The sequence below is a fragment of the Paenibacillus sp. MMO-58 genome (assembly GCF_037146255.1).
GTDB lineage: Bacteria > Bacillota > Bacilli > Paenibacillales > Paenibacillaceae > Pristimantibacillus.
This window is the reverse complement of record NZ_JBBCVY010000010.1, coordinates 1-57,671: the sequence shown is the minus strand read 5'-3', so window position 1 is coordinate 57,671 and position 57,671 is coordinate 1. Positions and strand designations below refer to the sequence as shown.

The 57,671-nt window shown below is 50.3% G+C and carries 54 protein-coding genes (1 of these 54 running past the window's edge); 14 read left to right on the top strand and 40 right to left on the bottom strand.

The annotated features are described in order from the left end of the window. Nucleotides 1-1,340, bottom strand: partial view of a sulfatase family protein gene (locus WFJ73_RS25085; RefSeq protein WP_336775683.1) — the 5' portion only. It extends 136 nt beyond the left edge of the window; only the first 1,340 of its 1,476 coding nucleotides appear in the window; it begins with the start codon at nt 1,338-1,340; its stop codon lies beyond the left edge, outside the window. 205 nt (nt 1,341-1,545) lie between these two features. On the opposite strand from WFJ73_RS25085, the gene WFJ73_RS25080 reads away from it, so the two are divergent. Further along, nucleotides 1,546-2,349, top strand: a complete 804-nt coding sequence (locus tag WFJ73_RS25080) for a helix-turn-helix domain-containing protein (RefSeq protein WP_336775682.1) — start codon at nt 1,546-1,548, stop codon at nt 2,347-2,349. 17 nt (nt 2,350-2,366) lie between these two features. Here WFJ73_RS25080 and WFJ73_RS25075 read toward each other — a convergent pair whose 3' ends face one another. Next, nucleotides 2,367-3,707, bottom strand: a complete 1,341-nt coding sequence (locus tag WFJ73_RS25075; RefSeq protein ID WP_336775681.1) for an aminotransferase-like domain-containing protein — start codon at nt 3,705-3,707, stop codon at nt 2,367-2,369. A gap of 147 nt (nt 3,708-3,854) precedes the next feature. On the opposite strand from WFJ73_RS25075, the gene WFJ73_RS25070 reads away from it, so the two are divergent. From WFJ73_RS25070 to WFJ73_RS25050, 5 genes are all read left to right on the top strand, one after another. Continuing rightward, complete coding sequence (locus WFJ73_RS25070; protein ID WP_336775680.1) at nt 3,855-4,817, top strand: DMT family transporter; 963 nt, start codon at nt 3,855-3,857, stop codon at nt 4,815-4,817. 6 nt (nt 4,818-4,823) lie between these two features. Then, entirely contained in the window at nt 4,824-5,069 is a 246-nt protein-coding gene (locus WFJ73_RS25065; protein ID WP_336775679.1) for a nitroreductase family protein, read from the top strand. Nucleotides 5,070-5,354: 285 nt separating this feature from the next. Continuing rightward, nucleotides 5,355-5,774 carry a DUF1259 domain-containing protein gene (locus tag WFJ73_RS25060; RefSeq protein WP_336775678.1) on the top strand — a complete coding sequence of 140 codons (420 nt, stop codon included), beginning with the start codon at nt 5,355-5,357 and terminating at the stop codon, nt 5,772-5,774. Nucleotides 5,775-5,820: 46 nt separating this feature from the next. Next, nucleotides 5,821-6,243 (top strand): DUF1259 domain-containing protein, encoded by a 423-nt coding sequence (locus tag WFJ73_RS25055; protein WP_336775677.1) that lies wholly within the window; start codon nt 5,821-5,823, stop codon nt 6,241-6,243. A gap of 269 nt (nt 6,244-6,512) precedes the next feature. Continuing rightward, complete coding sequence (locus tag WFJ73_RS25050) at nt 6,513-7,274, top strand: immunoglobulin-like domain-containing protein (RefSeq protein ID WP_336775676.1); 762 nt, start codon at nt 6,513-6,515, stop codon at nt 7,272-7,274. Nucleotides 7,275-7,332: 58 nt separating this feature from the next. On the opposite strand, the gene WFJ73_RS25045 is transcribed toward WFJ73_RS25050, so the two are convergent. The 4 genes from WFJ73_RS25045 to WFJ73_RS25030 all read right to left on the bottom strand — a co-directional run bounded on the left by WFJ73_RS25045 (nt 7,333) and on the right by WFJ73_RS25030 (nt 11,096). Then, nucleotides 7,333-8,184 (bottom strand): metallophosphoesterase family protein, encoded by an 852-nt coding sequence (locus WFJ73_RS25045; protein WP_336775675.1) that lies wholly within the window; start codon nt 8,182-8,184, stop codon nt 7,333-7,335. A gap of 11 nt (nt 8,185-8,195) precedes the next feature. After that, the gene (locus WFJ73_RS25040; protein WP_336775674.1) at nt 8,196-9,014 is read right to left on the bottom strand and encodes a DMT family transporter; all 819 of its coding nucleotides are present in this window, start codon (nt 9,012-9,014) and stop codon (nt 8,196-8,198) included. Nucleotides 9,015-9,247: 233 nt separating this feature from the next. Next, entirely contained in the window at nt 9,248-10,015 is a 768-nt protein-coding gene (locus WFJ73_RS25035) for a DeoR/GlpR family DNA-binding transcription regulator (RefSeq protein WP_336775673.1), read from the bottom strand. 112 nt (nt 10,016-10,127) lie between these two features. Then, nucleotides 10,128-11,096: an MraY family glycosyltransferase gene (locus tag WFJ73_RS25030; RefSeq protein WP_336775851.1), complete on the bottom strand. Its 969-nt coding sequence runs from the start codon at nt 11,094-11,096 to the stop codon at nt 10,128-10,130. A 214-nt stretch (nt 11,097-11,310) separates the two neighbouring features. Between WFJ73_RS25030 and WFJ73_RS25025 the strand changes: the two genes are divergently transcribed. Together WFJ73_RS25025 and WFJ73_RS25020 are read left to right on the top strand one after the other, a co-directional pair. Then, complete coding sequence (locus tag WFJ73_RS25025; protein WP_336775672.1) at nt 11,311-11,673, top strand: DUF1304 domain-containing protein; 363 nt, start codon at nt 11,311-11,313, stop codon at nt 11,671-11,673. 249 nt (nt 11,674-11,922) lie between these two features. After that, a complete protein-coding gene (locus WFJ73_RS25020; RefSeq protein WP_336775671.1) occupies nt 11,923-15,033 on the top strand; it encodes an amidase family protein in 3,111 nt (1,036 codons plus the stop codon). A gap of 43 nt (nt 15,034-15,076) precedes the next feature. Here WFJ73_RS25020 and WFJ73_RS25015 read toward each other — a convergent pair whose 3' ends face one another. The 5 genes from WFJ73_RS25015 to WFJ73_RS24995 form a co-directional block, all read right to left on the bottom strand. Continuing rightward, complete coding sequence (locus tag WFJ73_RS25015) at nt 15,077-15,991, bottom strand: AraC family transcriptional regulator (protein ID WP_336775670.1); 915 nt, start codon at nt 15,989-15,991, stop codon at nt 15,077-15,079. Nucleotides 15,992-16,130: 139 nt separating this feature from the next. Then, a complete protein-coding gene (locus WFJ73_RS25010) occupies nt 16,131-17,018 on the bottom strand; it encodes a metallophosphoesterase family protein (protein WP_336775669.1) in 888 nt (295 codons plus the stop codon). A gap of 111 nt (nt 17,019-17,129) precedes the next feature. Then, nucleotides 17,130-18,104, bottom strand: coding sequence for a hypothetical protein (locus WFJ73_RS25005; RefSeq protein ID WP_336775668.1), 975 nt, complete (start codon nt 18,102-18,104; stop codon nt 17,130-17,132). Beyond that, nucleotides 18,079-18,654, bottom strand: coding sequence for an RNA polymerase sigma factor (locus tag WFJ73_RS25000; protein WP_336775667.1), 576 nt, complete (start codon nt 18,652-18,654; stop codon nt 18,079-18,081). The genes WFJ73_RS25005 and WFJ73_RS25000 overlap by 26 nt, the downstream gene beginning before the upstream one ends. 216 nt (nt 18,655-18,870) lie before the next feature. Next, entirely contained in the window at nt 18,871-19,698 is an 828-nt protein-coding gene (locus WFJ73_RS24995) for a phytanoyl-CoA dioxygenase family protein (protein WP_336775666.1), read from the bottom strand. A gap of 122 nt (nt 19,699-19,820) precedes the next feature. Here WFJ73_RS24995 and WFJ73_RS24990 point away from each other — a divergent pair, with 122 nt between their 5' ends. Further along, entirely contained in the window at nt 19,821-20,636 is an 816-nt protein-coding gene (locus tag WFJ73_RS24990) for an AraC family transcriptional regulator (protein WP_336775665.1), read from the top strand. On the opposite strand, the gene WFJ73_RS24985 is transcribed toward WFJ73_RS24990, so the two are convergent. From WFJ73_RS24985 to WFJ73_RS24925, 14 genes are all read right to left on the bottom strand, one after another. Further along, nucleotides 20,633-21,853 carry an RNA polymerase sigma factor gene (locus WFJ73_RS24985; protein WP_336775664.1) on the bottom strand — a complete coding sequence of 407 codons (1,221 nt, stop codon included), beginning with the start codon at nt 21,851-21,853 and terminating at the stop codon, nt 20,633-20,635. The two genes, WFJ73_RS24990 and WFJ73_RS24985, sit on opposite strands and share 4 nt — an antisense overlap. A gap of 10 nt (nt 21,854-21,863) precedes the next feature. After that, nucleotides 21,864-22,208: a YciI family protein gene (locus WFJ73_RS24980; protein WP_132311116.1), complete on the bottom strand. Its 345-nt coding sequence runs from the start codon at nt 22,206-22,208 to the stop codon at nt 21,864-21,866. A 102-nt stretch (nt 22,209-22,310) separates the two neighbouring features. Beyond that, the gene (locus WFJ73_RS24975) at nt 22,311-24,425 is read right to left on the bottom strand and encodes a GMC family oxidoreductase (RefSeq protein WP_336775663.1); all 2,115 of its coding nucleotides are present in this window, start codon (nt 24,423-24,425) and stop codon (nt 22,311-22,313) included. A 201-nt stretch (nt 24,426-24,626) separates the two neighbouring features. Next, nucleotides 24,627-27,293: a glycosyl hydrolase-related protein gene (locus tag WFJ73_RS24970; RefSeq protein ID WP_336775662.1), complete on the bottom strand. Its 2,667-nt coding sequence runs from the start codon at nt 27,291-27,293 to the stop codon at nt 24,627-24,629. 47 nt (nt 27,294-27,340) lie between these two features. Further along, nucleotides 27,341-29,509 carry a glycosyl hydrolase family 95 catalytic domain-containing protein gene (locus WFJ73_RS24965; protein ID WP_336775661.1) on the bottom strand — a complete coding sequence of 723 codons (2,169 nt, stop codon included), beginning with the start codon at nt 29,507-29,509 and terminating at the stop codon, nt 27,341-27,343. 78 nt (nt 29,510-29,587) lie between these two features. Beyond that, on the bottom strand, nt 29,588-31,249 hold the full coding sequence (locus WFJ73_RS24960; protein WP_336775660.1) for an ABC transporter substrate-binding protein: 1,662 nt from the start codon (nt 31,247-31,249) through the stop codon (nt 29,588-29,590). Nucleotides 31,250-31,349: 100 nt separating this feature from the next. Further along, nucleotides 31,350-32,240, bottom strand: coding sequence for a carbohydrate ABC transporter permease (locus WFJ73_RS24955; protein WP_336775659.1), 891 nt, complete (start codon nt 32,238-32,240; stop codon nt 31,350-31,352). A 13-nt stretch (nt 32,241-32,253) separates the two neighbouring features. Next, complete coding sequence (locus tag WFJ73_RS24950) at nt 32,254-33,165, bottom strand: ABC transporter permease (protein ID WP_336775658.1); 912 nt, start codon at nt 33,163-33,165, stop codon at nt 32,254-32,256. 250 nt (nt 33,166-33,415) lie between these two features. Continuing rightward, the gene (locus WFJ73_RS24945; RefSeq protein ID WP_336775657.1) at nt 33,416-34,513 is read right to left on the bottom strand and encodes a GntR family transcriptional regulator; all 1,098 of its coding nucleotides are present in this window, start codon (nt 34,511-34,513) and stop codon (nt 33,416-33,418) included. A gap of 165 nt (nt 34,514-34,678) precedes the next feature. Continuing rightward, a complete protein-coding gene (locus tag WFJ73_RS24940) occupies nt 34,679-35,272 on the bottom strand; it encodes a YheC/YheD family protein (RefSeq protein WP_336775656.1) in 594 nt (197 codons plus the stop codon). Further along, nucleotides 35,247-35,402, bottom strand: a complete 156-nt coding sequence (locus WFJ73_RS33475) for a YheC/YheD family protein (protein WP_442955991.1) — start codon at nt 35,400-35,402, stop codon at nt 35,247-35,249. The genes WFJ73_RS24940 and WFJ73_RS33475 overlap by 26 nt, the downstream gene beginning before the upstream one ends. A gap of 43 nt (nt 35,403-35,445) precedes the next feature. Then, nucleotides 35,446-35,838, bottom strand: a complete 393-nt coding sequence (locus WFJ73_RS24935; RefSeq protein ID WP_336775655.1) for a hypothetical protein — start codon at nt 35,836-35,838, stop codon at nt 35,446-35,448. A gap of 293 nt (nt 35,839-36,131) precedes the next feature. Further along, entirely contained in the window at nt 36,132-37,172 is a 1,041-nt protein-coding gene (locus tag WFJ73_RS24930; RefSeq protein WP_336775654.1) for an NADH:flavin oxidoreductase, read from the bottom strand. 148 nt (nt 37,173-37,320) lie between these two features. Next, entirely contained in the window at nt 37,321-38,214 is an 894-nt protein-coding gene (locus WFJ73_RS24925; protein ID WP_336775653.1) for a helix-turn-helix transcriptional regulator, read from the bottom strand. A 153-nt stretch (nt 38,215-38,367) separates the two neighbouring features. On the opposite strand from WFJ73_RS24925, the gene WFJ73_RS24920 reads away from it, so the two are divergent. Then, nucleotides 38,368-39,201, top strand: a complete 834-nt coding sequence (locus WFJ73_RS24920) for a phytanoyl-CoA dioxygenase family protein (protein WP_336775652.1) — start codon at nt 38,368-38,370, stop codon at nt 39,199-39,201. Nucleotides 39,202-39,917: 716 nt separating this feature from the next. Here the strand turns inward: WFJ73_RS24920 and WFJ73_RS24915 are convergent. The 4 genes from WFJ73_RS24915 to WFJ73_RS24900 form a co-directional block, all read right to left on the bottom strand. Then, on the bottom strand, nt 39,918-40,556 hold the full coding sequence (locus WFJ73_RS24915; protein WP_336775651.1) for a hypothetical protein: 639 nt from the start codon (nt 40,554-40,556) through the stop codon (nt 39,918-39,920). A gap of 11 nt (nt 40,557-40,567) precedes the next feature. Beyond that, complete coding sequence (locus tag WFJ73_RS24910; protein WP_336775650.1) at nt 40,568-40,894, bottom strand: hypothetical protein; 327 nt, start codon at nt 40,892-40,894, stop codon at nt 40,568-40,570. After that, on the bottom strand, nt 40,891-42,360 hold the full coding sequence (locus tag WFJ73_RS24905; RefSeq protein WP_336775649.1) for a hypothetical protein: 1,470 nt from the start codon (nt 42,358-42,360) through the stop codon (nt 40,891-40,893). The genes WFJ73_RS24910 and WFJ73_RS24905 overlap by 4 nt, the downstream gene beginning before the upstream one ends. Nucleotides 42,361-42,583: 223 nt before the next feature. Beyond that, nucleotides 42,584-43,420 (bottom strand): sulfurtransferase, encoded by an 837-nt coding sequence (locus tag WFJ73_RS24900; protein ID WP_336775648.1) that lies wholly within the window; start codon nt 43,418-43,420, stop codon nt 42,584-42,586. Between the two features lie 185 nt (nt 43,421-43,605). On the opposite strand from WFJ73_RS24900, the gene WFJ73_RS24895 reads away from it, so the two are divergent. The 4 genes from WFJ73_RS24895 (at nt 43,606) to WFJ73_RS24880 (ending at nt 46,024) form a co-directional block, all read left to right on the top strand. Continuing rightward, nucleotides 43,606-44,469, top strand: coding sequence for a hypothetical protein (locus WFJ73_RS24895; protein WP_336775647.1), 864 nt, complete (start codon nt 43,606-43,608; stop codon nt 44,467-44,469). Between the two features lie 183 nt (nt 44,470-44,652). Then, complete coding sequence (locus WFJ73_RS24890) at nt 44,653-45,099, top strand: hypothetical protein (RefSeq protein WP_201008606.1); 447 nt, start codon at nt 44,653-44,655, stop codon at nt 45,097-45,099. A gap of 1 nt (nt 45,100) precedes the next feature. Then, complete coding sequence (locus tag WFJ73_RS24885) at nt 45,101-45,325, top strand: helix-turn-helix transcriptional regulator (protein ID WP_336775646.1); 225 nt, start codon at nt 45,101-45,103, stop codon at nt 45,323-45,325. A gap of 18 nt (nt 45,326-45,343) precedes the next feature. Further along, complete coding sequence (locus WFJ73_RS24880) at nt 45,344-46,024, top strand: DUF4386 domain-containing protein (RefSeq protein WP_336775645.1); 681 nt, start codon at nt 45,344-45,346, stop codon at nt 46,022-46,024. A gap of 60 nt (nt 46,025-46,084) precedes the next feature. Here WFJ73_RS24880 and WFJ73_RS24875 read toward each other — a convergent pair whose 3' ends face one another. The 11 genes from WFJ73_RS24875 to WFJ73_RS24825 all read right to left on the bottom strand — a co-directional run bounded on the left by WFJ73_RS24875 (nt 46,085) and on the right by WFJ73_RS24825 (nt 57,241). Continuing rightward, nucleotides 46,085-47,125: a hypothetical protein gene (locus WFJ73_RS24875; RefSeq protein ID WP_336775644.1), complete on the bottom strand. Its 1,041-nt coding sequence runs from the start codon at nt 47,123-47,125 to the stop codon at nt 46,085-46,087. 111 nt (nt 47,126-47,236) lie between these two features. Then, entirely contained in the window at nt 47,237-48,487 is a 1,251-nt protein-coding gene (locus WFJ73_RS24870; RefSeq protein WP_336775643.1) for a molybdopterin-dependent oxidoreductase, read from the bottom strand. A 17-nt stretch (nt 48,488-48,504) separates the two neighbouring features. After that, the gene (locus WFJ73_RS24865; RefSeq protein ID WP_336775642.1) at nt 48,505-49,554 is read right to left on the bottom strand and encodes a sensor histidine kinase; all 1,050 of its coding nucleotides are present in this window, start codon (nt 49,552-49,554) and stop codon (nt 48,505-48,507) included. Further along, nucleotides 49,551-50,306, bottom strand: coding sequence for a response regulator transcription factor (locus WFJ73_RS24860; RefSeq protein WP_336775641.1), 756 nt, complete (start codon nt 50,304-50,306; stop codon nt 49,551-49,553). The genes WFJ73_RS24865 and WFJ73_RS24860 overlap by 4 nt, the downstream gene beginning before the upstream one ends. A gap of 124 nt (nt 50,307-50,430) precedes the next feature. Further along, entirely contained in the window at nt 50,431-50,682 is a 252-nt protein-coding gene (locus tag WFJ73_RS24855) for a hypothetical protein (protein WP_336775640.1), read from the bottom strand. A gap of 206 nt (nt 50,683-50,888) precedes the next feature. Continuing rightward, on the bottom strand, nt 50,889-51,077 hold the full coding sequence (locus WFJ73_RS24850; RefSeq protein WP_012772497.1) for a hypothetical protein: 189 nt from the start codon (nt 51,075-51,077) through the stop codon (nt 50,889-50,891). Between the two features lie 187 nt (nt 51,078-51,264). Continuing rightward, complete coding sequence (locus tag WFJ73_RS24845; protein WP_336775639.1) at nt 51,265-51,477, bottom strand: hypothetical protein; 213 nt, start codon at nt 51,475-51,477, stop codon at nt 51,265-51,267. Nucleotides 51,478-51,624: 147 nt separating this feature from the next. Beyond that, on the bottom strand, nt 51,625-52,056 hold the full coding sequence (locus WFJ73_RS24840; RefSeq protein ID WP_336775638.1) for a PaaI family thioesterase: 432 nt from the start codon (nt 52,054-52,056) through the stop codon (nt 51,625-51,627). Between the two features lie 22 nt (nt 52,057-52,078). Continuing rightward, entirely contained in the window at nt 52,079-54,184 is a 2,106-nt protein-coding gene (locus tag WFJ73_RS24835; RefSeq protein ID WP_336775637.1) for a long-chain-fatty-acid--CoA ligase, read from the bottom strand. A gap of 15 nt (nt 54,185-54,199) precedes the next feature. Beyond that, nucleotides 54,200-55,975 (bottom strand): acyl-CoA dehydrogenase family protein, encoded by a 1,776-nt coding sequence (locus WFJ73_RS24830; RefSeq protein ID WP_336775636.1) that lies wholly within the window; start codon nt 55,973-55,975, stop codon nt 54,200-54,202. A gap of 54 nt (nt 55,976-56,029) precedes the next feature. Next, complete coding sequence (locus tag WFJ73_RS24825; protein WP_336775635.1) at nt 56,030-57,241, bottom strand: acetyl-CoA C-acyltransferase; 1,212 nt, start codon at nt 57,239-57,241, stop codon at nt 56,030-56,032. Between the last annotated feature and the right edge of the window lie 430 nt (nt 57,242-57,671).

Genomic DNA, 57,671 nt, shown 5'->3' with positions numbered 1-57,671 from the left:
TTCATGACCGTCCACAGTGGATCCGTGTCGTAAGGCATCGAGGCCATCATTCGGTCATGCCAATCGTTCAGCCAATAGACCGCTTCCCTGCATAGATCCGGCCTCTCCGCGGCAAGATTGATCTGCTCATGCGGGTCCTCGGCAATATGGAACAGCATCTCCTTGTCAAACAGATGATAGCCGTCATGATACGTGCGGATGTAGAGCCAATCGCCGAACCGCACGCTTCGCTGGCATACATGCGCACATTGCGACACAACCAAATATTCTCGCCCCGCATCCTCGCCGGACTGCAGCACCTTCGCGTAGCTTGCACCGTCCCAGCTTGGCATAGGCTGCCGGCCGAGGAGCTCGGCTATCGTTGGCGGCAGATCCAAATGGTAATGCAGGCCCTTGTCGACGATTCCTTCCTGCATGCCCGGCCAGCGAATAATCATCGGAAGCCGGCAGGTTCCCTGATCCGCCGTGCCATGCTCCCCGTATATTCCAAGCTCGCCCATGTTCTCGCCATGATCGGCCGTAATAATAATAACAAGTTCATCCATGACGCCCTTTTTTTCAAGCAAGGCAAATAATTGGCCAATGTTCTCATCCATGAAGCGGACCCCGCAATCATAGCCGTCCACCATGCGCCTCAGATCATCCCGGCTGCGGATTTCCCCCGGATGTCTCGGATAATTCGGCAACGTGGCATTGTCGTACATATTAATTTCGCTTGCGCTATGCGGCCCTACCTTGCGCATATGCTTATCAAGCACCCCGCCTGTAATCCACTCCGGCAGCGGATCATCCTGGAACGGATTGCCGAACGATTCCGGCGCCCGGTACGGGGTGTGCGGATCCCAATAATTGACGTACAGCATCCAGTTATCTTGCTCCGCGTTCCGGTCTATCCAGTCGAGAACAACAGGCGTTACTTCCTCCGCGGATTCCATTCCGCCTTTGCCCGTATTGTAGATTTCGTTAAATCCGGCATAAAAGGTCCATGCGGAATGCCTTTCCCCAAACGGGCTGACAAGCGCGGTACGAATTCCCGCCTGCCGGAACAAGGCCGGGAAGCTTTCGGACGCAAGCCGGTCGCGAAAATCTCTTGACGCACCCTCATGACGAACGTCCGCGGCAGACCCGCCATGTCCCACAACTCCGTTATGAATGCCGAAGCGTCCGGTCATTAAAGCCGTTCGCGACGGGAAGCAAGGCGCGTCGGAGGTATAGTAATTATCGAACCGGACGCCCTGGGCGGCGATCCGGTCAATATTCGGAGATGTTTGGCGGGGGTAACCGTAGCACCCCAAATGATCCGGCCTTGTCGAATCCAAATCCAGCAGCAAAATTCTCATAATGATGCTCCTCTCCTTCAATCCGTTTGCCATGATGGCTGTACCCGTATTATAGGTTTGGAGCTTCGGTCAGGTCGACGTACATTCCATCCTGTCCATGTACATTTCAACGATTTTATGCGATATAAGGTATGGGCTAACCATTTACCCAAATCGGTAGTTTTGCTAGTATTTTATTAGAATCACTGCAAAGGACGGGGATCCCATGCTGCAGCTGTTAAGCGTAAATTTCGACGATCGCATTCCGAACTGGCGCACCCAAAGCGAGGTACTCCGCTATCATGTCCTTGTGCTGGTTACGGACGGCAAAGTGAAATACACCATTAACGGACAAGAGATTATTGCCGAACGGGGAGATTTTCTGTATATTCCGCAATCCACGCATCGCAGCGGAGATACCATTCCCGGCACTCCTCATCAGAAATACACGGTTTTGATTACAACGGAGCCCGGGAGCAAGCTGGGTATCCCTTTTCTTGACCGGGGCGAATTTATTCGTTTCCGTCTGTCCAACCTCCATTACATGCAGCGCAGATTCATCAAGCTGTTCGAAGAGATGAGGGGCGGCCGCAGCTTTCGCTCCTATATTGGCCTTGGACTAACGCAGGAGCTTATCGGCCTGCTTGCAAGAGAACTGGAGAAGCCGGAGGTAACTCCCGCCAAGATGTTATACGCGCAGCTGGTGAAGCAGTATTTACTGGACCATTACCGCGAGCATGTGGAGATCGAGCAGCTTGGGGAGCTTATTCATCGTTCGCCGAATTACACCACCGCTCTGTTCAAAGAGGTATTCGGTCAATCCCCCATCCGCTATATGCATCAGCTACGTCTGCTTGAAGCCTGTCGTCTCCTGCTCCACTCCGACATGACCGTTGCGGATATCGCTCAATACTTGGGCTACTACGATCCCTCGTATTTTTTTCGGATGTTCAAGAAGCATGTCGGTCTATCGCCGTCCGAATTCATTATCCGCGGCAGAACGGAGGAACCGCCTCAGCTATTCATTTAAGCAAAGGCCTTCTTCGTTCACCAACTTCCCCTACGAACCTCTTCCGTAATTATCCGGACTCCTTCCTCAATCTTCTCAGGCCCAGTCTGGGAAATGCTGATCCGAAGGAACTTCTCCTTATCCAGATAGTTGGACAGGTAGAACCCCTTGCCTGACACGACGCTGACGTTCCTTTCCGCAAGGCGCTTCAAGAGCTGCTCTACGTTCACCGTCTGCTTCAACTTGAAATGTGTGTATATCCCCGACCGGATATCCGGCACCTCCATTAATCCCGGCTCGTTATGCCGATTCACCGATTCGTTCAAGGCCAACATTCGCGCCGCGTACAATCCCGCTATCTTGTGCTTATGCCGTTCATACATGCCGTTCTTGATATACACCTCAAGCGCCGCCTGGGAGAGCAGCGAGGTGTCGGGGTATATTTTATAGGCATAAAAGGTCTTGAGCAGCCGTTCCGGCAATACGATTGCGCCTAACCTTAGGCCAGGGAAGATAATCTTGGAGAAGCTTTTTACATAAATGACATACTCGCCTCCATCGGAAGCGTAAATCGGGTCGGATTGCCGGTCCGCCCCAAGATCGGCCATGTAATCGTCCTCCAGGATGTAGACTTCGTATTTGCCGGCCAGCTTGGCGATAGCTCTTCGCTCCTCGGCGTTATAGGAAGTACCAAGCGGATTATGATACCTCGACATCGTGTAAAAAAATTTGATGCTGCCGCTCTTGAACCAACGCTCCAGCTCCTGAAGATCGATGCCCGCTGCCGTTCGGGCGATGCCATGCACCGGAATGTTCTCCGTCTCCAAAAACCGCAAATACCGGTCATAGCTAGGTTGCTCCACAAGCACCGCTTCCCTGCCGTTTAGGAACGGCATCTTCGCCAATATCTCCAGCGCTTGCTGCGCGCCGGAGGTGACGAAGATCCTCTCGACTTTCGTGAATACCTGGTCACTGGCCAAATGCGAAACAAGCGTGTGACGGAAGGATTCCAGCCCCAGCGGATCGCCATATGTAAACAGATCGTACTTATAAATATCGATCGCTTTATTGAGACAATGCTGGAAATCCATATAAGGAAAAGCGTCCAGGTCCGGCAGAACCGTCGCGAAATAGATCTTGCTTCTGTCCCGCTCGTCGCGCCAATCGCCGGGCTTCACAACGACGTAGTACCCGCTTTGCGGCACCGAATAAATAACGTGGCGTTTTTCCAGCTCCGCGTAAGCCCTCGTAATGGTGCTGATGCTGCATCCGTAGGCTTCCGCGGCGCTGCGGACGGAGGGCAGCTTTTGGCCGGGACGGTATTTTCCCTGCCGGATTTTCTCTTCCATATCGGAAAGGATCAAATTGTATTTTTTCATTCTGTCCTCCATGCGCTTCAGCCCAACTGTATCGATACAGTTGGGATAAAACGGCGTTGTTTGGTTAACCAAAATCCCTTATCTTCAAATCAACGGTTACAGACGTTCGCGAACACGCTGCCGTAAGCTCTGAGAGGATGATGCAACATGGGTCACAAGGAAATGAGGCTTCCCTATTTCCTCGCCGTGCTTAACGCGGTCATTATCGGGTTATCTTTTTTATTCGCCAAGACGGCACTGGATTACGCCAGTCCGCTCGATACGCTGGCTTTTCGTTTTACCTCATCGTTCCTGGTGATGTCCATCCCCGTGTTATTCGGCTGGATTAAGCTTTCTTACCGCGGCAAGCCGCTTCGCAAAGTATTGCTGCTGGCATCCATGTACCCGCTGGGCTTCTTCACGCTTCAGGCCTACGGACTGCAGCATGCCAGCTCGGCTGAAGGCGGTATCCTGTACGCGTTCACGCCGGTCGTTACGATGATTATTGCCTCTCTGTTTCTAAAAGAAACCACAACCGTTCTGCAGAAGCTGTCGATCTTCCTGTCGGTGTTTGGGGTGGTGTTTATCTTTGTCATGAAAGGCAGCAGCATTGATCTATCCAATCTGCTTGGCATTTCGTTGCTCTTGCTGACCTGCTTTGCTTTTGCCGGCTATACCGTTCTGGCCCGTTCGTTATCCAGGCAGTTCAGCCCGGCGGAAATCACTTATTTGATGATGGGCATCGGCTTTGTCTTCTTTACGGTTACGGCATTCACTAGCCATGCCTCAGCCGGGACCCTCTCTCATATATTCCCCCCTCTGGCGAGCGGCACCTTTATGGCATCGCTTATCTTCCTGGGCATCGTTTCTTCCCTCTTAACGGCACTAACCTCCAATTACATTCTTTCCAAGATGGAGGCATCAAGAATGAGCGTATTCGCCAATCTTTCTACCATCGTGTCGATGACGGCCGGAGCCGTGTTCCTTGGGGAAGAAATAACGATTTATCATCTGATCGGCTCGTTACTGATCATTGCCGGGGTTATTGGGACAAATCAACTTGGCCGGAAAAAAGCTGCCGGGAACGGAAATAACAAAAAACTAAACGCCGTAAACCATTCAAGGAGTTGAAGATCAATGTCATCAACCGTTTTAGCCGATTTTCATGTGATTAAGCTTATGCTGGCTGCAAAGGCGAAAGGGCTCGACTCCTGCCCGATGGGCGGATTTAGCGCGGATGCTTTTATCGAAGCGTTTCATATACCATCCCGATATATTCCGGTCATGCTTATCGCGATTGGCAAGGCGGCTGTTCCGGCACGTGCATCTTCACGATTTCCGGTCGGGAAGACGATGGTTTGGAACGATTTTCAAAAAGAATAACATTAACTTAGTTGATTCGAAAGAAAAAGGGGCAGAAATGCGCACCAAAGCGTGCATTTCTGCCCCTTTCATTTATTTTTTAACCAGACTTTAGAAGAGAAACCCACTCGCCTTTGGTCCAGATCATATATCGAATTCCGCCAATGTTAGCGGATGACGTTTTGCAGGCATAAGGGAATGGATAGGAGCGCCAAAGGGACATTTTCTTAAATCTAGTAATTCCGCACAACTCGATTTACTAGATTCAACATAGATTACAGCAGTACTGATTAAAGGAGGATTTATATGGCGCAAAAAGTAAAAGTAAGTCCGCAATTCGCAAGGCTGTGCACTCAATTCTCGAAAATTCTGGGAGGTGAATCGGAGATTGAAGCAGGTCCGGTGTGTTTCGTCACTCGGATGACGAACTTAAAAGAGACCATTTTGGGTAGAAGAACCCGTTCGCCTTTGGTTCAAATGCAAATGTTCTCGTTCGAGTCTCTAAGCGCTTCGGGCCGCGCGCTTTGTTTAGGCGAGACTGCCGTGCATCAAAATCAGGTTAATCGATTGATGTCGAATCTTCGTAAACGCGGAATCAAAGTAACTTCTCTTCATAATCACTGGCTTAACGAGAATCCGCGCTTAATGTATATGCACTGGGAAGCTAATATGGACCCTGTAGAATTTGCCAAAAAAACCAAGGCATCTATCGCATTCCTTGGCTAATGCTTGAGTATTTTTTTATTTTCAAACATGAAAGGATGATCTGTAAATGGCGCAACCTGTAAAGGCAAGTCCGCAATTTAAAAAAATATGCAACCGCTTCTCCTCCATTTTGGGCGGGACAGAGCATGAAATTACGAAAGGTCCGGTGTGTTTCGTTTCAAGAAACAGAATTATAAAAGCCTCTATTCTAGGAAAACGCACCGCGTCCCCTCTCGTTCGTTATCAATTGTTCTCGTTTGAGTCATTGGACAGTTCCGGACGAGCACTCTGTCTGGGAGAAACAGCGCTTTTCCAAAACCAGGTCAATCGCTTGCTCACAAATCTTCGGAAGAACGGGATTAAAGTTACGGCGGTTCACAATCACTGGTTGTTCGAGAATCCGCGTCTCATGTACGTGCACTGGGAATCCATCGATAATCCTATTGAATTCGCGAAAAAAGTAAAACGTTCGATCGCTTTCTTGGGCTAATTAAAAGCTGTGACAGCTTGTCCGCAACCTGTCACAGCTTCCAAGTTGCAAGAAACTTTTATCCCCGTTCCGCGTCTAAGGATTAACTTCAACTAGACTGCGAGCTGACCGAAATGAGAAAGATATTTGCAACTCTCTTGATTACTCTATTTATCACCGGATGCAATTCAAGTAATAACGATGATCGAAAGCCGTATACTTCATCAAAAGAAACAATAGCGGACGGTATTTCGCAACATCTCAATAAATCTTCCTCAGGAGACTATGAATTGAAATGGCCGACTCGTGATGTATACGAGAGTATCGGACATCCATTTCAGTCGGGAACTAAACTCCAAGCGCTTTTACCGGATCAGTTTCCGAAAAATTCACAAGAGATTACTTATGCGTTTCAGACAGCACCCAACCAAGACCAAGGGCTGTACTTTCAGCATTTTCCTACGGATAAAACGATACGGACAACGTTAACCGAGGTTGATGCGGAGCTCCATCCCATCCACACGATTCCGCCAAATGTGCAGACGTTATCGGCAGATCCTAGGAGTGACGAGGATATCGTGCATAAGTTCCCTTTTCGCGCGGAAGTTGTTATGCCCGAGAAACCGGATTCGCTTTATTCCTTGCTTACAGAGCTCGTCGAAAAGGATGGTTCCGTTTCGGATTCAATTGTGCAGATTTACTATATCCCGGGCAAGGTCATACATGCGGAGATGTCAACGGACAAAGCCGTTTACACAGCAGGGGATGAACTCCAGTTAAGGATTACGAACCACGGACCGACGAACTTAACCCATCACGGAAGAATGTACGACTTGGAAATAAAAAAAGATGAAAGCTGGAAGATCCTTAACAAAAAAGCAGTTACCTATATGACACTTGAGGGCTACGCACCAATTACGGTTGGCAGCTACTCACAAAACATTAAGCTTCCGGACAATCTTAAACCAGGAACTTACCGTGTTGTCAAAAGGGTCGGAGCCGACCTTACGGATTACGGCACAACACTGTCGGTTGCATTCGAGGTGCAATAAATAAAAAAAGGGTAATCGCATCTACGGCGATATCCCCTTTTTACATAGCTATAACCGGTCACGCCGGAATCTCCCACTCATACCGAACCCTCTCGAGCCACTTGCCCGCGGCAAAATCTCGACCTCGGACAACTATACGATTCTCGTATACCTCGACGAACAGCCCCTGGCTGCCGTCCTTATGCTCGTCTTCATCCGTCCAGAGGTAGGCAACGGATGCCGCGTTAAACATGCGGGGCAATTGTTCATCGTCATACAGGGTATGCGGCGCTTCCAGCTCCCAATGCGTATGCCCGGTAAACAGAATGGCATGCCTATGTCTGGACAGTACTTCCTTAAGCTGTTCATCTTGGGTAACGCCGTACCACTTCTGCGACTCATAGGAGCCGGCAACCGTATCCTTAAGCGGCTGATGCAGGAACACGAAGGCAGGACGATTAAGACTCTTACTCTCCTCTAGCTTGCCGTCCAACCAGGACAGCTGCGTTTCCGACAGGAACGAGAATAAGTCCAACCCCTGCTCGGTCCCAAGGAAGATAAAAGAGTAACCTTCCACCATGTGAGCGTGATACGGTCCGCCCATCTCCGTGGCGTCCAGATAAGCTCCCAGACGCAAAGGCCATTCTCCCCCGCCGACATCATGATTACCGGAAGCAAAATAAGCGATTGGCAGCCCTTCTCCATGCTCCCGCCATATTTTACGAAACTCTTCATATTCTTCCGCATGCCCATGGTCGGTAATATCGCCTACATGCATAATACCGTTGCTGCCTGGCGCTTCCCGTTTCAAATCCTCGAGTGCCCGCGCCAAATTGCGATTATGCGTATGTCCGGGATCTGTCCTCACATGCGTATCGGTAATGACCTGAAATTGAAGCCGTGCCTTCCCTTTGCCCTCTTCATATCCCATTCTCAGCCCCCCTATATTCCTAATATCCCTACTAACAGAATACCTGCGAAAATGATGCTGGCGGACGCTAACCGCAAGGCGCCTTTTCCTTCCTTCAGCAGCCATACGCCCATAAAGGTCCCACAGACGGTCCCGATCTCCCGAAGCGGCGCTACATAAGTCAGCTGCGACATGCTCATGGCGAATAAGAACAGCAGGTAAGAGCCCGGAGACAGAATGGATCCTGCCACAAGCAGCTTGCCGTTCTCCCTGATCTGCTTAACCCAGCCCACTTCCCGGAAACGGATAAACGGAACAAGCCCCAACATAAACCCGATATTCGATATCTCTAACAGCACAATCGGCGAAAAATGCTGCAGGTTCACTTTGTCTACCATGACATATGCCATTGTGCAGAAGCCTACGGCTACAATCGACAACAATACTTTCCCCGAGGCTTGAAACCGCTGCTTCCTCCGATAAAACCCGCTTAATAGAAAGAAGCCTAGAGCAATTAATCCGAGACCCAACCAGCCCCAAAGGGACAGCCTTTCGTTCAGGAAAATAACCCCGCAAAGAGGCAGCAGGAAGGTGGCGATCCCTCTCATCATCGGGTACACCTGAGACAAATCGCCTAAAGTTAAGGTTCGAGACAAGAAGTACGCATACCCTGCTTGAATCAGCAGAGACAGTACCAATAAAACATATCCGGACAACGGTACTTGGACGGAGACGATCTCCGCGATAAATTCCGGTAGAAGCAATAGGGTAGCAGGTATATAGATCATGAACAAAAACAACTGCTTATTCCCGCTCTTCTTCGTGAGCAAATTCCAGATGGCATGAGCCACGCCGGATCCTAATACAAGCAGTAAGGCAAGCGAAATATTGACCCCTCCTTATCAATTCAACACTCATCCGAATAACACACATAAACACACATAAATACAACTTTACGCAAATGTTAGCATGAGCCTTTCACCCTGTCAATTGAGAAAATCTCTATCGAGGTTAAAAAAAAAGGAGCAACCACGGCGAAACAAAAAAAGAACCCTCCGGGAAGGTTCTTCTTGTATCCAATCTTCTATTTGCATTCAACAGTAATCCCGGCTTCCGTGTACCGCTCAAGTATATCCGGGCTTAGCCCGGAGTCCGTAATAATACGCTCAATCTTATCCAGTCCGCATACCGGCGTAAGCGATACGACATCAAACTTGCTGCTGTCCGCAAGCACGATAACCCGCTTCGTCCGCTCCAGCATTCTCTTTTTCAATTGAATCTCGCTAATCCCGTAATCCGTCAGCCCTTCGGTCAAGGAGATGCCGCTCATGCTCATGAAGAACAGGTCGGCATGGAACTGGGAAACAAATGACTCGGCATAATCTCCAACCGCGCATTGTTCCGAATTACGCACCAACCCGCCGACAAAAATAATCGTGAACTGAGGCTTAGCCATAAGAATCGAAGCGATCGGAAAGGAATTGGTTAATATCGTTAACCGTTCGAAACGGGCCGCCAAGGCCTTGGCGAATTCCGTATTTGTCGTGCTCACGTCCAAGAACAAAGATTGCCCCTCTTCCACAAAACGAAGAGCCGTCTGAGCCAACTCGCGTTTCTCGAGATGTCTCTTCGTCTCCCGCACGGTGAAGGGAAGCTCTTTCCGGTAGTCCGCCTGAGGCAATGTCGCCCCTCCATGAACCCGTTTCAAGAAACCTTCCTGCTCCAGATACTCCATATCTCTTCGGATCGTCTCGAACGAAACGCCGAATCTCGCGATTAAATCAGCCGTCTTAACCGATTGAGATTTATGAAGCAGCTGTATGATTTGTTGATGCCGGTCATGTATAAGCATGGATACTCCCCCAATAATGCGGACTTCAATACGCTATTCCTTCTAGAATACCACAAAAACACACCTAACAAAAAAAAGGCCGGAAACCCTGAACAGGTGTCCGGCCTAACCTTTATATTTCTACCAGCATAAGAATAATAGAGGACAAGCCAAGGCATGTACCCATTAAACACAATACCATGAGAGCTTGCTTATGATTAAGCCCCGCCCGCAGCAGACGGTAATGAGCTTGGCTCGCGTCAGCCTGGTAGATGGCCTTCCCTTGCAGGAAGCGTTTGAGCATCACGTACAGGTTATCGAAGATTGGAACCCCTAAGGCGAGGATCGGGATAAAAATAGAGAGTGCCGTTGCTTGCTTGAAGGCACCGTCGAGCGAAATAACGGCAAGCATGAATCCGAGAAAAGTCGCTCCCGCATCGCCCATAAATATTTTGGCCGGAGGTTTGTTGAATCTTAAATAAGCTAGGGTTATGCCTACTAAAATAATCGCCATATTCGCAGAGTTCGACTGCCCCATGGCCAGCGCTACGATAAACAAGGTCATCGCGGAGATGGCAGACAGCCCTCCCGCCAGCCCGTCGAGCCCATCCGAGAAGTTGATTACCGTCGTCACCCCAAAGATCCACAGCGTTGTTAAGACAAATTGCAAAAGAACAGGAAGCTCCACATAATGGCCGGAGAACGGATTAACGAAGCCGGTAAACACAACACCCGAAGCGTACACCAACACGGCGGCGGAGAGCTGAACGATCAGCTTCGGCAGCGCGGGAAAATCCTTGCCTTTTGTCTTATACCAATCGTCAACCGTACCAATCGCCAGCAGCAATAGGCCGCCTAGAAAGATCGCCCCCGTCTGCATGGAGAAATCACGGACCACCGCCAAATAAGCGATAAAAAAGCCAATAAAAATCGCGTAACCGGCCGTCAGCGGAATCGGCTTCCGGTGCAGCTTACGCTCGACGTCCTTCCTGGGCCTGTCTACAAAATCAATCTTGAACGCAAGCTTGCTCAGTGGAGGAATCAACACGAGTACCGTTACAAAGGACAGCAAAAAAGCAGCAACATATAAAATCGCAATCACCACCAATATGTAAATATACCTTATCTCTCATTATATATTTAGCACGAAAGGTGTCGACTGATGATTCACTGACTGTCGACTGACGCTGAAATTTACGAGAAGGTTGAAATGAGCGTTTATTTTAGATAGCGGGTTATAAAATAAGGACTTTTCATGTATAATCTTGTCAAACAAATTGTATGCAATTTATCCAAAAAAGGAGCGTCATATTCCTATGCTAATTGTCTCCGTCATCTTAACGGCGATTGTTGCGATTGAACATGTGTATATCCTGATCCTGGAGATGTTTCTGTGGACGAGCCCTAGGGCAAGGAAAGCTTTCGGAACCGAGAAATCGTTCGCGGAAGCGACCAAGTCGCTTGCCGCCAACCAAGGACTGTACAACGGCTTCTTGGCCGCGGGTCTTTTCTGGGGGCTTGTTCATCCCAATGCCTCGACTGGACACCAGATTCAGCTATTTTTCCTGATCTGCGTACTTGCAGCGGCGGTCTACGGAGGTTTTACGGCGAAGCGTTCGATTCTGCTCGTTCAAGGTCTGCCGGCATTCATCGCGCTGATCGCCGTGCTTTTAACCTAGTATATTTTCAGGAAGAATAAAAGTGGCTGCGGAGTCTTTCTCCGCGGCCATTTTTTTATATCGATTTTTATCCTTTTCAATAAAGGAAGCGTCAAATAACATGTTAGAATACATAACAATATTTATTTAAAAACCAATAGATTTATTTAAATATTTTACTTTTATATGATTACGCGTTAGATTAATTGACGCTCTATTAACATGATGATAGAATCTCTTTCGAGTTCATATGGAAGGAGTTGCATGAAATTGTTCAAAAGCAAAAGTCATCAATCGCAAGACAAACGACCGTCTACCTCCGATCGCGAAACTCCCCGGGGATCGAAACGCGCTTGGAGCAAAAAGTATGCTGTCGCGGCAACCCTCGCGCTTTCCATGGTTTTCGCCGGAGTTATTCCATCCAATAACGCCTATGCGTTAACTAAACTGACATCCGCGGGCGGAATAGATTGGGAGATTCACGATTCATTCGCGCCTAATCTGGACACAGGCAGCATCCGCAGAGCGAGCAACACGCCTATACAGGGGTTTGGCAATATTTTCGTCCAGGTATCCACCTCGCCGTCGCCCCGGATGAACGGTCAATTAACGAGAGGCTTCGGGCTTGAATTCGATGGCAGCGACACCTTCGACACTACGCAGTCCGTCAATCTTGGCGACGTCCTTATTACACGCGATATTTACCTGAACAGCGCAAGCAATAGCGTTCGTTTCTTCGATACCTTCACCAACACAACCAACGCTCCCGTAACCGTCAATGTGTCCTTCGGCGGATCGCTCGGCTACGGCACCGGCCAAAATTACGGGGCCGTAAAAACGACCTCTAACGGCGACACAGCCATCGCAGCCGACGATTCATGGGCTTTGATAGGCACAAGCAGAGCTGCGGACCGCCCAATCGGCGTCATTCTTGGTTCCCCCGCTCCGTTTGAAGGAGCGCTGCAAGGCACCGGCGATCAGCAGCAGAACCCTTTCACCACCCCGCTGGCAACCTCCGGCAATGATGCGAACTTCTACGGCTTCATTCATAAACTCACAATCGAACCCGGTCATACCAAATCGCTGGCCAGATACGTTCTTGCCGGAGAAACAGGCGAGACCGGACTAACCCAGGCCGCGGATTCGCTCGATCAAATGACGGAAAATCCCGATCTCACCCACTTATCCCCCGCGGAAGTATGCACGCTCAGCAACTGGGATCTTTCCAGTCTCCCTGGATTTGATACTGCCGCTTGCGCGGATGTCACGCGTCTCGACATTCCGGCAGCCCCTGCTGCAGCGCCTGCCGTAACGACCTCCAATTACGATGTCACCAACAAAAGCATTGAGCAAATGCAGTCCGATATGGAGAAAGGCATCACGACCTCCGAAGCGATCACAAGAGCTTATCTGGATCGTATTAACGCTTATGATCTCGGACAGCTAGGCTTCCACTCCTTCCTTCACGTCTCTGAAACGGCCATTCAACAGGCCAAGGCAGCGGATCAAGCTCGCAAAGAAGGCAAGACAGGCCAATTGCTTGGCATTCCGATTGCCGTCAAGGATATCTATGATACCAAGGATATGCCAACCACCGGCGGCTCCAAAGCGTTGGAAGGCTGGCAGCCTAAATCGGACGCTTACCAGATTCAGAAGCTGAGAGAAGCAGGAGCCATCATCATCGGCAAAGCTAACACATCGGAGTTTGCCAACAGCGGCAGCTTTAGCGAAAGCGGCTGGATGCAGACCTGGAATGCGCTCTATCCATCCAAAACTTCGTTTGGTTCCAGCGGAGGCCCCGCGGTTTCCGTCGCTGCAAGCTTTGCGGCAGCTGCCATGGGCACGCAGACCGGCGTTTCGCTGTACGCGCCGTCTACGGGCGCCAGCCTGACAGCCTTCCGCGGAACGGACGGCATGGCAAGCACGCGCGGCGTAATGCCGCTGACATGGGGGCAGGACTATGCCGGACCTATTGCCCGTACCGTCACCGACCTCTCTTATATCCTTAACGCAACAACCGGCACCGACCCGCAGGATATGCTGACGCAAGAGGCAGATGCAAAAAAACCTAGCGACTGGACGAAAGCTCTAGACCGCAATGCCCTGCAAGGCAAGCGAATCGGCTATATTCCTTCTTCGTTCGTGTCCTCATACGCCGACGACGGGACGGGACAAGCCGTCATGCAGCACTTCGAAGACCTGGTGGAAGCAGGAGCTACCATGGTGGAGATGAGTGCGCCTCCGGGGGGCGGCACAAGACCCGCGGGCAATGCCGGCTCCGAGGGCTGGGCACGTTACATCGAGCTTAACCCGGATTTCCCTTACGCCACGGGCGACGAGCTGCTCGCCTCGCCAAAGCTGCTGTTATACAATCAAGCAAGCTTGCAGGTACGTCCGCGAATGACCGAAAGCCAAGTACAGGCGTACCTCGCTTACAGAACGAACTACAAGAAGATTATCGCGGACTGGATGGATCAATACGATGTGGACAGCGTTGTGTATGCAGGCTTTATCAGCGATATGTATAACAACGACAGCGCCGCCGCTCAGCTAAGCTCAGACAGAGGCACCGGCGTACTTACCTCCAACGTTGGACTGCCGACGGTCGTAGTACCCGTGGGCAAGAACCCGAATGGCTATTCGATTTCCATGCAGTTGGTCGGCAAAGCGTGGGATGACGCGAACGTTCTGGCCATGGGCTACGCCCTGGAGCAGCATACTTTAGCTCGCAGCGTAACCACCTTCGCGCCAGCGCTGAGCTATACACCGCCAACAACACCGCCAACAACAACACCTCCAACAACAACGCCTCCGGGCAATAATAACGGAACGCCTCCGGGAGGAAATGAACCACCGGGCGAAGATCCTGTTTCGTTCTCCGACACAGAAGGACATTGGGCGAAGACAAGCATCGACTTCCTGGTCAAGAAGGGATTATTAGCCGGTTACCCGGACGGCACCTTCCGACCGGACCTTGGGATTACGCGCGCAGAGGCCTTAAAGGTGCTGGCGATACAGCTTGGACTTCAATCGCAGGCAAGCAGCTTCTCGGATGTGCCTAGCACGCATTGGGCTGCCGGCTACATCGGAGCCGCTCAGAAGTCCGGACTCATGAATGGTTATGCCGACGGGAAATTCCGCCCGGACGATAAGCTTAACCGGGCAGAAATGGCCGCCCTCGTAGCCAGAGCCTTCCAGCTCAGCGGCAGCAGCACCACTGCCTTCCCCGATGTGCAAGCCGGCAATTGGGCGCATACCTATATAGAAGCCCTTATGGCCAACAAGATCGTTACCGGGTATGCCGACGGCACCTTCCGCCCCGACTCCGCAATAACCAGAGCGGAATTCGCAACCATGATTACCCGGGTTCTTCAAAGCTAGAACACAGAAACGGACGGACGCCAGCAAGCGTCCGTCCGTTTCTTTATTCTTTCTTTTCCTCGATTCGATACCATAATTCACAGTACTCGTCCCCACCCTGATGCGTGCAGTACATCTCGAAGTTGCCTCCATCCATGATCGTGTACTTGGATGTTTGCAGCCATTCCGAGAATATACGGTTTTTAAGCGAACGCAAATCGTAGTTCCCGCTCCCGTTTCCATCATTTAATGTGGAGAATACCGCCCAAGTAGATGCCGGAACATCAATGACCGTATACCCGTCTATCCTGCTTCCAGCCGATTTATAACATCCAATTAAATAAGGAAAAGTGGTATTGCTTGTGAACCTGTAGGAATCAAATGCAAAGACCTCTCCAAGCTCTGTGCCGAAGTGGCCTTCAGCCCGCCAATCTCCGGCTAATGAATGAAATAGCCGGTCAAACTCGCCATTCTTTGAAATGTTATGCCAGACTTCCGGGATCGTTATTCCGTCTTGATTCGCAATATTGTCCATGCCGTATATATCTTCTAGTCCAAACACTTGAAAAGCTTCCCGTTCCTCAATTCGATAATTCATCTCGGCAACTCCCTTGAGAATAATTTGAAAGGAGAGACGAGGGTACGCTTTCAGTGGTCTACCCGCCTGCCGGGCCGCAGTAGGCGTCAGTCCGTGCAGATTCTGAAATGCCCGAGAGAATGATTCAGGCGTTTCATAACCGTATTTCAAGGCGATATCCGTTACTTTGTTCTTCCTGTCTTGCAAGTCAAAAGCTGCAAGCGTCAGCCGTCTTCGCCTTATATATTCGGATAAAGGCATCTCAAGCACAAACGAAAACATACGCTGAAATTGATAGACGGAGCATAAGGCAATTCTAGCTATCTGTTCGTAATTGATCTCGTGCTCCAGGTTATCTTCAATGTATTCGATAGCCAGATTCATGCGCTGAAGCCAATCCATCTCGATCCCTCCTTTCGTAAGGAGCATAACACCGCGATGTTCAAGCAGCCTGACAATTCATGCAATAAAATGACGGATTGTCCTTTTTAATCATAGCGCGTGTCCCGCTGATTCTCCGGTTTACTGCATGCTACCGCTTTCAGATTGCATCTTCTTTAATATAAGTATCGAACCGGCGTTCTCCTTCAATGAGGGTAATGATTCTGGCGCCGCGCTTCAAATCGCCGTAAGTGTTGTAGCCGGTAGCGCGTCCATATGCAAGCGTGATGCCATGATGTTTGCCGATATAATCATTATTATGGTCATGCCCCGCAAATACCCCCATCACATCCCCTCTTTCCAACAGGGCGGCGAACAAACCGCTGTTGACCTTGGAGCAGCACACTTGCTCTCCTTTTGTACCTTCTGCCCCGCCGGATTCCCATACTTCGTTGTATTCGGGAAGAGGGATATGAAGGAAGGCAAGGCCAGGCAACACGGCGTTATTTTTCTCGGCAAGCTGGCGGGACTGTTCTCTGTACCATTGAACCTGACCAGGCTGAATCCATGCGTATCCGCCAATGCTTTCATGCGCATATTCGCCCGAATCCATAAAATACAGAACGGCTGCATCGCTGCCCGACGAAGAGCTTTTGACCGTTGCCGTATAATTGCCTATGCCACCAATATCCTCGGGACCGGCATCACTAATGCAATTGCCGAATTCGGATAAAATCTGTTGCAGCTCCGGTTTCTTCACGTTTCGTTCCGCATCGTGATTGCCATAAATAACGGCGAACGGAATACCGGATTGGTCGGCGATTTGCACCGTTTTCCGGAATCCCCCTCTTAGGTCGCCTGTCTCATTATCGGCGAAAATAAGGTCTCCCGTGAAAACAATCAGATCCGGCTTCTCGGATTCGATCAGGTTCTTGATTAGCGCCAGCGAGCGGACATCCGCTTCCCCTAGACCGTCATACACGTGAATATCCGTAAACTGAATAATTTTAAACGTTCCGTCCTTGCGAAATGCCAATTGCCTTCCCATCGTATAAGCCTCCTAATGAAGTTATTGTTCTTCCCCCTTATTACTTATCCATCAACCCATGATATTCCTTGAAAAATAATGCTCTGCTCCAGCATTAATTCAGCAACCACCCTAATGTTTAGCGGCCTTAATAACCGCTTCCGCGAATTTCAATTGCTGCTTTAGATCCGCATTGCTATTAAGCCAGCACATCAATTCCCCGTCGCCAACGGGCTCAAGCCAGGTTAGATAAGGCGCATCTTGACCATCGGTATGGTAGATTGGTATACCTGCAACATCGTGAATGCGTTCAGCCGAAGGGTTCTTATCGAAGACGGTTACCGATGTAAATTCACCATAAGTGCCGCTAAGCCTAAACGTTGAATCCCCTTTCCGATAAGTCAGACTAAGGACGGCATCTTCCATGTATGCCTGGTCGTCCGGTTTGAGTTTATAGTACGCATAAGGATAACCCGATCCGGACTCGCTGGCCTCCACCCATTTTTCGGGTTCTAAAACATTCGGGTGACCCAGGTAAGGAGACAATTCCACCTCTGTAAGCTTGGCATCCACTACCTGATCGCCAAGCTTCTTCAGCTCATTTAAATGGCCGACCAACCGAGTGGGGATATCTTCCGTAGATGAATAGCTGAAGCCTTGAAACACCGGATAATAATTCTCCGGCTCTTCATGTCTCTTTACGGCGTCGATATCGTCTTGGCCCATTATAATGATCGCGGCCTCCCCTTGCTGCAATTGATTATTAACCGTTCTCTTAATCCGGTCTAGAAGCTCAACCTGCTCCGCATGAATGGGCTCCGGTGATTGGACCTGCATGATTTCGCCTCCGGCATCGTCTTTTATCGTAAGCACGCCTGCCGTTATCGCATAAGTAAATCCGCATAGCAGCGTCACGGTTAGCGCAATCAGCGCAATACCGATTGCCATCCGCTTAGGCTTATAAGCCTTATAACTTGAACCCCCCGCAGAATCAAGTTCAATCCGTTGCATAATCCGCTCGGAGAAATCCACAGGTGCAGGAGCGCTGCGCTCGGCGTCCCGTTTGATATGCTCCAGCGGTTCAAAGCCCGGGGAATAATCGCTCATCGAGTTTTTCCTCCCTCATTTGCTTTCTGAGTTTCTTTCGAATGCGCTCGAACTTCTTGCGCAAAGCTATGGCGTTGCTTCCCGTAAGCTCCGCAATTTCGGCGAAGCTGCGCTCCTCCAGCGTTCGGAGAATAACCAGCTGCCGCTCTTCCGGGGACAGTCCGATTAATAGGCCGTCGGCCGACTCGTCGGAACTAGTCGCGGGAGCCGTTAACCATTGCAGCTGAATAAGAGACAACAACCGATGCTGCCCTTTATGCTTCTTGAGCGCGTTAAGGCAAAGCCGGTAAGCGATCTTGTATAGCCAAGCGGAGAAAGAGACAGTCGGCCGGTATTTTCCAATTTCGCGATAGGCTCTCAGGAATACTTCCTGTACGATATCCTCGGATTCCGCCCGGTCGCCTATCATGTGGTAGCAATAAAGATGAAGCCTTCTCTGAAAATGCAGCACAATCGCGCGATACGGTTCAACTTGTCCGGCTTGCACAGCTTTGACGAGATTCTCAATTCGATCCGCGCTAAGCGACTCCATAGATTCGTTAACGTCCATATGAACTCCTTTCCCGGTTCGGGGCCCCGATGCCTATATAACAACCCCAAAAACGGAAATGTGACTGTCCAATCCATTTTTTTATGTAAAATAATAACTAAATTAATCTTAACTATAATTCTTATAGGCACTTATGAAATCCTTGTTTCATTCGCAAAGCGCAAAAAACATCGCCGGAGCCTTTGGCTGCACGGCGATGTTTTTATCAAGTACTTTCTATTTGAAATGGCCCCGCGGCTTCTTGCCGCTCCACCGTTCGTCAACCTTTTCCAAGCTCGACTGGTACCGCGTATCCACGCTGAGCCGATATTGGTTCGTCGTATTGGCTAGCGAGCAATGCATGAGGAACATGCCAAAAATCAATACATCCCCCGCGCGATACTCGGTTGTAGCCCACTTGCCTCCAAATTTCTCCGTAATGACAAGCGGATCATCCGTATAGTGCCCGATTCCGGGATCACGGTCCGAATCCTTAGAGCCATACGACTTCTTCAGCTCCTCAAAGTGATGGGAATCCAGGCAAATCGCCAGACCTCCCATGTCGTAATCGATATCGCCAAGAGGCGACCATACGGTGTAGAGGTTATGCGTGCCGCGCCCCATATACACAATATCGTAATGAGCACCGGTAAAATCTCCTTGTCCGACGGCGCGAAGCCACTTGTAATGGTACGTCAGCGACCGTTCCCCCAGCAGCTCGTCGAAGAAGCCCATAATATGCTCGCCATTCAGCACGCTGAGCAATTCCGGCAAATCTTCGTTAGTGCCTCCCATGAAAATGGTTTTGCTGCCGTCGGCCATTACGCCTTCCTCCAGCAGCGTATCCCGGTCCAGCTTGCCCATCTTATCCATTTTCTGCAGGATGGCATGGCGCGCCTTCAACACTTGCTCTCGATTATGGAAGTCCCGAAGCAGCAAATAACCGTCCTCCGCAAGCCGCTCTCTTAATGCGTCAGCATCATGCAATAGCTCATTCGAATCTCTCAGTTCCGTTAAATGAGGTCCTCCAAACTCTAGTTCCCGGCTCCCTACTTTGAGCAGCATACACCAATCACTCCTTCATCCGATGTTAGCTTCATTTTAGCGCCGGTCCACCCTGCTATACCATGGAGGCCATTTGCAAAAACATGTATAGTCGTACTAAATTCTCGAAAGGAAGGCTTGCCATGTCCTTTATGAATATCCCCTACGAGCTTGAAGAGCATCCGTCGCCGCCCTGCCGGTTTCGGTTAATATGGAAGGTACAAGCGGACAATTCTTATCAAGTCGCCAAGCCAGCCGGCTTCTCCTCCCCGGGCTTATTCGCCACCTGGGAAGGCAAAGGCATACTCACGCTGGGAAGCGAGCAGCATGAACTGAATGCCGGAACCTATATAATCGTACCGCCGGATATCCCGACCGCATACCGATGTTTCAATGGGAATTGGAAGTTTTATTTTCTGGAATTTGATTCGCTGGACATGGCCTTAGGACTAAATCTCCCTGTTGGCATTCCCGTTTCCACCGCCAAAATGGCAGAAGCCGCCCGGATTAACGAGCGGCTAATTAACAATCTCATTATGAAGCCTGCCGGCTATGCTTATGACTCCCATCTGGCCATGCAAGAGCTTCTGCTGCTGTTTGCCAGAGAAAGGCAAGCCGACCGCTCCGGCAGACATCCCGAATTAGACGATATTTTGTACCGCATGCACCAAACGATTGGACAAGCCTTCCCGATCGAGGAATGGGTTCGGCAAAGCGGATTATCGCGCAACGCCTTTTTCACCCGCTTCCGCGAGAGAACGGGCATGCCCCCTAACCAATATATGCAGGAGCTGAAGCTGGCCGCGGCCAAGACATCGCTCGAGACAACCCAAGCATCGGTAAAAGAAATTGCCGCCGCCCTTCAGTTCTATGATGAATTTCATTTCTCCAAGCTGTTTAAGAAAAGATACGGCCTGTCTCCCCGGGCTTACCGACAGGGTGCATCGTTTGCAGATTAACAAATCTCCATTGCGCGTTGATGCAGGAACTGTTTTACGGAACGGTCCTCGCAAAGGCCGATCGCGCGGCTGTAAGCTGTTCGTGCTTCCTCGAGATTTTCCATTGTTCTATGCAAATGAGCGAGCAGCGCCCAATAAGGCTGATAGCTGTCCCTGTTCGCTTGAGGTATCGCTTCTAGAAGAGCCAATCCTTCCCTTGGACCGTATGCCTCCGCAACAGCAGCCGCGCGTCCTACCAGAATACCAAGAGTTGGGCTCAGTTGGCTTAAACCTTCATATAACAAGGAGATTTCCTTCCATTCCGTACGTCCGCTCCTTGCCCGCTGGGCGTGAACGGACTGAATAGCAGCCATAAGCTGAAATCGTCCGATTCGGCCGAATCGCGCGGCTTTATGCAGATATTTTTCCGCCTCCGTTATCAACGGGACGGACCAGCGCGAGGTATCCTGCTCGCTCAGCGGAATGTAGTTCCCTGAATCGTCGCGGCGGGCTCTTTGCCGTGCTTCGCAATGCAGCATAAGCGCAAGAAGCCCCTGCGCTTCGGGTTCATCAGGCATATAAGCGGCAAGGAGTCTTCCCAAATAAATGGCCTCATCCACTAACCCTCTGCGTCTCGAATCTACTCCCGCAAGATCATCCCAACCGCTGCCATACGCCGCATAGATTGCATCCAGCACGGCATCCAAGCGTTTAGGCAACTCTTCAACGTCAGGCATGGTGAAGGTCAGACGGTCACTTCGAATTTTTGCTTTGGCGCGCGTAAGCCGCTGTCCCATCGTGGAGGGCTTCACCACAAATGCGGACGCGATGCGGGATGCATCGATGCCAAGCACGAGCTGCAGCATTAACGGCGTATGCATCGACGGATCGATCTCGGGATGCGAGCACAAGAACAACATTTTCAGCCGATCATCAGGAAAAGCTGCGGAATCCATATGCTCCGCTTCCTCCGACATGGCAATCAGAGCCGAAAAAGCTTTTTCGGAAACGCGCTCACGGCGGAGGCGGTCCATAAGGCGCCGCTTGGCTACCATAAGCAGCCAGGCCTCCGGCTTGTCTGGAATCCCCTTCTTCGGCCACGATTCCAGAGCGGTGACGAGGGCATCCGCAAGCGCATCTTCAACCGCCTCCAGATCACGCCAGTTAGCGGCTAGATAGGAGAGGATTCGGCCATAGGAGTCGCGAACGGTATTTTCGATCGTCCGATAAGTATCCATCACGGTCCTGTTACATAGCCGGGAGATTTTGTCTTACTTCCACTGCGTTTACGGGAGCGCGGGCCGCCCACTCCAGTGCAGCATCCAAGTCAGGCACGTCGATAACGAATAATCCGCCAAGCTGTTCTTTCGTTTCGGTAAAGGGGCCGTCCTGTACAAAAATCGTTCCGTCATTTCGTTTTAACGTCGCTGCCGTCTCTGGCGCATGTAGTCCAAACCCGGTAACCACAACCCCGGAATCACGCAGGGCATGAACATAATGCGACCAGCCTGCCAGATACTCCTGCTGTTTTTCAGGATCCTTGCGAGCGGCGAAATCCTCCGTACTTTCAAAAAACATCAGCGTAAAATGCATGCTTTAAGCTCCTCTCATCGATCACTTATTTGACTTACGTACTTATGTCGATTTCGGAATGCGGATTTCTACAATGTCTGTAAAATAATTTCGCCTAAATAACTAACTCAGTTTCACCAGGTTATCCGCCGTGCGGAAGGCCAAGGCCATAATTGTCAGCACCGGATTAACACCGCCGTTCGTCACGTGAACGGATCCATCGCTCACCCACAGATTGTCGTATCCGTGCACGCGGCCAGACGGATCGGTGACGGATGTCTCGGGATCGTTCCCCATGCGCAATGTACCCGCCTGATGCTGTCCCGCGCTTAAGCCTCCGCCCGGCTTGGTCTGCCAGACTTCACGCGCCCCGGCTGCCCATAGCCACTTCTCCGCCTGCCCTCCCAGCACCGCCGCAGCCCGAAGGGACTCGGGATGAACGCTGCCGGATAGGGAAGCAACCGGTATGCCAAAACGGTCCTTCACCGACTTCGACAGCCGTACCCTGGATTCGGCGTTAGGAATTTCCTGAATAGGCCCTTGAATTTGGCTCGTGCGCAAGAAGGTATCGCGCATCGTTTCCTTGCCCTTTATCCCCCATCTCGCCGCATTCGGCGAAAGCGCCCGATACCAATGGATAAGAGGCAGCCGGGTGAACTCGTTTGCGAGCAGCCCTCCGCCGATAATCCCCAAATTGCTATGTTCCGTGTTAAACGTCGCTATGCTGACCCCTGGACCAAGGCCGTCTTGAACCACCTCGTCAAAAATCCCGTAAGCGCCGGAATAAACATGGCCCTGCAGGTTTCGTCCGACTTGCCCATGCCGATTGCCGATTCCGTCCGGCTCTGAATGGCTTGCGGAGTTAAGCAGCAGCCGAGCGCTTTCAATCGCTCCCGCGGCAACGACCACGTGTCCTGCCTGTATTTGCCGACGTTGGACCGAACCCTTCAATTCCTGCACTAGGCGGACACCGGTCGCATGTTTGCTTCCATCGGTATCTATGTACTCGGCAAAGGTATCGCAGATCAGATCGCAATTGCCCGTCGCTAACGCTCTAACCAGCATCGTGTTATGCCCGCCGTTTTTGCTGTTCGTTGGACAGGCAAATCCCACGCATTGACCGCATCTGCCGCAAGCCTGCCGGCCGTCCCTTTCAACGGAGTTAATAAGAAGCGGTACGGCACCGGAATACCAGCCTAGCTTTTGGGCAGCACGGGCTAACCGTTCGGCTTCCAGCGTCATAGGCATAGCAGGCATAGGATAAGGACCGTAACGCTTGCCTCTGCCAGGATGGGCACTCCCGTCGCCGGATACGCCAACTTCCCATTCCGCGCGCTGGTAATAAGGCTCAAGATCTTCGTAAGAGATCGGCCAGTCGGCGAGCGAGCTGCCTTCCGGTATTCCGTAACGGCTCGCCATACGGAAATCCTCCGTATGGAAACGCCACGCCTGCGCGCCGTAAACCCGAGTACCCCCGCCAACCGTCATCGCGTTATTATGGTAATCCCCATCGATAGGCAGCGTTATTCGCTCGCTGCCGTCCGCCATAGCAAACGTGCGAGGATTGCCCTCCACATCCGGACCCGTGTTATGCCCGTATTTGCTAATCCTGTGATTCCGCAGATGGTCCCTGCCAACCTGATCGTATTTCAGCCAGCTTCCGCGCTCGACTACAAGCACTTGCATGCCGGACTCAGCCAGAACAGCCGCGGCTACCGATCCCCCAGCTCCGGCTCCGATCACCACCGCATCGTATCGGTCCCGCAGCTGCTCAAGCGTTTTATGCGGAAAATCAGCTTCCGGAGCTGGCGCAATCGCCTCTGCCACAGGGCCCGGACGAAAGCCTATCATCTCCCACGACTTTCCTTCTCTATTCCCTCCAGCTTCCGGAGTCCCGTAATAACCTTCCGCTGTTAGATTCAATAACGTATCGAAAAATAGCTTCGACGAAACAGGCCAGTCCCGGTAGGCGTCAGATTCCGCTACCTGCAGCAGTTTATCTTGCTCACCGGCAGGCAATTCGGAAAACGGCTTCCCATGAAGCCTTATTGCTTCCTCTTGCAAAGAGCGGAGCCCGGGTTCAATCACCTTCGCCCAGACTGCAGCGTCTTGCTCGGCATAACGCTCCAAATAGGTTAAGACTCCCGCATCGCTTGCCGACTGCCAACCATCCGCTGGAATCAACCGGTCCGTAACCGCTTTCAAAAGAGCATCTACATGTAATTGATCTTGACTCATTCCCCTGATCCCTCCCTGTTTCTAGCTACCTCTTCATCATAATCTGTTCTTCTAACAATTTGCAAAGAAGTTTTCCCTATCATTCTTGACCTCCTATCGACTTCTCCGCATAAAAAAAGAGCGCCGGCAGCCTTCTTGCCGTGCTCTGTATCAAAAATCTTTGAATTCTGATGAGGATTGGCTGACTCGTCCTTTGTTGTCCTATTCTTCTAAGATAATCAGCAGATGCTTCATTTGCCTAGCTCCAAGGCTGATGCGCAGCGCGTCTAATTCCTCCTTGGCGGACAATGAATCCAATTGCTCCTCCAGTACATTTGACAGGTATGCTTCCGCAATCCGTCTGCCGGGAAAGCTCAAATGAGCTTCCGTATGACCGTCTTTCACATTACTGACCCGTACAATGATACCCTTGCTTGTCTCCGCGGGTTTCACATCGACAACTTGCGCATCCTCACCTTCAAAACGGATGAATTGACCTGCTTCTTCCTGCTTGCAACCCATAATAGGCGTTGCATAAATTTGCGATACGGCCCGAGTTGAGGCTTCGGCAACGGCCGACGATTCGAATGCCCGATAGGTTGACAGCAAGTAAGTAAAAGAATGAAAACCGGGCTGCCGCGCTCTAAAGTTCGTTTCCCAGTAGTTATTCATCGGCCAGGCCAACAGCAATGGCTTGGCCGACCTGTCGATTTGCTTATGCTCTCTACCGAAATTGAAATCTCCTATTTGGACCAACGGCGCATCGGGGCAAACCAATGTTATACCATTATCTTCATCGAATAGGGAAACGCTTTTGTCCACGGTCACAAAATCTCTGCATACGCCAGGCAGCTGCTGCTCATCCAGCTCCACGAGCTGTCCGGCCGTATCGTATAAACACCGCCAGCTTCCCAAATTGAGCGGAATCGCAAAGTACGTTCCTTCCGGCGTCGTAATGTCCTTCTTCATATAAGAAACCTTAATCTCTATATCAGGGCGGTAGTTAAATAGCGTAAAGCGCTGCTCCAGGTTATCCAGCCCTGGCGCATCCCATCGCAGCACAAGCGTTGCGTCGTTTGTTCCCCGCTCAACGGAGCAATGAATGAGTTGGGAGTATGTCCGCCTTAAGGCTGGCCAGTCGTTATTCCAGCAGCTAATGCTGTTGTTGCCTTTCTCGACCACCCTCGAAAAAATAGTTTGTCTGCTATTTTCGGCAATGGTCGTGTCAATCGTCTCCTGAACATATTGAAACAACGTCCAAGGACTGGACAAATCAAGCGCTTCCCAGTCGCTTTGTTTGTCGTACAAGCTTATAATTCTTCCCCTAACCGGATCAAAATCAAGCCTGTGGTAGGGAGATTCAATTCGGCCGTCCAGAACCTTGATCTCGTATCCCTGATTCATCGCGCTAAACGGATCGTTCCATTTCTCTTTGGAGCCGGGGAACGCTTCCATATTCGAAGCGGGCTCTGCACGCCGAAGCTTGTCGAACGGAATTTTGCGCCAGCTGAACGGCGGCAGTTCGATCACTCCATAACTTTCTCCGGCAGCAAGTCGATCGTTATTCATGAGCACCTGTCTCATTCTGTCGGCGCTCAGATGGCGGCCTGGCGTTCGAAAGCTTGAGGGAATCCGCAGGTCGTGAACAATCGGAGCTGATGAATAGTTCACAAGCAGAACCCCCTCGGGGTCATCCGCCTGAAGCGGATTTCCGGCCAGCTTCTCCAATTGGCTTCCAAGCAAGTAACCGGTCAGGCTATTGCCTTGGTACGCGTAATGCGATTTATGAGCCCATTGAATATCGACGTTCAAGTGATCGGGATCGGCAATGGCATTAAATGCGCCCCAAGTATGTTCATCGAACAAATGGATTTGCTCCCAAGCCTGCCGTTTGATTACGGAATATCCTTGATCCGTTTCGCCTTGGAAGGCTTCCAGCAGCTCGGCCGCTTTCATGCCTTGTTTCGTGCGGCGATTCAGCTTCGTTTCCTTGGCAGAGCTGCCCGAGCCAAAGTTCCAATAATCCGTCCAATCCCCGGCATGAGTGGGGAGCTGCTCTGCATGCTTGCGTACTCTAGCGTACAGCTGCTCCGGGGTTACGAATGAGATTTGCTGTTCACGCGATTCGCCGTTCCATTGCTTGATAAGTTCTGCCAGCTCCTGGTCCGGAGGGTTGTTATCGTATAGCGGCAGATTGGTTGCGGTTAAATAGATAAAATCAAACGGATATTCGGGATTATTCTCAATCTTCCGCAAATAGGGGGCAAGGCCTTGCGCCATGATAGCCGTATTTTTGGCGTTTACTCCAAGAATTTGGCTAAACAGCGAATAATGCTCCCCGTTAAACGTCAGCAGCTTCCTGCGATCGGGGGCCTCCCAATGGAAAGCGTTGGGCCTTGTGAAAGGAACGGCACCCATATGAATGTTTATACCCATGACGAAGAACTCTACTCCAGCATCAATCAGCTGCTGGCAGTAAGGCCAAGGCTGGCCGTTGACATCGTGGTGAATAGCCGTTTTGATTTCGATCCCAAACCGGCAGCGCAGCTCCTTGATCGGCTGCAGCATACGGGCCGTTTGCTCTGCGGTCACAAGCGGCGTCGTATGCATGAACGAAGCGGAAATGCTCATCTGCCCATTTTGCAAATAACGGCCAAGCTTCTCAACCTGCTTATTGTCTGCTTTCTCCAGCCATTGGAGCACGGGATAACTAGATTCGCAGGTCCAGCGGAATTTATTAGCCTCGTCCCAATCCTCGGTTCGTTCGCATAACTGCAAGGCTTGATCGATATATTTTTTTTGCAGCTCCAACAGAATAGGCTGCGCATGCGTGTAACCGACATCCAAATGGCTATGATGGAGCACAAGCACATCTTTAATTTTTGACATACACATTCACCCTGACATGCTGAATTTAATCATTAATGGTTAATAATCTATATCTCATGACGACGCAAAGTGTAGGATTTGCCTGTTTCCGTATGGAAAGAGATGATATCGGCAGACAGCTGCCACTCTATTTGCTTTTGCTGCTCAACGTCAACTTCCATTAAAGAAAACGCTTCGTTAGGCCAAGGGTTGAAGATGCGGCAAGGTTGGCCTTTCTCGCTTGTAAGCTCAATGTTCGTTACCTTGCCTTCCGACAGCTCGCTCGAGATAACAAATGCTCCAACAGCTCGCAGATTGTGGAAACGGGCAGCTTTGTCCCGCGGCCAGACCGGGAACAGCCTGATCACTTGTTCGTGGCTTTGCAGCAGCATCTCGTTGATAGCCGCAGGCACTCCGCTGCAGCATTCGATGCCACCTCCGCCGAAGAAAATAAACAGATTCGGGAAGCTGTGCTCCGAGCATTGGCGGCGAAGCTCGCGCAAGATCGTCTCGGGATCATAACCGACACGCGCCGCGGCGGTAAATATCGTCGGGAAGCCGTTGTAATCCGTCCATCGATTCAATACCGTAATCGTATCCTTGGCAATCTCCAAAAGCCCAGGATCCGAATCAAGACCTATTCCGCCGGCAGGCCAAATATGCTGGATGGCCAGCGTATTGTCCGGCCACCAATCGTAACCTTGCTCCGTTAAGCGGAATATCGTTTTCCCTTCGCGCTGGAACGTTGGATACTCGCTAATATGCTCCAAAATATGAGTCCACTTCTCGTGACGATCTGCATCGAGCCGCAATTGCCGGGAAATATCGAGAAGCCCTTTAAATAGCATTCGGATGAGCGCTAAGGAAAGGATAGGATTCATATCCTCCAGGCCGCGGTCCCAATGATCATCGTCATGCGACTCCGTATAGGTTCCGACTTCATGAATAGCATCACGGTGAATCACGTACCGGCCATCCTCGAAGGTCAGGTAATCCTCCCAGAAATCCGCAACCTCAGCGAGGAAGGGGTATACGAATCCAGCGTATTCCAAATCATAGGTATAATAAAACCGCATCAGCATGTTGACCGTGCTTAACGCCGAATTGCTCTTTTGTCCCAAAAACATATGCCCGTTCTCGTATGGGGTATTACACAAGGCGGTGGGTAAACCTTTCGGGCCAATACCGACATCGTAGTAGAGTCCTCGGCATCCCAAGTATTCCTCGGCGTACCGGCGGCCGTTCGGCATATATTCCAGCAGCGGCGTATCATACGGTTCGCTTAGTTCAATATGGTTGGATGAATATACGCCCCACCATGGGGCCTGATAGTTGTAATTCAAGTGGTAATCGCCCGACCATTCCGGGGTATCCGTCGTAATCCAATTGCCGAACAAGCCAGGCGCGAACCTCTTGTTGCGGCTGCAGCAGGCCATAATGTAATGGGAGCCGTACCAGAACTTTTCCAGTAATTCATCCCCGATTTCAATGGCAGACTTTGCCCAGAACGCGCTCCACCAGTCATCATGCTCAGAGCGCAGCGAAGCAATCATATTCTCGCCGATAAGACCGACTTTTCGAATCGATTCCTGCAAATGATTTTCCTCGTCATGGTTCGTCATTACGCAGGCAACTAAATATTGTTTTGTTCCAGGCTGCAGCGTAAAGGAATGACTGCCTGCCGAGCTGCGCATAGCAATAACGCCCTCCGTTGGCCATTCGATATCGTCGCCTGAAAATCTACGCGTCGCCCAAGCCGTGTCGCCATCCTGACCATATTCCGTTTCCGATCCATTCCCCTGCTGCACCCATAGATCCGGCGTAACGGATACCGATTGCCCCTCGCAGCTCAGCTCTACGATTAACGCATTGTCCCAGGCTGAAATCCAGGAGGTCATGTAGACCGACGCAGCCGGTCCATGAAATGTTGATACGACCTTGGCCTTATCCAGCCGCTGCTCGCAATAATACGAAGCATTTATTAGATCAGGTATATGAATATCGATTCCGCCAAGCAGGCACGGGCTGCCATTGGGGTACATCTTCTGCGCTTTCCAGAAATCCGTTTTCGATATCCATACACGCTGCTGTTCCGGTCTTCCGCTAATGGTGACACCAAGGTCGCCATTGCCGATTACCGGGCTGTCGACGACTTTGTCCGAAGGTACTGTTCTCGGCGGTTCCGTGAAGATTCCCTTATACTTTTTCACTCTTTGCTTCCATTCCGTTGCTTCCACGCAAATATCCACCACCCGTTTCGAATGTTCAAACGCAAAGCCCGTCTCCTGGGAGGGGAAGAACGGGCATAGGATTACTTATTTATTTGCTGCACGTCTTTCTTCGTATCTTTTTAGTGCATCCCCATAGATTTTGAGCACTTTGTCGAGATCGCCTGTTTTTTTAATTTTAGTCTGAAAGGCTGCCCAGTTATCAAAGCTTTCTTTGCCATTCACGAATTTATTTTGCATTTCCGCAACATACGTATTTACCGGCGACATTACCGAAGTAATCTGCTCGCGTTCAGCATCCGTAAATTCGAGACTAGGATCGAAAATCATTGGAGGGACGTAGTCATTAGGGAAGGGCATTTCTTGGAATGCGGTTTCCCACGGTTGATCAATTAGCTTGCCATTGACAATACCGGAATCTTTTGGCGCAAAATCAACGAATGCTCTTGTGTCAATCGCCATCTGCAGTCCTGGACGGTAGGAGCTGCTTGAACGCATTCCGTATTTATCGCCTTCCATCCACGGGTTTTCCGCATGTTTAATCGAATCCACGAAGGTCGGTTTGCCGCTGGCGTCTTTCGTATAGGTCGTACCCTCGATTCCCCAAGTAATCAAGTTTACAATGTCCGGCTTGTATTGCAAATCCAGCAGCTTTACTAAATCCTTCACATTCTTCGCCTTCGGGCTGACAACCATCACCGCGCCCGAGCTGACGCTTACGGAGCTGAAGTCGTTCACGCTTTGCCATGCTTTCCCGTATTTAGGGTTGTCGGGGAACAAAGAAATGACGAATTTTTCTCCTCCGGTTGATGCGCGGTTCCAGTCCCCGGCGAAGGTAAACCAGTTAGACAGCAAGATGAAGTTCGTGCCGTTCATTGCTTTCTTCTTTACGGCGTCGGATTTGTCCGAGAACGTCTCAGGGTCTAGCAGCTTCTCGGCGTACAGCTTATTTGCATACTGCAGCGCTTCCTTATAGGAGTCTTCGAACGGCCCGTAAACATACTTTTCCCCGTTCCAATAGATGGAGGAGCCGCCATTATGATTAGCGTAAAAGAGCGAATCGAAAGAGCCGCCTTGCGTATTGACCGGATAGGAGTTCGGATATTTCTCTTTTAACGTTTTGGCAGCCGCGTACAGCTCGTCTAACGTAGTTGGAATAGGGATGCCTTCCTTTTGAAAGATATCATAGCGATAAGTTGCCGGCGTGTATACGCCCATTCCTTTATCCTTCGCCTGCCGCGGAAGGTCTATGTTCCATAACCCGTAGAACTGCCCATCGGACCGGATCGCTTTGATTTTTCCGTCCGTCGCTTGGTCGACCAGGCCCAAGTAGTTCGGCAGCAGGTCCGAATACTTGCTTAAATCCAGAAACGTGCCCTCCGTTTCATATTGCTTATAGAGGTCTTTGCTCATGACCATGAACAGATCCGTCGTATCGCCGCTCGCCAGAAGCAGTTTGGATTTCTCATCGTACTCGCCAATCGGGATGTAATTGAATTTGATGTCCAGCTTCTTGCCCATAAGGGTTTCCATTTGTTTAACCCATTCCTTCTGCACCATGGAGTCCTCGATTTTGGCGCCGAAGGAGGGCAGCGTTACGGAAAAGCTTAATGTTCCTCCGGCTTGCTCCGCAGCTTCGGTGTTCCCTGAGTTTGCGGAAGTAGAGTCGGAGCTGCAACCTGCCAAAACGGTTCCCGTGCTTAATACGCCTGCAAGCAATAAAGAAGTTAATTTGATGCGTTGTCTCATCTTTACCCCTCCTGGAATCATTGTCATACATGCGAATGTTGCTAGGCCGGCTCAGGTCTCTTTTCGAATAGGCACCACTCCTCTCGGCAGCCTTGGAAAATCAGCCTTTAACAGCGCCAATCATGACGCCTTTCACGAAATACTTCTGGAGAAACGGATAAATCACCATGATAGGGAACATCGCAATGACGACTATAGCCATTTGAATATTTTTGGGGCTTATATTCATTTGCGACAGCATCGCCTGCATGACTTCTGTTCCGGTGCCGGAATCAAAGGAAATGGAAAACAAATATTTTCTTAAAATGAGCTGTAAAGGATACTTACTCTCGTCCTGAAGATAGACAAGTGCTTCAAACCAGCTATTCCAGCTTCCGACAATGCCGAATAGCGCAAATGTGGCCAAGAGCGGCTTGGAAAGCGGCAAAATGATTTTTATTAAAATTTGAATCTCGTTAGCACCGTCGATCACGGCGGATTCTCGCAAATCGGCCGGTATTGTTTGATAGAAGGATCTGAACAAAAAGACATTAAACGCGGATACACAGCCCGGAATAATGATGATCCAATAGGTATCAAGCAAATGAAGGCTGCGTGCGAGCAAATACGAAGGAATCAAGCCGCCGCTAAAGAACATCGTAATGACCAGAAAGATCGAAAGAATTTTTTTGGCCACGAACTCCGGAATGGTGAGCGGGTAAGCCATCAGCGAAGTGAAGGTCAGCATAAACAGGGTGGACCCGACAGCGTAAATAATGGAATGAGCGTAGCCCGAATAGAGGAAGGGATCCTTCAATATGTACCTGTAACCGCCTAGATTAAAGCCCTTCGGAAAAATCGTAATATCGCCTCTAAGAATATGCTCGGAGTTGCTAAGTGAAGTTGCAATAACGTTCAAGAATGGATATAACATGGCCACGCATAGAAGCAGCATCAGCACCATATTCAACAGGTCGAATATTCTCGACCCCACGCTTTCTTTACCTACCAAGCTTTTGCACCCCCTACCATATACTCGTGTCCGATACTTTGCGGCTAAGCATGTTTGCCCCTACGAGCAAGATAAATGCAACCAATGACTGGAAGAGCCCAATGGCCGTTGTATATTCGAATCTGGACCCCATGATGCCCTCGCGATAAAGATAGGTCCCAATAACATCCGCAACCTCATAGGTGTCCGGGTTATAGAGCAGAAGAATCTTCTGGAAATCCGTGCCCAAAATACCGCTAAGGGACAAAATAAGCAAAATGATTGTTGTTGGTTTGATGTGCGGCCAGTTAATATTCAGCACCTTCTTCCAACGGTTTGCGCCGTCGATATTCGCAACGTCATAGAGCGTAGGATCAACGCTGCTTAATGCCGCCAGGTACAAGATTGTGCCAAAGCCGATTCCCTGCCATATGCTTGAACCGATAAATATGCTCCTGAACCATTCGGGCTCTGACAGAAACACTATCGGATCGCTGCCGAACCAAGCTGCAATTTGGTTAAACAAGCCATCTCTTTCGGTGAAGGTTCGAAGGATGCCAATAATAATGACCGTGGAAATGAAGTGCGGCAAATAGGAGATAGTCTGGACCACTTTTTTGAACAGAGGACGCTTTAATTCATTGAATAGCAGTGCCAGTATAATCGGGGCGGGAAACCCCCACAGCAAGGAGTAGACGCCTAACAATAAGGTGTTCTTGAGCACCCTCATTGCCATCGGATCTTGAAAAAATAAAACGAAATACTTAAACCCTACCCAATCGCTGCCCCACATCCCGCTTACCGCACTATACTTTTTGAAGGCGATCTGAATCCCGTACATTGGAAAGTAACTGAATACCAGTACAACCAAAAAACCGGGCACAACCATTAAAAATAAATACCGCTGCCGCCAACATACTTTCAAAAGCTTGCGTGAACTTACCATCTTGTTCCCCCCCTCAGGCTACGTGTTGTTTCCAGCTTCGCTGAACCGATTAACAAATTGTTTCCGCTTACAAAGAACAATACAGTCTATGAACAACTGTGTCAATATATTAATTACTTGTATTTAAAAATATATATATAAATGATACAGATGTTGAAATTTTATTAAAGCTTTAAGTAAAAAAACAGCTTCGTTGAATATCCATAAAGGAAATTCAACGAAGCCGCTAATTGGTATAACAGAAACGTTTTTATTTGGTGATGATCGATTTCACAGACTTGCCGATATATATTTTGGAATTGCAAACTTGATTATAAAAAGCTTGATTTTCATGGTCATCAATCAAGTTCAGCAATAATTTTGCAGCACATTGTCCCATTTCATAAAAGGGCTGGGTGACACCGGTGACATTTAATTTAATTCTGCGATTTAAATTCTCAGCGTCATACGTTACAAACGATACATCCTCAGGGATACGATAATTCAGGTTTTCGAACGAACGGATAGCGGCTTCGGCAATTTGATCATTTGCGGTAAAAACAGCCGTGAACTGCATCTCCTTCATTTTTTTCTCTAAAACTTCACAATACGCATCAAATTCATCAATGAAATCCTCATATTTGGTTGAAATAAAAACTTCGAATTCATCGGAATACTCTAATTCGGAGTCGATAAATGCTTGTTTAAAACCAAAGAGCCGTTCATTTATTGTACTTATATTTGAGTTTTTAATAAATAATATTCGTCGATGACCTTGTGCGATAAGAAGTTTGGTCAGATTGTACGCGCCTGAAATATTATCACTGGTAACATATGGAATACTAGTGTTGTAGACAACGCGATCCAAGTTTACATGCTTAATACCGTTGCTCTCGAGCATAGAGAAGATCCGGTTATTAATCTCTTCATGCCCATGACTCATCATGGGGCTTAAAATAACCCCTTCGACCTTTCTTTCCACCGCTCCCCGCACGAGAGATTCCAGCTTCTCCATGTTCCGATCATCACTTGAGCTTAACAGCTGATATCCCCTCAAAAACAAGGCGTCTTCCACGCCTCTTAATGCAGTGGCCCATATCGGATTATCAATACCGAAAACAAAAGCAGCTATCAGACGGGAACCGCCTGGCAAAGGCTCCTTCCCTTTATTCATAAAGGTTCCTCTCCGGGTATCCCGGATTAGCAAGCCTTCTTCCGCCAGCTCTTTAATCGCTTTCTCAATCGTATTCACACTGGACTCATAATAATGGGCGAACTCGCGGCTGGATGGCAATCTATAGCCTTCCGTCCATTCTCCACTATTCAGCCGCCGCTTAATATCTTCCTTTATAACGGTGTATTTAGCCACAACCGCACATTCCCCTCATCCGTAACTTATACTTCACTGTACTCTTCACTAATATCTGTGTCAAGTTTTTTGATACAAGAAAATCTTAATCACGATTCCCACCCTTCTTTTTTTCTTATGGCGTACCAAAAAAAGAGCGCTGGCATCATTCACCGCGCTCTTACATTAATTAGATTTTTTGAAGCCAGAGAGTGCATTCGCGTACAGCAACGGCTTAGCAATCTGCTTCAGGTATAGGTCCCTTTGCTTTGCATACAACGCCAGGTGGTGATCGGGTAAAATGTTCACTTCGAGCACATAAATATGACCGTTTTTATCCACCATTACATCGACGCCAATATCGGCGTAATTCCCGCCTTTGGAATCGAAGATCTTGCACGCCTTGGCGCATATCTCGATCATTCGTTGCTGCGTCCGCAGCGACTGACTTCGGCTATAGCCGTAAGTGCCTTGCAGCGCATTTAAGCCTTTGCTTGCAAAGCCGGCGGAGGTGAAGTTCGTAACAATGCCGTTTTTCTTGCCGAACCTTGCAATGACACCCGTACAGGACCACTGAAGCTGTTCGTTTTTTTGCATGATGACCCTGAAGTCGATGCCTCTGCTGCCCTGTCGTTTCATTTCTATCCCTTGCTGCACGATATACTGATGCTCCCGCAGGAGATTCGCTAGAAAACCGGCTGCTTCCTTGGGCCCTACAGATACGATTCGATAAGGACTGGTCTTTTTATTATTTTCAGGGTAAATGAACTTGATAGCCATCCCCTTTGCGAAACGCTTTTATAATCCCCCTGGCCATAGATTCCATAGTGGGTTTCAAATAAACGGCGTTATAACGGGATAACATGTCATCCAGGTCTTTGCGGCTCTGCAGCTTTCTCGTATGAGGCAAATGCTTGCGGATCGCCGGATGCGGGGAAAGCCATTTCCACAACTTAAATATCGTCTGCCCCGCAAATATAGATTAAGCCCTGTATCTGAGAATAGGGACGTAAGTAATCATTGTAATTCTTTGCTTTCTCTATTGTAATAGCATCCCCTGGTTTAAACGCGACGATCCCTAGTACGGGACCGATGTGGACGTTATTCCCTTTGACCAACACTTTATATTTCAAAGGCGGAAGGCTATACCCTTCCAGCGATTTCGACGAAATACCGATTGTATTGCTTGGCAGACTTTGAGATACACTCACCTTTAGTTGTCTATTCCAAGCCCCGAAATGCACCTTAACGGTGGACGGCCTGCCTGCGAATTTCCGAAAAAAAGCTTGGTTGACGAGTAAGCTGTCTTTTTCTGCATGATTCAGCTTTTTAACATACATCCCCATGATTACGGCCTTCCTTTCAACGGATGGCTTGTGCCGAAGCCGGCTAGTTTTTTGGCGTACAGCATATTCGCTTTAATCGTTCGGTGGAACACTTGATTCTCTCCTGCGTCCAAAGCGATAGTATGATTGGGGTCATTATGATTAACCTCGATAATCTTCCGATTTATTATGCAGGCCTCCTGCATAGAAGGCTGCCGGCAGGAAAAGTACGGCGAAGGCAGTGAAATCGCTCATCAGAGCAAAAAAGCGGATCCGCAAGGAGCCGCCTTTACTCTAATAAAATATATATCTGTTTAGAATAGTGTCTTCAGCGCTTCAGGCGTGAACGGCACCAATTCAGTCAATTTACCTTCACGGATTTTGCTGGCCCATGCCGGATCAACCAGCAGTGCCCTGCCGATTGCCACCAGATCAAATTCATCATTTTCGAGCTTTTGCACAAGCCCGTCAATTCCTGTATTGGCAGAGCTTTTTCCTTCTGTGAAGAAGGTCATGAAATCACTGTCGAGTCCAACCGAGCCGACGGTAATCGTCGGTTTGCCAGTGATCCGTTTCACCCAGCCCGCAAGATTCAAATCAGATCCGGCAAATTCAGGCTCCCAGTACCGGCGGGTCGAGCAATGGAAAATATCCACGCCTGCATCCACCAGCGGTTGTAGAAATTGCTCCAGCTCTTCAGGATTATAAGCCAGCTTCACGGTGTATTCCCTTTCTTTCCACTGCGAAATTCGCAGCGCAATCGGGAAATCCGGCCCAACAGCTTCGCGGCAAGCCCGGACGACCTCTTCGGCGAATCGGGTGCGGGCTAGCAGACTACCCCCGTAACGGTCCGTACGCTGATTGCTTTTCTCCCAGAAGAACTGGTCGATTAAATAGCCGTGCGCGCCGTGAAGCTCTATGCCGTCGAAGCCGATCCTCTTAGCTTCAAAAGCCGCGTCGGCGAATGCTTGGACGATAGCGGTAATCTCCGCTTCGGAATAGTCATTCACGTGCTTCTTCGTGCCCATATGCCAGATTTGCGGCATAATTTTGCCGCCTGCGGCATGAACCTCGGATAAGACGTTAGCCCAGCCTTTTAAAGCCTCTTCTCCGTAAAAGTGAGGCACATCCTTCGAGTTTGAGGAATCGGGATGATTCACCACCGTTCCTTCGGTTATGATAAGGCCGACATGATTCTCGGCTCTCCGGCGGTAATAAGCGGCAACATCCGCTCCAGGCACCCCATTCGGAGACATAGCGCGGGTCATAGGCGCCATCACAATGCGATTGGCCAGTGTAAGCTGCCCAAGAGTAAACGGTCGGAACAAGGATTGTACGGCTGTAGAAGTTGACAATGTTTTTTCCTCCGATCATGAGTTGGATGTCATTAAAATTAGCAAACCGACATGCGTAAACGGATTCTCATTATAGGAAATCCAATCGATATAGTTTTAGAATAACATAGGATACCGTAACGTCGATAATCGAAGCATCGAGTTTGGACTATCCATTTTTGAATTCCGTAGGCGTCAGACCTGTCTCTTCTTTAAAATTGCGGGAGAAATAATGGACGCTTGTGTAGCCTAGCCGCTTCGCGATCACATCCATTTTCTCGCCGCTCAGCAGGTAATATTTCGCTTTACGGATACGTTCGTTGATGAGATATTGCTTCGGGCTATCTCCGGTACATTTGCGAAACAGCGATGAGAAATAAATGACGTGATAGCCGCATAGCGCAGCCAGCTCATTTACGGTCCAGTTCTTCTCCGGCTGCTCGTTGATCGCCTGGAGCGCAGGATCAATCTTGTCCTGCTCCGGCGACCTCGGCCGCGTCGTCAGCTGATTGCGAACGATGGTAGTGATCAGTTCTATCATTAATGATCGCAGCACGATGCGGTAGCCCGGCTGCTCGTTCATGTATTCTTTTACAATCCGCATTAAGATCGGCTTAAGGTCAGGCTTAGTGAAAAAAGGCGGCAGCTCCAGCAGCTCTTTGTTTGGGAGCTCAAGCTTATAGCTGGGACGGATACTGGCTTGAAGCTTCTCCTCGCTACAGGCTTCAATCGAGAATGCGGGATGGACAGGCTCCGGCGACGACTGCCGGTATGCAAAATGAACACCGATGAAGACGGCACCCGTTCGAGCGATAATTCGGTGCGGGCAATGGGGTCCGTACAGCGCGCTGTCTCCTGCTGCCAGCGTATATTGCTCCTGCCCGATACTTATCTCGGCTTCGCCCGAGAGCAGGCAGAATAGCTGATAGTCCGGGATCATGCGAGGCCCCCATTGCTCGAAGGCAGGCACTTCGGCCCGGCTCGCAAAGTTAACCGTTGGCTGCAGGTCATCGATAAAGCCCAGGATGATATCCGGATAGGAATGCGGCGGGTCTTGGATCATACGGCGAAATCACCTCATGGCAGAAATGATCAAGGATATTTGAAAAGTGCAAAGACCTGTTTCGTATCTGTAAATACACCGCTTGCAAACTCCGCTATGCTTAGCACATCAAGTTGTAACGCAAGTTCGATTGATTATTAAGGAGGAGTTGTTATGTTAAGTCAAGCACAAATCGCGGAGTTTGAAAACAACGGTTTTCTAAAAGGCGGGGTCGTGCTGAACGACGACCAGGTAGAGGAGCTTCGCGAGGAGCTGGATAAGGTGATGAACGGCGAGACCGTCAATAAGCCTGTCTTGAATCGCAACATGCTGGATTCGGATTCGCCCTATGACAATATGAAAATGATCACAAGCGAGAGTGTCGTCCAGATCGTTAATATCTGGCTTGCCAGCGATCGTTTCCTCCAGCATGCCGCGCATTCGGTCATTTGCGAGGAAGTGGCGCAGCTGTGCCATTCCAATTCGCTTCGGATCTGGCATGACCAAGTGCAATATAAGCCGCCGATTACGGGCGGACCTACGAACTGGCATCAGGATCACCCGCTGTGGCCAATCATTCAGCCTGCCGATCTCGTCAGCGCATGGGTCGCGCTTGACGACGCCGTGATCGAGAACGGCTGCATGTGGATGGTGCCGGGCAGCCACAAATGGGGCAATCACCAGCGCTATCTGGCGAACACGCCGGACTTCATGCCGTACCATAAACAGCCGGAGATGCTGCCGAACAACGCGGTCGTAAATGCCGTGCCGTTCGAGATCAAGAAAGGCCAAGTGGGATACCACCACTGCCTGACTTGGCACGGCAGCCCGCACAACCACTCCGAGATGAAGCGCCGCGCCATCGCCGTTCACTACATGCCGGGCCACACCCGCTACGAGCCTGTAGGTGAACATGTCATGCTCTCCTACGTCAACGTAAAGCCGGGCGAGCTGCTCGTTGGCGATCATTTTCCGGAGGTGTACCGGAAGCAGGGGGTACAGGTTTAACGGTTTTTAGGAGGAGCCGCGCGGAATGCGCGGCTTTTTGTTATGTGGTGCCTGGTGTTGAACAACAAAACATAATAAATAAAGAGCAGCGGCATCCACCTCGCCGTGCTCTGTATCTCATCTTCTATTCAACTCTCAGCCTTACTCTTCCCGAACCTCAATCGGATTCTCCTAATAGGAGATCCAATCGCTCCAATCGCTCCAGTTGTGTAATTGGCTCCGAAAGGGGGCTGAATGTACATCCGGACAATTCTGATGCATTGATCCGGGACGACGATTGCAATGTCGTGGTGCCGAAAGCACCAGCGCCATTGGTTCGGAGAAAGGGAAATCATCAGCGAAAGGTCGTGGGCGGATGTTGACGTGGAGTGGGAGCAGCTCACCGACCCTAGAAAGAACATCGACCACGCACCCGATCTCGGAATACAGCACCATCGATTAGCATGAACAATACACCCCAAAATGCCCGAACCGTCCACAGTCGCTCGATCCCCTTGGATAACCTTCAACCCTTTGCCTACAAAGTACCAACCAACCCCGCCCAAAATAACCAAAATATTAAATACCTAAAAGGATGATATGATTTGCATATAACCATGTATATTGTAACTTTCTTTACGTGTTGTTTGTATCTCTTCATGGGAGACGGGATCAGAACAAAAATAACCGGAACCTATATACACGGTCTCCGGTTTTATTTATCTTATTTAAAAAGCTCAGCCTTTGGGAACTTTTTTGGTTTTATGATAATAATTATTAACTTCAAATTTATATAGCGTTTCTAAGTATTTTTCTTTTTGCATATTAATAAATTGGTCCATTTCTTTCTTTTTTATTCTCTTTTGAAATATACTTTCCGCTTTTTTCATAAACCCATCTTCAAAATCTCTACGAATTTGACTAAGCTCCTCAAATAGATTTCTATTAAACACCCTTGTTATATTGTTAATATCAATAAGTATTTCAGCAGACTTTTTACAATGTTCTCTTATTTTTTTACTAAATAAATCCTCATTTTTTAATACCTCATTAAATTCTTCATCTTCGACTTTCTTAAACGCAGTATTAATATCATCAATCCTTTTTTCTATTATAGTTTTTCTGAACCAAAAGGCCTTTCTTTCATAATTTAGCTGCTTAATTTTGAAAACTCTTTCCGAAAAAAAGAATGTTATTACAACTAAAAAATTGATTAATGAAATCCCTGTTGTAAATAACACACTTAGTCCTTTGTAGTAATCATATTTTTTTGGATCTTTACTTATGTCATTAATAAACTGTTGAAAATCATACCCTGCGAAAAACAAATATACTGAAAGACAGATGAAAATAACTACTAATATGTTTTTAAACAAAATTTTGGCTCCTATTCTCCCAAAGCTGTACTGCTTTTTAGTGCCTCTCTAATTCCATCATCAATGTCATCTTCAATTGTTTCAGTACAAGTAAATTCATATTTTTTTCTAAATTTTTCTTCCTTCAGTTTTCTAATACTTTCCCCAAAGAGCCCAAGAAAAAATGATGCATTTATTGACCATGTATCTAACGGTACGACAACATTATATTTAAGATCATCATTATCCAGTGCATCAATTCCTAATGTCTTTCTAGCATATATACCCTCATCACGACCTGAGTAAATTTTTGAATTTGTTCCTCTAAAATTTGAAAGGTCAATTTTCTTATTGCTCATGAACTCTCCACCTTATCAATTCCATATTTTAAATATGTTTTATCTAAAAATAATTTCATGGTTACAATAGTCCCTGGGAAGAAATTTTTCAATTTCTTTACGTTTCTCGGGTTAGGTGGTTGCTCTAAATCATTTGATTCATTAAATGCAATTCTACGCAACTTGTGACCATCAACGTCTACCTCACCTAATTCGTATTCATTATTAAAAAGAATAAATGCATTTCCAGAAATTATACTCATTTCAGGTGTCTTGCCACCAACAGTACATCCGATGGTTTGAAACGATTCAATCAATTTAATCGTTCCAACACCTCGGTCTTTTTGTTGCGTAGATCTAAGTCGACTAACTCCCTCTTGCAGTGCGTAAAGAGTCCAAAGAACTTCTTCATCCCATTCTTTCTTTATTCTGAACCATTTAGACTTATGTATTTTTGTCAATCGATCCAGAGCATTTTTTATGTCCGGTGCAATTGTCGAACTTTTCATGTTTTCATAAATTGATTTTCCAAAATTAAATAAGACCAAGCTACATTCTCCATAACCATCTTCATTTACATCATAATGCCCTAATGCAAACCATTGACAGAAATCACCAGAGTGTTGTTCACAGTTATTTATAACCTCACCAATTAATCTGCCAAAATAATTTTTCCCTTTCAACGAGAGCTCAAAACCTTGAGTACGCACGCATCTGTCAAAATAGTTAATAACTTCTGTTGTTGCAGTTCCTGAGTTATTTGATCGTTTAACAAGCATCGTTGTTGAATGATGTCCGCCTCTTACTAATTCCAACAATTGGAGGTTCTTATTTTCCTCTTTAATTTTTTGTTCCAATAAATTGTTAATACCTAGATGTTTCAGGAGTCCACTTACATATAGTTTCATTTTTATATTCTGATCATCGGGCAATTCACCGCTAAAATTAAACCGTCGCTTCATCCTCTTGTGGTAATTCTTTACGTTAATCGCAAGTACATCCATTACAGCTGAAGCTCCGAGTTCAAGATCTTTGCATTGTGAGTGATCAAAATATAATCCACGATTTGAAGATGACATGCCATATTGGTATATTTTTTTATACACTTCGATACACTCATCAGGATTATTAATCAAAGAAAAAGAACTAGGTATTTCTACAATTATTTGACCTTTTCTTGTCATCCTTACTTTCTTATCGAAATTATAGTTGGCATTAAATTTAGACTTTTCAATGAATTTATGAAACGACTTTAGTGATTGCTCTTTTCTCTCTATGTATTGAGTTCGTTTTTTAGATCTATGTTTTTTTGCTCTCCTTTTAATTATCTTTCTCTGTACCTTTTTCCTTTTTATTTCTTTACTTATTAATAATTTGTTTTTCTTTCTACGCCTAATTTTATTTTTCAGACGTATATCTTGTTGATTTTGGATTTCCAACTTATTTTCTTCTAGCGAATTATCTGTCACAATTGCCAGAATCGACATTATCTCACCTACGTTTTTTAATGGTAAATATAAGTATAAACGCTACTAGGATAATTTACCAAGTCTATATAAAAAAAACTAGTTTTGATTTTCTATATGAAGAACGTAATAATATTACTGTTGACTCTACGTTGACTTAGGAGCATAAAAAAATACAGAGCACCGGCCCCAAACTCGCCGTGTTCTGTATTCTCACTCACAAACTTCTTTTCAACTTCAGCCCTTACTCGTCCCCAACCGCAATCGGATTCTCCTCATAGGAGATCCAATCACTCCAGCTACCCGCGTAAAGCCTTACCTTCGTAAAGCCCGCTTCCTGCAGAGCAAGCACGTTCGGGCATGCCGTTACGCCGGAACCGCAGTAGACGATAGTCTCCTGGTCCTTCGGCAGATCCTCGAATCGGGCTGCCTGCTCGTCCGCGCTTTTCCACTTGCCGTCTTCTCCCTTGCCTTCCGACCAGAGACGATTAATAGCCCCCGGAATATGGCCGGCAATCCGGTCTAATGGCTCAATCTCACCGCGGTAACGCGCGCCGTCGCGGGAGTCGATCAGCGTGATATGCTCAGCGCCAAGCTTCTCTTTGACTTCATCCATCTCGATCAGCATGTTGTGCTGTACGGTAGCCAGGTAGCGTGCAGGTACAAGCACCTTCTGCTCCGCGTTCACCGGGAAGCCGGCATTTTGCCAAGCGGTAAAGCCTTCATCCAGTACGAACACCTGCTCATGGCCCAAATATTTCATCAGCCACCACAGACGGGAAGCGAATGCTCCGCCTTGGTCGTCGTACGCGACAACGCGGGTTTCGTTGCTGATGCCAACCTTGCTCAGCGCGATTGTGAGATCCGTAATGTCCGGCAGCGGATGGCGTCCGCCATGCTCGTCGATTGGAGCGGACAAGTCCTTTTCCAAGTCGAGATATACGGCACCAGGAATATGAGAGGCTTCATAAGCCTCGCGGCCGAAGTCCGGCTTGCCAAGCTGGAACCGGCAGTCGACGATAACGAGGTCTGTCTCATATAAGCGGGCAAGAAGCCATTTTAACGATACGATATTGTTCATGAAGGAATAACCGCCTTTCTTATGTATGCTATACGAGCATTATACATGATTCCGGCCCCTATCTTCTAACCCTTAGAATCTCCGTTTACAAATATTGCATACAAGCATAATCATGCGCAAATAATTCATAGATATTATCTTCTTCGGAATCATTATTCCAACATTTTATCAAAGGAGATGAATTTATGTTCAAACGTTTCATCGGTATGGCAGCGGTCATTATCGCACTGGGTGCTGCGCTCGTTACCGAAGCCGGCGTCGCCCCTTCCGAGGCGCATGCGGCAAGCAACATGGTTCCGGATTACGAGGTTAAGCTTCTGATGGATCCAAGCACAACGCTTGGCCCCGATTTCAAGCTGACCAGCTCGGTCTTAAGCGCCTTCTCGATGCCAACTACGGTAACGAAGATGAACGTGGCCTTCCTTGATACCAACGCGAAAGACATCTACAACAACGGCTGGAGCACCCGCATCCGCAAGACGGAGGGCGAAGACAACTTCGAATTATCCTACAAGAAGCGTTACACCATTAACAATAACGATATTAACGCGGCGCTGACGCAAGCGAGCAACGATGGTTTTAATTCCGGCGATACGAACTACGAAGCCCAAGTGGAATGGGGTTATCAGAAGAAAACGCTCAGCATCACCCGCAGCAAAAGCGGCAGCAAGTCCGGTTACAGCGGCATGGATCTCCCGTCGATCAGCGACGCCCGCAGCCTGATGATCAACAACGCGCCGGATAAATTCAATGACTGGCTGTCTAACGACTGGGGTACGAACAAGCTTCAAGCTTCCCGTTACTTCGGTCCGGTGCTCGCCAAACGTTCCATCGGTACTTGGAGCGGCATGCAGCTGTACGTCGAAGTATGGCCGATCAAGAACGCTGCAGGCACCGGCACGGAATATGTCGTTGAGGCTTCCTTCAAGACAACCAGCGCAACAACCGCTTCCGCCAAGCATGATGAGCTGGTCGCTTACCTGCAGAACAAAGGCTGGTTCCTTGCCCAGGATTCGCTGAAAACCCAATTGATTATGGACCGTTACTAATCCGAATCTTATAAATTCTTATCCAAAGACTCTCCCGCGCCAAGCTTTATCCGTGGGAGGGCTTTTTTCATCTGAAAAAGTAGGCTTGCCATTCGTGTAAAGTTAACTTGACATCGAGTATAGTTTAGATTACATTTTGTATATAGAACTTAACTTACTTTACCATTCAAGGAGGTACAACGCTTGACCTATCAGGAGAAGAAAAGCATTACCACGTTAATTAGCGCCGTGCTTATTTTTGCCGTCTATTGCCTGTATAAGTATGCGCAGTACCCGGAGGAAGGAATGGCGCTTGAGGAAAGCATCCGTTACTGGGGCTCCTTCGTGTTAGTCCTGACGCTGGTGTCTATTATCGCGCATATTGTGATCAGCATTATTTTCAACATCATCTTCCGGATCACCACCGGGGAGAAAGAACCGGCATTTGCCGACGAACTGGATAAACTCATTGAGTTAAAAGCTCACCGGAACTCTTTTTTCCTGTTTATACTCGGTTTTCTGCTTGCTATGGTGTCTCTTGCTACCGATCAGCCACTGAACCTAATGTTCCTCATTCTGATCGCCTCCGGGTTCCTGTCGGACGTTACCGGTTCGATCACGAAGCTGTACCACTACCGGAAAGGAGTTTAACATGGCTAAAAATCTTGTCGGCAACCACATCCGCAAATTACGGTTTAATCATAACGAGATGACACAGCAGCAATTGGCTGACAAGGTCGGCGTAACGAGACAAACGATAGTCGCATTGGAAAAAGGCAACTACTCCCCGTCCCTCGAGTTAGCCTTCCGGATCTCCCACGCTTTTGGACTGCCAATCGAAGAGATCTTCTTCTACGGGGATGATACAAGCCAATAAATATGAGGAGGCAACCGTATGGTTTCCATTACCAAAACCCCCAAAGTAACCGGCACCCTGTTTATACTAGCAGCCGTATCATCCGTATTGGGTCTTCTGTTCTACGGCCCTATCCTTAACCACGCGAATTACCTGACGAACGGCTCCGAGCACGCAGGCCAGATCATCCTCGGTGCGCTAATGGAGCTGATCCTTGTTGCTTCTGCCGTTGGCACAGCGGTTACCATGTATCCTTTTCTGAAAAAATATAACGAAAGCATAGCCCTCGGGCATGTGTGCTTCCGCCTGCTCGAGGCCGTCGTTATCACGGTTGGCATAGTTGGCATGCTGTCCCTCGTCACCTTAAGCCGGCAATATGTCTCCGCTGGCGCTCCCGATTCCGCATCCTATGAAGCTGCCGGAACGTTGTTCCTGGCGGTACATGACTGGACCTTCATGCTTGGCCCTAACTTTTTACTCGGCATTAATACGATGCTGTACAGTTACATTTTCTACAAATCCGGGCTTGTCCCCCGCTTCATTCCGATCCTTGGCATGACCGGCGCCGTACTCGTGTTTAGCGCCTCGCTGTTCGAAATGTTTGGCGTATTCTCTCAGCTGTCAGTCTGGGGCGGCCTCCTCTCCCTGCCGGTAGCGGCAAATGAAATGATCCTGGCTGTCTGGCTGATTGTAAAAGGTTTTAATAAAGCGGCACTCTGAGGAGCTGCGCGCACGCAAAAAAAGCCGGGATTCCTTCGAGGAATTCCGGCCTTTTACTATTTAAAAAGTCCCGTTCGTCATTGTGTTAATAACCGTAGCCGTTAAGCCCCGGGTATTGATCGAGCCCCCGGCAGCCTGTTGCTGGGAGGAGGCAGAAGCCGTTACGGTAAAAGAATACGTATACGTCCCCGGGCCCGGACTGTCTACCCAGGTGAGAGCGCTAGTCGCGGATACTTGGGAGAAATCCGCCTGATTTCCCTGCTGCGTTATCGCCTCGTTATCGGCAGCAATAACGTCTGCCGGGTTTCTGGAGAGAACGCCGTTAACCGAATAGCTTTGCACTCCCGTAAAGTTCGCATTCGCAAAAGCCTCCAGCTTCACGAGCTGGTCAGCCAGTAGAACGATCGGCGTTAAGACCAGCTCTACCGTGGCCTGGTTGTTCACCAGATCGATCTGTTCGCGGCTGCCGGAGAAGCGGATAGCTGTCATGCTTAAAGGTCCGGATACGCCCGGGGCTCCCTGCGGCCCCTCTGCCCCAGCCACTCCTTGCGCCCCAACCGGCCCCTGAACACCTTGCACGCCTTGGGCACCTTGAGCTCCTTGCGCACCTTGGGCACCTTGGGCACCTTGGGCACCTTGGGCACCTTGTGCGCCCTGGACTCCTTGCGCTCCTTGCACATCCCGCTGTATCGCTTCTCTTTGTAAACCGGTAACATCCGGGGATGCCGATACCTCGGCTCCTACGAGATTCGCGGCCTGTATCGCCTGTACGAAAGCCGGACTTGACACAAGCCCCGGCAGTACGGAACGGACCGCGTTATCGAATACGGGATGCTCGATCACTTGCGGCAGCACCGTACGGATCACCCTGTCAAAAGCAGGCGTTGCGAGCACATCAGGCAAGGCAGAGGCAATCGACCGATTAAAACTCGGGTCGGCAATCAAAGCGGGAATAACATCTGAAGATAGTTTGCCTGGAGTTACTGCATTTCGCGCCAGCTTGGCAGCCGTTATTGCTCGAGGCGCAATCCTGCTTGCCGTTATCGGTCTCTCCAGCCTGCTGACCCGCTGCTCAATGGTAAGCCTTTTTGCTCTTGGCAAAGCCCCTATCCCTCCACTCATATCACTGATCTATGATCTGTATATGGTTAACAGTGTATTGGGTAGGAACCTGTCTCGGCACGTTGTTTGTTCCTGAGGAAAGCGACTATTTTACACCCAAGCATCAATATCGTAACCGCGCTCTTCCCAATAGCCGATATGATCCTTGTCAATCAGCTCGATCCGGTTCAGCCATTTTACCGATTTGTACGCGTACATCTTGGGCACGATCAGCCGGACAGGTCCGCCGAGATCGCTTGGGATTAGATTGCCGTCATGCAGCATCGCGACCATAATGTCGTCCATTTGCGCCTGCTCGAGGGTGAGCGCATCGGTGTAAACACCGTCGCCCGAGTAAAACTTCACGCTCTTTGCGTTCGCTTGTACTCCCGCTGCCTCAAGGAACTGCTTGAGCGGAATGCCCTCCCACGTATTCTTGTACACGGACCAGCCCGTCACGCAGTGAAAATCGCTCACCTGAACCTTGCGCGTCAGCTTCACGAATTGCTCCCAGTTCCACGTCATCGGCTTATCAACTAATCCGTCTATGGTGAAGGACCAGGTCTCATTCGAAAAGGTCGGAATCGGCGTGACCGAATAGATCCGGAAATCGCCTTTCGCTCCACCGCCGAGCGGAGGCGCGGATGCAGGCATGGGCTGCGGCAAGGGAACAAGCTGATTGCCATCCCTCGTCACAATCTCCTCGTAAGAAGGACTGCCGATACTGACGCCAAGCGTATTAACGGTCCATTTCAGAAAAGACGGCCCAATCGCGACGGCGATTCCGCCGCCAACCGCCCATTTGACAAAAGACCGCCTGGACAAGTACGACTGCGGACTTGCCGCGGGATGAATCGGTACGTCCACCGCTTTCTGTTCACGTTCCGTACGTACCGTCCGACGGTTCGGCTCCTTGAGCCATTTGGTCCGCGTAATGGAATGATAAATAATATAGGGAAGACCAACCCAGGTTAAGAGGTCGTGAACCGTGAGCGCATGGTTCGACCACCACGGCCCCACGGAGCGGAACTGCCAGAGGAGCACGCCCGAGATGAACCATCCGACAAGCAGACCAAGCACGACAAAGACATTAAACTTCTGCCAACCTTTCCCTCTCAGCTGCTTCCAGTGCTTGGCGGCGAGCAAGAGATAGAACACAACCGGAACGAGGGACAGCAAGCCAACGATAATGTGCAGCTCCTTAAGCCACACCCTTCCTTCTCCAAGCACGCCGCGCCAGTAATTCATCACCAGCATGATCCCGGACAATGCCAGCACAACCACAATCCAGCCGTTCCAGGCATGCAGAATTGCAAGCTTACGGCCGAAGCCTTTGCGCAGACGTTTCAACAACTCGCCCACTTGCCTTCCTCCTCTGCTTATTGGTTTCCTTGCGCTTCGTTAACGGTAAACCAAAACCGGCTGCCTTGTCCTTCCGCCTGCTCCACCCCGATCCGGCCTCCGTATTGCTCGACCAGAAGCTTGGCAATCGATAACCCGATCCCCGCTCCGCCGCCCTCGCGGCTTCGGGAACGGTCCGTCCGGTAGAACCGTTCGAAGATGCGCTCCCGTTCAGCCTCCGCGATGCCGGCACCTTCATCCGCAACGGATACCCGGATTACGCCATCCGCCAGCTCCTCCGCCGCAATTACGATCATGCCGTTATGAGGGGAGTAACGAATAGCGTTTTCGATCAGATTCTGAAGAATCCGCTGGAGATGCCTTGCCAGCATATGAATCCGCAACGACCGCTCCGGCAGCCTTACGCGAAGTTGGAGTTCCTTGGCATCCAGCCCAATCGAAAATCTCGGGTGGAGCTCCAGGAGCACATCCTCCAGCACCGCCGGAACCTTCTCTACCTGGTCGTCCGTCCTTCTGTCCAGTGTAGACAGCTCGAATAAATCCTGGATGAGCTCGCTAAGCCTTACCGTCTCGGAGCGGATGGTGGCCAAGTAACGGCGATACGTCGCATCATCCTCGATAACCCCATCCTCCAGCGCTTCCGCATAAGACTGCATCGAAGCAAGCGGCGTCCGCAGATCATGCGCCATGTTCGCGACAAGCTCCCGCTGGGCTGATTCCGCCGCTTTTACCTGGCGAAAGCTTTGTTCGAGACTCGTCCCCATCTGATTGAACTGATCGGCAAGCAGCCGGAATTCGGCCAAGCCCGTTCGATCCACTCTGGCCTCAAGCTCGCCTGCGGCAATCCGTCCAGCCCCTTCACCAACCCGGCGGACCGATGCCTCAAGAGGACGAATAAGCAGGAAGAACAAGACGGCCGATACAATGCCGGCTACAACGGTAGCAAGTCCGAGCCAGATCAACTGCTCTCGCGTGACGAGCATATACTGAAAGAATACAAGCAGCAAAACGATAATAAACGCGATACTAATCGTATTGGCTAGCAGCAGATAAGATCGGAGTTTCATGTCGTATTCCCCTTGCCGTCGAGCTTGTAGCCAATCCCCCATACCGTCTTGATCCAAGTTGGATCAGAAGGATTCGGTTCGATTTTCTCCCGCAGCCGCCGCACATGAACCGTCACCGTGGTCGTATCGCCATCGAAGGCAATATCCCATACCTGATTAAGCAGCTGACTGCGCGAGAAAACTTTGCCCGGGTAAGTCGCCAGCAATTGCAGCAGATCGAACTCCTTGGCGGTCAGCTCGATATTGGTCTGCTGCACGGTCACTCTTCTCTCCTGCGGAAAGATCGACAGCCCTTCGAAATGAATAGGCTTATCCGCCTCGTTACCGTCAAGAGAGTGACCGCCTTCCGCCGTGCCTTCCCGTCCTCTTGCGGCAAAATCATTCTTCCAGCCCATTCTTCGCAAAATATTGTTCACCCGCAGCACAAGCTCCCTTGGGCTGAACGGCTTGGTCATATAATCGTCAGCGCCCATGGTCAGTCCGAGCAGCCGGTCCGGCTCCTCGCCGCGCGCCGTCAGCATAATAATCGGCGTATCGTCGGTTTGCCGAATGGTATCGCATACCTCCAGCCCATCAATCTTGGGCATCATAAGATCTAAAACGAGCAAATCCGGCCGATGTTCTTTCCATAAGCGGATCGCCTCTTCCCCGTTTTCCGCCACCCATACCGTATTGCCTTCCCGCTCCAGATACCTGCGGCATACATCGGTAATATTCCGTTCATCATCCGCAACAACAATACAGGCGCCCATCCTCCGCCCTCCGTTCGTGATGTCCTCATTTACATCTATTATACTGCCGCTTTAATCCCGTTACGAATCTTATCCCTCAGACGGGAACAATCCCTTGCCGCAAGGAAAGGGATTGAAGAGCCCTCTACTTTGTGTCTTCCTTCATTCCATCATTCATCATTTTATCGTCGTTCATCGGCGCTACGCTTTGCATGCTGTCATTCATCATCTTCTCATCGTTCATTGTCTTATCGTCACTCATCGGCGCATCGCTTTGCATGCTGTCGTTCATTTCCGATGCCGGCTTATCATTCATTTTGTTGCCGTTATCGGAATTGCAAGCGCTGAGCACAAGCATCCCGCCAATTACGAGCACGCCCCATACTCTTTTGCTCATCGTCATCTCTCCTTGAACCGTCATTTCGTCCTGGCTTGCTTACAAGACCTAGCTTACCGGACAATGCTAACCATCCAAGAACGATGCTCTTGCAAAAGCATTATGAAAATCTTACAAAAGAATTACATCCAGTCCCTTCTTGCATCCGCAGCACAAAAAAGGCTTTGCACCTGTATCACACAGATGCAAAGCCATTTCGTATGTGCTCAACTGACCGAGGAGTTGATCTTACCCATCTCGTCTTCCACTAAAATTGTTAATTCATCCTCGTATCCGCCCGTTATCCTATACTTCCGGATATAGTCCTTTACGAACTTGCGCGGATCCTTCGGTTGAAAAATTCTCGTGAGTTCCTTCAGGCTTTCCTTGACCTCATTCTGGCTATGCTTCGCCATGAAATCTCCTCCCCTATACGTTGGATGGTCGTCCTAAACAACAAATCCGAGAACGGATGCGGAATTTACGCCGCAAATTACCCCCCATTTCAGTGCAGGCAACTCCATGGTCAATGAGTCACAATGTTTGCATTTTTCTTACTATTATAACATTTCAGGCAGGATTGTAAAATAAACAAATGTTAATCTAACCCGTGCCTTCGTTCTCCCGAGGCGGCTTCGCCGGAGGCTCTTCGTCCTTTGGCGGAGCGGCTTTCGGGGGAATTATCGGAGGCGGAACGTCCATGGATGAATGATGCGTCTCGTTTCTGTTAAACATTCGTAAATAGGCAAAAACGCCAATTAGTGCAACTGCTATCCCAAATATCAAAACGACCGCGGTAATCCATCCATCGACCATGCTCCCGCCTCCTCTCTTCTTATATTTATCGGCCGAAAGCTGATTTGGTTTCAGTTTATTTGCCTATATTTTTTTCTTCCATATATAGGATATATTATATCGAACCAATTGTCCGTCAGCAACTCGGCCAAATTGACTAAATATTCGTTATCGCGACACAATCCGATAGGTTCCGCTTCCCCAAGCGATCAATCTATCTTCCTCATCCTTCACCGTTGCCTGCAGGGTAATCGTCCGTCCAATCCGGTGCATGATCTCGGCTTCGCACACCAGATTGCCGCTCTTCGCGCTCTCCAGAAAATGCGTGTTCAGGCCTGCGGTTACCGTCTTTTCCCGGCATGCGATCATGACGACCAGACCCATTGCATTATCCAGCATAGACATCAATACCCCGCCATGCACGATGCCAATCAGGTTCAAATGGCGCTGCTCCGCGCGCAGCTGGATCGCCGCTTTTTCCGCATGGGCAAAGACAACCTCGCAGCCAAGCTCGCTCCAAAAAGTCCCGCTGGCAAGCTCCTCCAGCTTCGCCAAATGCCTCTCAATATCCGCCTGCTCCGCGGCAAAATCCTCCGCCACGCGCATCACCGCCTCTTTGCGTTTATTGTTGCTCCTTCTCCAGCTCCTCCATCAGCTTGCGCCTTAGTACCTTGCCGATCATCGTCTTCGGAAGGGATTCCCGGAATTCGTACAGATGCGGCACCTTAAACGCGGCAAGCCGCTGCCTGCACCAGACGTCGAGCTGGGCCGCCGATACGTAGGAGCCCTTTTTCAGTACAACAAAAGCCTTCACCGTCTCGCCGCGGTACGGATCCTTCACCCCAAGGACGGAGGCCTCCATGACGGCCGGATGCTCATACAGCACCTCCTCGACCTCTCGCGGATAAATATTGAAGCCGCCCGCAATGATGACATCCTTAATCCGGTCTACAATCGTAAAAAAGCCGTCTTCGTCCATGTAGCCAAGATCGCCGGTATGCAGCCAGCCGTCCCTCAGCACGATTTCGCTCTCCTCCGGATTGTTCCAATATCCCTTCATCACCTGCGGACCGCGGATGACAAGCTCGCCAACCTCGCGAACGGGAAGCGGCTTGCCTTCCGGACTGAAGATCGCGGCTATCGTATCGGGAAAAGGCATGCCGATCGTGCCGATTTTGCGTTTGCCCCAGATCAGATTGGCATGCGTCACCGGTGAAGCTTCCGTGAGGCCATAGCCTTCGATCAGCTTGCCGCCGGTCATTTTCTCGAACTGCTCCTGCACCTCAAGCGGCAGCGCCGCAGATCCGCTGATACAGGCCTCGATCGAGGAAAGATCGGTGCTGGCTGCATTCTTATGATTAATCAAAGCCACATACATCGTTGGCGCACCCGGGAACAGCGTTGGCTGCTGCCGGCTGATGGTATCAAGCACGGTCTCGGTCTCAAAACGCGGCAGAAGCACCAGAGAACCAGCGCGCATAATGGAGAAATTCATTAACACGGTTAAACCGAATACGTGAAATAACGGCAGCGCCGCTAGAAATCTTTCGTAGCCATCCTTCACCCTGTAGCACCAGGCTGAAGTCTGCATCGTATTGGCCACAAGGTTCCGGTGGGTCAGCATCACCCCTTTCGGTGTTCCGGTCGTACCTCCGGTATATTGAAGCTGGGCTAGATCGCTGCCGTGGATGTCGGTTAGGACGGGAAGATTAGAGCTGGAGGACAGAAGCTTCTTATAAGAAACAACACCGTGACGGCCGTACGGAATATCCGCTTTGAAGCCTTCTTTGCGCTGTTTGAGCGGGTAGAGGAGATTTTTCGGAAAAGGAAGTCCGTCCTTCAGCGACGTAATGACGGCGTTCTTGAGCTGGGGAACCGCCCCCGCCTCGGGAAATTCGCCGCGCACCTTGGCAAGGCGCTCATAGAACAGGTCGACGGTGACGATCGTTGTCGCCCCGCTGTCCTTCAGCTGATGCTCCAGCTCCCGCTCCACATAGAGCGGATTGGTCTGAACCACAACGGCGCCAATCATGAGAGCGGCATAGTAAGAGATTACGGCCTGCGGACAGTTCGGCAGCATAATCGCCACTCGGTCGCCGCGGTTAACGCCAAGCGAGATCAGACCGTTTGCCAAGCGGCAGGTATGGTCGTACAGCTCGCGGTAAGTGAGCGATTTGCCCAGAAAATGAACGGCTTCATTCGCCGGGAATTTCTCCACGGCATTAACGAGGAACTGCGGAATGCCATGATTCGGGTAATCCAGGGAAGCCGGGATCTCCAGCGGATAGTGCCGCAGCCACGGCTTGGGAATCGCCGCCGGAGCCGCAGGCTCCTCCGATGCCGCGGAGGCAACGGCTTCCTCGGGAGCCGGCTCATCGCCTGGGGCGGCTTCGGCGGACGGAGCTGGCTCCGCCGCTGGCGCAGCCTCCGGCGCTTCCGCTTCTGCGGATGTTTCTGCCGCCGGGGCGGCATCGGCTGCGACAACTTCTTCGCTCGGCCCGGCCTCAGCCGACGCAGCCGCTTCTGCGATTGGCTCTGTCGTTGCGGCATCGACTGCGACAGCTTCTTCGCTCGACTCGGCCTCCGCGGACGGAGGCTCAGCTTCTATGAGCTGCGGGGCTGCGGCTTCCTCCTGCCGTGGCGATAGTGGCGGTTCGTCAGGTGCGGAATTGGGCGGCTTTTGCCGATCCTCGGGTACAAGCGGGTTTTCCGGATCTGCCTTATCCATATGGCGTTCCCCCTCCTACACAATATATTGCTCCCCGCTAATGACCCTTGCGGCAATATCCCGCTTGGCCGCAATCGTATCGACCAGCGGACCACGCATCAGCTTCTTCAAGACCGACAGCTGCATTTGCAGGGCATCTCCCTTCGCTAACGCCGCCAGAGCAACCTTCGCAATGGATTCGATCTTCTCCAGCGCCTCCTGTACGAACACTTCCGTCATTTGAATCGCGTTCCCGGCATCCGCACCGCTTTGCACAAGCTTTTGCGTCCGGAGCAGCGCGCTTTCCGCCGCGAACAGCTGAATCATAATATCCGACAGCGCGCAGAGCACCTCCTGCTCCTGGTCGAGCTTTAACCCAAGCTTTTGCACGGCAAGCCCGCCGACGGCAAGAAAAGCTTTTTTACCCTGCGATACGCGGTACACCTCACGACTGAGCGGCTCATCAAACGGCGGAACCGGCATCGGGTGCAGCAGCTCTGCCTGCAGGGCCTGCGCTTTTTCGAGCAGCGGAAGCTCGCCTTTCATCGCTTTTTTCAGCAAGGTTCCCGGAATGAGCATCCGGTTAATCTCGTTGGTCCCTTCGAAAATCCGGTTAATCCGCGAATCCCGGTAAATGCGCTCCACCTTGTATTCCTTGATATAGCCGTAGCCGCCGTGAATCTGGACGCCCTCGTCCGCGACAAAATCCAGCGTCTCCGACGCAAACACCTTATTAATCGAGCATTCCAGCGCGTACTCGCTGATCGCTTTTGCCGCCCGCATTCCGGCATCCGGCGCATCCGCTCCGGCACCCTCCGCGCTCAGCATGGCATCGATCCATCCCGCGGTCCGGTATACCATCGATTCCAGCACGTATGTTCGGATATTCATATCCGCCAGCTTGGCGCCAATGAGCGGGTAAGAGGAGATGGCACGGCCGAACTGCTTGCGCGTGTTGGCGTATTTGGAAGCTAGCTCGATCGTTTCTTTGGACCCGCCAAGACAACCCGCTCCCAGCTTGAACCGCCCGATGTTCAGGATATTAAACGCGATTTTATGCCCTTGGCCGATCTCGCCAAGCACGTTCTCCACCGGCACCGCGACATCCTCGAAAAATAAAGGTCGCGTCGACGAGCCCTTAATGCCCATCTTGTGCTCCTCGGGCCCAAGGCTGAAGCCGGGCATCCCTTTTTCCACGATAAACGCGCTGAACGCTTCCCCGTCCACCTTCGCGTACACGATAAACACATCCGCAAACCCAGCATTGGTGATGTACAGCTTGGAGCCGTTCAGAATATAGTGGCTGCCGTCAGGTGACAGCTTTGCCGTTGTTTTCGCGCCTAAGGCATCCGATCCGGAGGCCGGTTCCGTTAAGCAATAGGCGGCGATTAGCTCACCTGTGGCGAGCTTCGGTAAGTATTTGCGCTTCTGTGAGGCTGTGCCGAAAAAAACGATCGGCAGCGTGCCGATCCCCGTATGCGCGCCAACGGACAGCGCGAAAGAGGAGGCGCGGGCAAGCGTCTCCGACAGCAGGGTTGTGCTTACTTTATCGAGCCCCAGACCGCCATAGGCTTCGGGTACATCCGCTCCAAGAAGGCCAAGCTCGCCTGCCTGGCGCATCAGCTTTACCGTCAGCTCATAGTCCAGCCCCTCAATCTGCTCATCCAGCGGAAAAATCTCTCCCTCCACAAACTGCTGCGCCGCATCCGCCATCATCTTCTGCTCTTCGTTGAAGTCCTCCGGCGTAACCGTAGCGGACGGCAGAGCATCCTCGATTACAAAACGACCGCCAAACCGAATGTTTTCCCCCATGCTTTACGTCCCCTTTCCCTCTCGCCTTCCTGCTTCCTCCACTTGCGCGCTATGCTACGCGTATACCTCAAACACGCCTGCGGCTCCCATCCCTCCGCCGACACACATCGTGACAACCCCGATTCCTCCACCGCGTCTCTTCAGCTCGTGAATAAGCGATACCGACAGCTTTGTCCCCGTACAGCCAAGCGGATGACCAAGCGCAATCGCCCCGCCGTTAACGTTCACTCGTTCAGGATCGATGCCAAGCTGCTCGATAATCGGCACGCATTGGGCGGCAAAGGCCTCATTCAGCTCAAAAATATCAATGTCGTTAACCGTCAGGTTAGCGGCTTTAAGCGCTTTTGGAATAGCCTCGATAGGGCCGATGCCCATCACCTCCGGCGCTACTCCCGCAACCCGATAGGTGCGGAATGCCGCAAGAGGCGTCAGCCCAAGCTCCCTCGCCCTGGCGCGGCTCATCACAACAACCGCAGCTGCGCCGTCGCTCATCTGCGAGGAGTTGCCGGCCGTAACCGTACCTTCCCTCGCAAAAGACGGCTTCAGCGGCGCAAGCGTCTCCGGCGTTGTATCCGGGCGCACGCCTTCATCGGTATCGAAGGTGAAGGTACGTTCAACCGGCCGGCCGTACTCATTCACATCGGACCTCGTTGCCGTCACTGGCACGATCTCCTCTTTGAAGCGGCCTTCCTGAATCGCAGCTGCCGCTTTGCGATGGCTGGACGCGGCAAACGCATCCTGCGCCGCGCGGGTAACGTTGTAGCGGCGTGCCACTTCCTCGGCGGTGTGTCCCATGCCCATATACACCTCCGGCATGGCATCCACGATGCCCGGATGCGGAGCCAGCTTAAAGCCGGTCATCGGCACATGACTCATGCTTTCCACGCCGCCTGCGACAAGGATGTCGGCATCGCCGAGCCGTATGCGTTCAGCCGCGTAGGCGATCGCCTGCAGACCCGATGCGCAGAACCGGTTAATCGTTACGGCCGGCGTTGTAACCGGGAAGCCCGAATAGAGCGAAATAATTCGCGCCATATTCAGCCCTTGCTCGCCCTCCGGCATGGCACAGCCGATAATGACATCCTCGACGTCGACCGCATCAAGCCCCGGTACTCGGCCAACCGCCGCGGTCAACACGGCCCGTCCAAGGTCCTCTGCCCTCGTCTCCGCAAGACTTCCCTTCTTCGCCTTGCCCACCGCGGTACGTACCGCGGATACGATAACGGCATCGCGGTCATGGTCCGCAAATTTGCCCGCTGCTCCCATAAAGCGCCTCCTTCTTTTTGGCACCGCCCGCGCCTCGTCGCGCAGGCGGTGCCTTTTGTTGTAGTGCATGTGGGATAAGACCCTGTGAGGGTCTTAACTCGTACCGATCACCAGTTAACGTGGCAGGTAAGACCCTCTCAGGGGCTTATTTGCTGCGCATCCGTTGTTTTTGAGTAACTTTTGGCTTGCTCGCGGGGGGATAAGACCCCGGCAGGGTCTTATCCCGTTCCGGTCACCAGTTAACGTGGCAGGTAAGACCCTCTCAGGGGCTTATTTGCTGCGCATCCGTTGTTTTTGAGTAACTTTTGGCTTGCGCGCAGGGGGATAAGACCCCGGCAGGGTCTTATCCCGTTCCGGTCACCAGTTAACGTGGCAGGTAAGACCCTCTCAGGGGCTTATTTGCTGCTCAACTTTTGTTTTCGAGTAACTG

Bases quoted from the DNA above. Each gene is read 5' to 3' on its own strand.
- WFJ73_RS24900 (WP_336775648.1), bottom strand. From the start codon at position 43,420: ATGAACAATATCGTATCGTTAAAATGGCTTCTTGCCCGCTTATATGAG.
- WFJ73_RS24895 (WP_336775647.1), top strand. From the start codon at position 43,606: ATGTTCAAACGTTTCATCGGTATGGCAGCGGTCATTATCGCACTGGGT.
- WFJ73_RS25000 (WP_336775667.1), bottom strand. From the start codon at position 18,654: ATGGACGTTAACGAATCTATGGAGTCGCTTAGCGCGGATCGAATTGAG.
- WFJ73_RS24880 (WP_336775645.1), top strand. From the start codon at position 45,344: ATGGTTTCCATTACCAAAACCCCCAAAGTAACCGGCACCCTGTTTATA.
- WFJ73_RS25025 (WP_336775672.1), top strand. From the start codon at position 11,311: ATGCTAATTGTCTCCGTCATCTTAACGGCGATTGTTGCGATTGAACAT.
- WFJ73_RS25045 (WP_336775675.1), bottom strand. From the start codon at position 8,184: ATGGGATATGAAGAGGGCAAAGGGAAGGCACGGCTTCAATTTCAGGTC.
- WFJ73_RS25010 (WP_336775669.1), bottom strand. From the start codon at position 17,018: ATGGGAAGGCAATTGGCATTTCGCAAGGACGGAACGTTTAAAATTATT.
- WFJ73_RS24940 (WP_336775656.1), bottom strand. From the start codon at position 35,272: ATGGCTATCAAGTTCATTTACCCTGAAAATAATAAAAAGACCAGTCCT.
- WFJ73_RS25055 (WP_336775677.1), top strand. From the start codon at position 5,821: ATGGCGCAACCTGTAAAGGCAAGTCCGCAATTTAAAAAAATATGCAAC.
- WFJ73_RS24905 (WP_336775649.1), bottom strand. From the start codon at position 42,360: ATGTCGATTCTGGCAATTGTGACAGATAATTCGCTAGAAGAAAATAAG.
- WFJ73_RS24910 (WP_336775650.1), bottom strand. From the start codon at position 40,894: ATGAGCAATAAGAAAATTGACCTTTCAAATTTTAGAGGAACAAATTCA.
- WFJ73_RS24985 (WP_336775664.1), bottom strand. From the start codon at position 21,853: ATGGATACTTATCGGACGATCGAAAATACCGTTCGCGACTCCTATGGC.
- WFJ73_RS24855 (WP_336775640.1), bottom strand. From the start codon at position 50,682: ATGAGCAAAAGAGTATGGGGCGTGCTCGTAATTGGCGGGATGCTTGTG.
- WFJ73_RS25070 (WP_336775680.1), top strand. From the start codon at position 3,855: ATGGGTCACAAGGAAATGAGGCTTCCCTATTTCCTCGCCGTGCTTAAC.
- WFJ73_RS24865 (WP_336775642.1), bottom strand. From the start codon at position 49,554: ATGAAACTCCGATCTTATCTGCTGCTAGCCAATACGATTAGTATCGCG.
- WFJ73_RS24980 (WP_132311116.1), bottom strand. From the start codon at position 22,208: ATGCATTTTACGCTGATGTTTTTTGAAAGTACGGAGGATTTCGCCGCT.
- WFJ73_RS24845 (WP_336775639.1), bottom strand. From the start codon at position 51,477: ATGGTCGATGGATGGATTACCGCGGTCGTTTTGATATTTGGGATAGCA.
- WFJ73_RS25080 (WP_336775682.1), top strand. From the start codon at position 1,546: ATGCTGCAGCTGTTAAGCGTAAATTTCGACGATCGCATTCCGAACTGG.
- WFJ73_RS24825 (WP_336775635.1), bottom strand. From the start codon at position 57,241: ATGGGAGCAGCGGGCAAATTTGCGGACCATGACCGCGATGCCGTTATC.
- WFJ73_RS24970 (WP_336775662.1), bottom strand. From the start codon at position 27,293: ATGTCAAAAATTAAAGATGTGCTTGTGCTCCATCATAGCCATTTGGAT.
- WFJ73_RS25035 (WP_336775673.1), bottom strand. From the start codon at position 10,015: ATGCTTATACATGACCGGCATCAACAAATCATACAGCTGCTTCATAAA.
- WFJ73_RS24995 (WP_336775666.1), bottom strand. From the start codon at position 19,698: ATGCTGCTCAAAGTAGGGAGCCGGGAACTAGAGTTTGGAGGACCTCAT.
- WFJ73_RS25015 (WP_336775670.1), bottom strand. From the start codon at position 15,991: ATGGATTGGCTTCAGCGCATGAATCTGGCTATCGAATACATTGAAGAT.
- WFJ73_RS24990 (WP_336775665.1), top strand. From the start codon at position 19,821: ATGTCCTTTATGAATATCCCCTACGAGCTTGAAGAGCATCCGTCGCCG.
- WFJ73_RS24960 (WP_336775660.1), bottom strand. From the start codon at position 31,249: ATGAGACAACGCATCAAATTAACTTCTTTATTGCTTGCAGGCGTATTA.
- WFJ73_RS25005 (WP_336775668.1), bottom strand. From the start codon at position 18,104: ATGAGCGATTATTCCCCGGGCTTTGAACCGCTGGAGCATATCAAACGG.
- WFJ73_RS24835 (WP_336775637.1), bottom strand. From the start codon at position 54,184: ATGGATAAGGCAGATCCGGAAAACCCGCTTGTACCCGAGGATCGGCAA.
- WFJ73_RS24935 (WP_336775655.1), bottom strand. From the start codon at position 35,838: ATGGGGATGTATGTTAAAAAGCTGAATCATGCAGAAAAAGACAGCTTA.
- WFJ73_RS24850 (WP_012772497.1), bottom strand. From the start codon at position 51,077: ATGGCGAAGCATAGCCAGAATGAGGTCAAGGAAAGCCTGAAGGAACTC.
- WFJ73_RS25065 (WP_336775679.1), top strand. From the start codon at position 4,824: ATGTCATCAACCGTTTTAGCCGATTTTCATGTGATTAAGCTTATGCTG.
- WFJ73_RS24975 (WP_336775663.1), bottom strand. From the start codon at position 24,425: ATGAGTCAAGATCAATTACATGTAGATGCTCTTTTGAAAGCGGTTACG.
- WFJ73_RS25060 (WP_336775678.1), top strand. From the start codon at position 5,355: ATGGCGCAAAAAGTAAAAGTAAGTCCGCAATTCGCAAGGCTGTGCACT.
- WFJ73_RS25075 (WP_336775681.1), bottom strand. From the start codon at position 3,707: ATGAAAAAATACAATTTGATCCTTTCCGATATGGAAGAGAAAATCCGG.
- WFJ73_RS24925 (WP_336775653.1), bottom strand. From the start codon at position 38,214: ATGATCCAAGACCCGCCGCATTCCTATCCGGATATCATCCTGGGCTTT.
- WFJ73_RS24950 (WP_336775658.1), bottom strand. From the start codon at position 33,165: ATGGTAAGTTCACGCAAGCTTTTGAAAGTATGTTGGCGGCAGCGGTAT.
- WFJ73_RS24885 (WP_336775646.1), top strand. From the start codon at position 45,101: ATGGCTAAAAATCTTGTCGGCAACCACATCCGCAAATTACGGTTTAAT.
- WFJ73_RS24860 (WP_336775641.1), bottom strand. From the start codon at position 50,306: ATGGGCGCCTGTATTGTTGTTGCGGATGATGAACGGAATATTACCGAT.
- WFJ73_RS24830 (WP_336775636.1), bottom strand. From the start codon at position 55,975: ATGGGGGAAAACATTCGGTTTGGCGGTCGTTTTGTAATCGAGGATGCT.
- WFJ73_RS24920 (WP_336775652.1), top strand. From the start codon at position 38,368: ATGTTAAGTCAAGCACAAATCGCGGAGTTTGAAAACAACGGTTTTCTA.